This window comes from Geodermatophilus sp. SYSU D01119, assembly GCF_054049975.1.
The window spans coordinates 111450-167327 of sequence record NZ_JBJGYL010000003.1; the positions used below are offsets into that span (position 1 = coordinate 111450).

Here is a 55878-nt window from a genome sequence, read left to right on the forward strand (position 1 = left end):
CAGCATCGTGCGGGCCGGCGAACTGTACGGGCCCGGCGTGCGCTCGCTCGTCGCCGGCAACGTCTTCCGGCCGGCCCTGCGCGGCCTGCCGGTGCAGTGGATCGGTGACCCCGACCTGCCGCTGACCCCCACCCTGATCGACGACTTCGCCGCGACGCTCGCAGCCGCCGGGGCGGGGGACACGTCCGACGCCGCGGTCTGGCACGTGCCGCACCCGGCCCCGACGACGGGGCGTGCGCTGGCCGCCGAGGCCTGCCGTCAGGCGGGCACCCGCCCGCGGCTGACGGCTCACGGCAGCGCCCGGATCCGCGCTCTGGGCCGGGTGCTGCCCCTGGCGCGCGAGGGCGCCGAGATGGTCTACCAGTTCGAGCAGCCGTTCGTGGTGGACGGCAGCCGGGCCGCCCGGGCGTTCGGGCTGACGCCGACCCCCTACGCCGAGGGTGTGCGCCGCACCCTCGCCTGGCTGCGCGGCGGTCCCTAGCCGGTCCGCCCGTGCCGCGGCGCGGGTGGCAGCATGCGGCCGTGGCCCCGACCGAGCCCCCGGCCGAGCCGGGCGACACCGCCTTCGTCCTCGGCGGCGGGGGAGTGCTGGGCGCGGCCGAGGTGGGCATGCTGCAGGCGCTGTTCGACGCCGGCGTCCGGCCCGACCTCGTCGTGGGCACCTCGGTCGGCGCGGTCAACGGCGCCTTCGTCGCGGCCGACCCCACGCCCGACGCGGTGGGCCGGCTGCGCGCCGTCTGGGAGGAGCTGGCGTCGAAGCGGGTGTTCGCCGGATCGGTGGCCGCCCGCGTCGGCACGCTGGTGCGCACCCGCACCCACCTGCACCCGCGGGAGCCGCTGCGCGAGCTGCTCGAGTCCTCCCTGCCGGCCGACTTCGCCGCGCTGCGGGTGCCGTTCCAGTGCGTCGCGGCCAGCATCGAGCGGGCCGCCGAGCGGTGGTTCAGCGAGGGCCCGCTGGTCGACGCCGTCCTGGCCTCCTGCGCCGTCCCCGGCCTGCTGCCGCCGGTGGAGATCGACGGCGAGCACCACCTCGACGGCGGGCTGGTGCACAGCATCCCGGTGGGCCGGGCCGTCGCCCTGGGCGCGCGGACGGTCTACGTGCTGCACGTCGGCCGGGTGGACCGCCCGCTGCGCCCGCCCACCCGGCCCTGGGAGGTGGCCACGGTGGCCTTCGAGATCGCCCGGCGGCACCGCTACAGCGCCGACCTCGCCGCCCTGCCGCCCGGGGTGACGGTGCACGTGCTGCCCGCCGGCGACGACGCCCCGCCCGGTGCGGCCAACCTGCGCTACCGCGACTTCTCGGCCGTGCCCGCCCGCATCGAACGCGCCCGCGCCGCCGCCGCCGGGCACCTGGCGCGCGCCGCCGGCGGGGAGGCCTGACGTGCTGCCACCCCGCCCCGTGCGCCGCGTCGCCGGCCCGCTGTTGCTCGCCCTGCTGGTCCTCGGCGTCGTGCTGCTGCCGGTGCTCGCCGTCGTCGCGCTGGTGGCCTCGTTCTTCCTGCCGGGCCGGCTGCGGGCGCTGCGGCTGCTCGCCTTCGGCCTGGTGTACCTCGCGATGGAGGTGGCCGGGCTGGCCGCCGCCGCGGTGCTCTGGGCAGCGAGCGGCCTCGCCCGCGGGGTGCGCGGCCGGCGGTGGCGGGCGGCGCACTACACCGTCCTGCGGGTCCTCCTCGACGCCGTCATGCGCGCCGCGCAGCGGCTGTTCGCCCTGCGGCTGGTCACCGACGGCGAGTCCTGGTCACCGCTGGACGACGGCGTGCCCGGCTCGACCAACGCGATGGTCGTGCTCTCCCGCCACGCCGGGCCGGGCGACTCGTTCCTGCTGGTCAACACGCTCATGAACCGCGACCACCTGCGCCAGCCGCGGATCGTCCTCAAGGACACCCTCCAGCTCGACCCGCTGATCGACACCTTCCTCAACCGGCTGCCCAACTCCTTCGTCTCCGCCGGGCCGGGGGCCGGCGAGCGCGCGGAGCGGGCGATCGCCGACCTCGCCCGCGACCTGGGCGAGGAGGACGCGCTGCTGATCTTCCCGGAGGGCGCGAACGCCACCCCGCGACGGCGGCTCCGGGCCATCCAGCGGCTGCGCGACCGCGGCCTGGTGGCGGCGGCCCGCCGCGCGGAGGCCATGCGGCACGTACTGCCGCCGCGCCCGGGGGGCGTCGTCGCGGCGCTGCAGGCGGCACCGCACGCCGACGTCGTCCTGGTCGCGCACACCGGCCTGGAGCACCTCGACAGCGTCCGCGACGTCTGGCGCGAGCTGCCCATGGACAAGACGCTGCACCTGCGCTGGTGGTTCGTCCCGGCCGCCGAGGTGCCGCGCGGGGAGGCCGAGCTCACCGACTGGCTCTACCGCTGGTGGGAGACGATCGACGCCTGGATCACCACCACCTCGGCGGCCGAGGACACCGGCCGCTGACCGGCCGGCGGGGGAGTCCCGCCGGCCGCGCGGGCGTCAGGTGCGCACCGCCGTGCCCGGCTCGGCGGGCACGGCCGCACCGCCGGGCGGCACGTCGGCCTCGTCGGGGCGCTCGTCGGGCCGCTGGGCCAGCCGGGAGGGCCACCACATCCACCGGCCGACGTCGAGCGTGAGCGCCGTGACCAGTACCGAGCGCACGATGATCGTGTCGAGCAGCACGCCCAGCGCGACGGCGATGCCCAGCTGGGTGAGGAACGTCAGCGGCAGGGTGCCGAGCACCGCGAACGTGGCCGCCAGCACCAGCCCGGCCGAGGTGATCACCCCGCCGGTGGCCGCCAGGCCGACGAGCGCGGCCCGCCGGGTGCCGTGGTCGACGGCCTCCTCCCGGACCCGGGTCATCAGGAAGATGTTGTAGTCGATGCCGAGCGCGACGAGGAACACGAAGACGAACAGCGGGAACGAGCTGTCGGTGTCGGTGACGCCCAGCACCGCGTCGAAGAGCAGCGCGCTCAGGCCGAGGGCCGCGCCGAAGGACAGGACCACGGTCGCGATGAGCAGCAGCGGCGCCACCACCGCCCGCAGCAGCACCCCGAGCACGGCGAGCACCACGAGCATGATCAGCGGGATGACCACGCGGTTGTCCCGCTGGGAGGCGTTCTGCACGTCGAGGTTGAGCGCCGTGTTGCCCCCGACGATCGCCTGCCCGTCGCCGGCGTCGTCCAGCGCGCCGCGCAGCCGCTCGATGGTGTCGGCGGCCGCCGGGCTGTCGAACGGGTCGGACAGCGACGCCTCGACGAGCGCGTCGTCCCCGACGACCTGCGGCTCGCGCACCTCGGCGATGCCGTCGTCGGCGGCGACGGTGTCGGCGACCTCCGGGGCGGAGTCGGCGGTCGTGACGACGAGGACGGAGTTGCCCGCGACGGCGGGGAAGTGGCGGGCTGCCGCCTCGTCGCCCTGCACCGACTCCGGCTCGCCGCGGAAGCTCTCGGCCTGGGTGAGGCCGCTGGGGTCGAGGCGGAACACGGCGGTGCAGGCGAGGAGGAGCAGCAGGCTCGTGACCACCCACGTCACGCGCGGTCGCGGCCGGATCGCCGCGCCCACCCGCGCCCAGAACCCGGTCGCGCTCGGCTCGGCGCTGCCGAAGGCCGGGCGCACCGGCCAGAACACCCAGCGCCCGCAGATCACCAGCAGCGCCGGCAGCAGCGTCATGAGCACCACGAGGGTGACCGCGACGCCGATCGCCGCGACCGGGCCCAGCCCCGCGGTGGAGTTCATCTCGGCCGCGACCAGGCACAGCATGCCGAGGACGACGGTCCCGCCGCTCGCGAGCACCGCCGGCCCGGCCCGGTGCACGGCCTCGGTCATCGCCTCGTGCCGGTCGGTGTGCAGCCGCAGCTCCTCCCGGTACCGGGCGACCAGCAGCAGCGCGTAGTCGGTGCCGGCGCCGACGACCAGCACGGTGAGGATGCTCGCGCTCTGCGCGTTCACGGTCAGGTCGGCGTACCGGGCGAGCAGGTAGACGACGGCCTGGGAGCAGAACAGCGCGATGACCGCGGAGAAGATCGGCAGGACCCACAGCACCGGGCTGCGGTAGGTGAGCAGCAGGATGAGGACGACGACGCCGAGGGCCGCGAACAGCAGCGTCCCGTCGATGCCGGCGAAGGCCTCCGACGAGTCGGCCGCGCTGCCGGCCGGGCCGGTCACGTAGGCGTCCAGGCCGTCCGGTCCGTCGGAGACCTCGGCGCGGATGCCGTCGACGACCGGCGCGATCGCCTCCCAGCCGTCGGGCCCGACGTTCAGCGGCACGACCAGCTGCAGCGCCTGCCCGTCCTCGGACGGGATCGGGCCGAGCACCTCGCCGTCGAGCTCGTCGAGCCGGCCGAGGGCCTCGACGTCGGCCTGCACGGCGGCCCTGTCCTCGGCGGTGAGCCCCCCGGTGCGCTCGTACACGACGACGGCGGGGATGAGGTCGGGGTCCGAGCCGAGCTCGGTCTGCCGTTCCAGCGCCCGGGTCGACTCCGCCTCGGCCGGCAGCCAGGCGGCGACGTCGTTCTCCTGCTGGTCGGTCAGCCGCCCGGCCAGCGGGGCCGCGACGGCGGCGAGGACGAGCCAGACGACGAGCACCACCCACTTCAGGCGCGGGTGGCTGACACGGGACGCGAACGACCTGCCCATGGGTGGGCCCCTCCGGTGGAGCCGGGTCCCCCGCACCCCGGACGGCGACGATGCGAGCCGGACGCTAGCGACGGGCGTCTCCGCCCGTCACCGGGTTTCCCGGCGTCGGAGCGCCCCGCCCGGCGCGTGTCACGGGGCGTGACGGCACCGCGGCCGGAGGGTGGCCGGAGGGGCGCCGGCCGATCCGGGACCGGGCCCCCGCCGGGGTGGTGCGCGTCTTAACCGTCTCGAAACGCCGCGCGTCCGGCCGCGAAACGACCCGCTCCTAGCTTCCGTCGCGAGCGGGCGCCGGCTGAGGCGCCCCGCCGAGAGACGGAGAGCCGCATGCCCTTCCCCCGCCGCGCCGCGCGCGCCGGAGCCCTGTCGATCGCCGCCGTCCTGGCGCTCACCGCCTGCGGGTCGGGGGACGAGCCCACCGCGGCCGCCGGTGAGGGAGGCGGGGACCTCGGCGAGCTCACCCTGCAGCTGTCCTGGATCAAGAACGCCGAGTTCGCCGGCGAGTTCTTCGCCGACACCAACGGCCACTACACCGACGTCGGCTTCACCTCGGTGACGATGGACCCCGGTCCGGGCGCCATCGAGACCCTGGTGGCCACCGAGGACGCCGACTTCGGCCTGAGCAACGCCGTCTCCACCGCGCAGGTCATCGCGGAGGAGGACGCACCGCTGAAGATCGTCGGCACGAAGTTCCAGAAGAACCCGTTCACCATCCTGTCCCTGGCCGACGGCGGGAACATCGCGACGCCGCAGGACCTGGTGGGCAAGCGGATCGGCGTGCAGGCCGGCGGCAACGAGACGCTGTTCGACGCCCTGCTCGAGGTCAACGGCATCGACCCGGCCGACGTCGAGAAGGTGCCGGTCGAGTACGACCCGGCCCCGCTCATCGACGGCGAGGTCGACGGGTTCCTCGCCTACCTCACCAACGAGTCGATCACCGTGCAGTCGCAGGGCATCGAGGTCACCAACCTGCCCTTCGCCGACAACGGGCTGCCCTTCGTCGCCGAGTCGGTCATCACCACCGACCGCATGATCGCCGAGGAGCCGGAGCGGGTGATGGCCTTCCTGGAGGCCGAGATCCGCGGCTGGCAGGACGCGCTGGCCGACCCGGCCGAGGGCGCCCGCCTCGCGGTGGAGGAGTACGGCGCGGACCTGCAGCTGGACATGGCCAAGGAGCTCGAGCAGTCGGAGGTCCAGGCCGGACTGATCGTCACGCCCGACGTCGAGGCCAACGGCCTGTTCACGATCACCGACGAGCTGATCGAGCAGAACATGGCCACGCTCGCGGCCGCCGGCATCGACATCGAGGCCGAGGACCTCTTCGACCTGTCGCTGCTCGAGCAGCTGCTCGAGGAGAAGCCCGAGCTCGCCGAGCTGCCCGCCTGACCGACCCGTCCGGGAGACCCGACATGACCGACGTCGTCACGACGTCGACGGGCGCCGGTGCCGGTGGGGCCGTGGGCTCCACCGGCACCGGCGTGCGGATCGACCACCTGTCCAAGACCTTCCGGGTCGGGCGCCGCACGGTGCAGGCCCTGGAGGACGCCACGCTGTGGACCGACCGGGGCAGCTTCCTGTCCCTGCTCGGGCCGTCGGGCTGCGGCAAGTCCACGATCCTGCGGATCCTCGCCGGCCTGGAGGAGCCGACGTCGGGATCGGCGCTGGTCGACGGGCGCACGCCGCTGCAGCTGCGCCGCGACCACGACCTCGGCATCGCCTTCCAGGACTCCGCGCTGCTGCCCTGGCGGTCGGTGCTGTCCAACATCCGGCTGCCGTTCGAGGTGTCCGGGCAGCGGCCCGACGACGCGCTCGTGGCCGAGCTCATCCGGCTGGTCGGCCTGGAGGGGTTCGAGAAGGCGAAGCCCGCCCAGCTGTCCGGCGGCATGCGGCAGCGGGTGTCGATCGCCCGGGCGCTGGTGGTGCGGCCGTCGGTGCTGCTGCTCGACGAGCCGTTCGGGGCCCTGGACGACATGACCCGCCAGCGGTTGAACGTCGAGCTGCTGCGCATCTGGACGGAGAAGCCGGCGACCACGCTCATGGTCACCCACGGCATCTCGGAGGCGATCTTCCTGTCCGACCGGGTGGCGGTGATGAGCGCGCGGCCCGGCCGCGTGCAGGAGGTCATCGACGTCGACCTGCCGCGGCCGCGGACGCCGGACATGATGCGCACGCCGGAGTTCCACGCCCTGCACGACCGGGCCTCGGAGCTGCTGTTCGGCGGCGCCGCGGCGGCGGGGGACTGAGCGTGTCCCTCGCCCGCGGGCCGGCGCGCTCCCTGGTCACCGGCGCGCTCGGCGTCGTCGCGCTCCTCGTCCTGTGGGAGCTGGCGGCGGTCACCGTGCTGTCGGGCGCCCGCGTGCCCACCCCGGGCGGGGTGGCGGGTGCGGCGGTCGACGGCGGCTGGCGCTTCTGGTCGCTGCACTTCGGCATGACGCTGCAGGAGGCCGCGGTCGGCTTCGGCTACGGCACGCTCGCCGGCCTCGTCGTCGCCTCGCTGGTGCTGCTGCTGCCGGTCGCGGAGCCGGTGTTCATGCAGGTCGCCGTCATGAGCTACTGCGTGCCGCTGGTGGCGGTCGCGCCGGTGCTGTTCATCGTCATCGGCAACCCCGACGAGGGGCAGCGCTCGGGCACGGCCACCGCGCTCGCGGCCCTCTCGGTCTTCTTCACGACCGTGGTGGGGGCGGTGCTCGGCCTGCGCTCGGCCGACCGCGCCAGCCTCGACGTGGTGCGCGTCTTCGGCGGCGGCCGGGTGCGCCAGCTGGTCAAGGTGCAGGCGGTCGCCGCGCTGCCGTCGCTGCTGGCCGCGCTGCGGATCGGGGCGCCGGCGGCCTTCCTCGGGGCGATCCTCGGCGAGTACGTCGGGGGCGTGCAGCGGGGCGTCGCGCTGGTGCTCAAGATCGCGCAGCAGAACGTCGACGTCGAGCAGGCGTGGGCGGTGGGCATCGGCTGCGCGCTGGTGGCCGGCGCCTTCTACGCCGCCTTCGGGCTGGTCGGCCGGCTGGTCACCCCGTGGTCGCGCGGGGCGGCGGCGTGACCGCGGTGCTGCCCGGCGCCGGCCAGGCCCCCGCGCCCGGGCGGGCCGGCTCGCTGCTGCGGGCGGTGCTGCGCCAGGTGGGCACCGCGGTGCTGGTGCTCGCCGTCGTCGTCCTGCTGTGGACGGTGCTGCTGCGGGTCTTCGACGTCTCGCCCTACGTCGGCAAGACGCCCGCGGAGGTGTGGACGACGCTGTTCGGCGAGGACGACTCCGCCGAGCTGCGCGCCGAGATCGGCACCCTGCTGGGGCAGACCCTGCTCGACGCCGGCGTCGGCTTCGTCGCGGGGCTGCTGTCCGCCGTCGTGCTGGCCGCGGTCGTGGTGCGCTACCGGCTGCTGGAGGGCGCGGTCATGCCGGTGGCGCTGGTGCTGCAGACCGTCCCGCTCATCGCGCTCGCGCCGATCCTCATCCTCGCCGTCGGCCGCGGCTACGTCCTCGTCGCCACGATGAGCGCGATCGTGGTGCTGTTCCCGGCGCTGGTGAACATCGTGCTCGGCCTGCGCTCGGTCACCCCGCAGATGCGCGACCTGGTGCTGGTCTACGGCGGGTCGCCGTCCACGGTGCTGCGCAAGGTCGGCTTCCCCTCGGCGCTACCGGCGCTGTTCGCCTCGGTGCGGATCGCCGTGCCCGGCGCGCTCACCGGCGCCCTGCTCGCCGAGTGGCTGGCCACCGGCAAGGGCATCGGCTACGCCGTCGTCTCGGCGGCCGGCCGCTCGCAGAACGCCCGGGTGTGGGCGCTGGTCGTGGTCGTCACGATCACCGCCCTGGTGCTCTACCTGCTCGCGCAGCTGGTCGAGGCCGCCGTGCTCAGCCGCTTCGGCCGCGCGGAGGGCACCCGGTGACCCTGACCGTGCACTCCACGCCGACGCCGGCCGACCCGGCGATCGACGCGATGGTCGCCGCCCTGCCCAAGGTCAGCCTGCACTGCCACCTCATCGGCAGCGTGGCGCCGCGGACCGTGCTCGACCTCGCGCGCAAGCACGGCGTGCGGCTCGGCCGGTCCGCCGAGGAGCTCTACGACTCCGCCAGCTACGAGGACCTCGGCGAGTTCCTCCGCGTCCTCGACGTCGTCGGCTCGCTCGTGCGGGACCCCGAGGACTTCGCCCGGGTGACCTACGAGTCGCTCACCGACGGCGGCGCCGCCCACGGCGTCCTCTACCGGGAGGTGCACCTCAGCCCGCCCGGCCACCCCGGCGTGCCCTACCCGACGATCCTCGAGGGCGTCCTCGCCGGCGCCCGCGACGCAGAGACCGACACCGGCATCCGGGCCACGTTCCTGGTCGGCATCTGCCGGGAGCGGTCCGGCGCGGCCGCCGTGGAGCTGGTCGAGCAGGTGGTCGCGCACCGCGTGGACGAGGTGCTCGGCATCGGCCTGGACTACGCCGAGGTGAACGGCCCGCCCGGGCGGTTCGTCGAGGCCTACCGGCTCGCCGCGCGCGCCGGCCTGCAGCGGACGGCGCACTCGGAGTCCGGGCCGCCGGACCACGTCCGGGTGCTGCTCGACGAGCTCGGCTGCAGCCGGGTCGACCACGGCTACCACGTCGTCGACGACCCGGAGCTCACCGCCCGCTGCGCCGGGGAGCGGGTGCCGTTCACCTGCACCCCGGTGAGCTCCGACATCGGCCGCTACTCCGGCAGCGGCGACGGCAGTCACCGGCGGATCGCCGAGATGGCCGACGCCGGGCTGCTCGTCACGATCGACAGCGACGACCCGCCGATGTTCGGCACCGACCCGACCCACGACTACCGGGTCCTCGCGCACGCCCTCGGCTGGCGCCGCGACCGCCTGGCCGGCTTCACCCGCAACGCCGTCGAGGCCTGCTGGCTCGACGACACCGACAAGGCCGCTCTCCTCGCCCGCGTCGAGGCGCAGGTGGCGGCGACCCCCGACGCGCCCCCGGCACCCCAGGAGGACCCCGCATGACCAACCGCTTCACCGTCCCGACCGTCGACGTCTCGCCCTACGTGCGGGGCGGCAGCGCCGAGGAGCGCGCCGCCGCGGCCGCCGCGTTCGACGAGGCCGCCCGCACCGTGGGCTTCGTGCAGGTGGTCGGCCACGGCGTGCCGGAGGCGGTCACCGACGCGTTCGCCGCCGCCCTCGACGAGTTCTTCGCCCTGCCGCTGGAGGTGAAGAAGCGCTACCGGACCCCGCCGGAGGTCAACCGCGGCTACGCCCCGCCCAAGACCGAGTCGCTGAGCCTGAGCCTGGGCCTGGCGCCGGCCAACCGGATGCACGACTTCTTCGAGGCGTTCAACGTGGGCGCCGCCGTCTCCGACTTCCCCGGCCTGGACCTGCCCGAGGCCGACTACCCGGAGAACGTGTGGCCCGCCGAGGCGCCGTCCTTCCGCGCGGCGGTGGAGGCCTACTCCGCCGAGGCCGCCCGGGTGGCGCGCACCCTCACCACGCTGTTCGCCGACGCGCTCGGCCTGCCGGCCGGCTACTTCGCCGGCTACACCGGCCACAGCCTCGACGTGCTGCGGATGAACAACTACGCCCTGGAGCCCGGCGCGCTCGAGCTCGACGGCGACCTGACCGGCATGGGCGAGCACACCGACTACGGGATCGTCACCGTGCTGTGGGCCGACCAGGTGGCGGGCCTGCAGGTGCTCGGGCGCGACGGCGGCTGGCACGACGTCATGCCCGCCGACGGCGCGCTGCTCATCAACCTCGGCGACCTCATGGCGCGCTGGACCAACGACCGGTGGATGTCCACCCTGCACCGGGTCAAGCCGCCGATCGTCGACGGCACGATCGCCCGCCGGCGCAGCGCCGCCTTCTTCCACGACGGCGACGTCGACGCGCTCATCGAGACCCTGCCCACCTGCGTCGGGGACGGCTCGCCCTACCCGCCGATCACCGTGGGCGAGCACATCCGGGCCAAGCTGGCCGGCTCCCGGGCCGGTGTGGCCAACCCCGAGGCCGCGCGCGAGGCGGCGCGGGTGCTCGCGGCGCAGGGCGGCGCCTGACCGGCCGGGAGGCTCTACGGTCCGGCGGCATGCCGCGGCCGGTCGCTCTCCTGGTGGTCACCTCCACCCAGCTCGCCGCCCAGGCGGCCGGGCACGCCGTCGCGCTGCGGCGGCGGCGCGCCTTCGACGTCCCGTTCCTCGCCGGCAGCCCCGAGCACCTGGTGCGCGACTGGCTCTGGTTCGGCACGGCCTACAGCGCGCCGCCGTACCTGCTCGGCCGCAGGCCTGGGCGCTCGGGCGGCTGCTGCGCGGACCGGACGACCGCGCGCGGTGGGTGCTGTGCCGGATCGGGGCCGGCCTGACGCTGGGCTACCTGAGCGAGCGGTCGGTGCGGACGCGGGTCCGCCCGGGCGGCCTGGACCCGGTCGAGACGCCCGTCGTCGTGGCCGGCTGGGGGTGCGCGGCGGCGATGGCGCTGCTCGCCGGGTGGGAGCGCCGGGCGGTCAGCGCAGGGGTGAGCGGCGGACCAGCTCGCGGGCGATGACGGTCCGCTGGATCTCGTTGGTGCCCTCGCCGACGATCATCAGCGGGGCGTCGCGGAAGTAGCGCTCGACGTCGAACTCGGTGGAGTAGCCGTAGCCGCCGTGCACCCGGACGGCGTCGAGCGCCACCTGCATCGCGGTCTCGGAGGCGAAGAGCTTGGCCATGCCGGCCTCCATGTCGGCGCGCTCCCCGGCCTCGTACCGGCGGGCCGCGTGCAGCACCAGCTGCCGGGCGGCGGTGAGCCGGGTGACCATGTCGGCCAGCAGGTTCCCCACCGACTGGTGCTCCCAGATCGGGCGGCCGAAGCTCTCCCGCTCCTGCGCGTAGCGCACCGAGTCCTCCAGCGCGGCCCGGCCCACGCCGAGCGCCCGGGCGGCCACCTGGATCCGGCCGATCTCCAGGCCGCGCATCATCTGCGCGAACCCCCGGCCCGGTTCCCCGCCGAGGACGGCGTCGCGCGGCACCCGCATGTCGTCGAAGGACAGCTCGCAGCTCTCCACGCCCTTGTAGCCGAGCTTGGGCAGGTCGCGGGAGACGGTGAACCCCGGCCCCTTCTCCACCAGCAGCACGCTGATGCCGCGGTGCGCCGGCCGCGCGCCGGGGTCGGTGCGGCACAGCAGTGCGACCAGCCCGGACCGGCGGGCGTTGGTGATCCACGTCTTGGACCCGGTGACCACCCAGGAGTCGCCGTCGGCCCGCGCGGTGGTGCGCATCGCCTGCAGGTCCGAACCGCCGCCGGGCTCGGTGAGCGCCATCGTGGCCCGCAGCTCACCGGTGGCCATCCGCGGCAGGTACCGGGCCTGCTGCTCGGGTGTGCCGTGGGCCAGCAGCAGCCGGGCGACGACGGTGTGGCCGCCCATCGCGCCGGCCAGGCTCATCCAGCCGCGGGCGAGCTCCTCGGTGACCGCGACGAAGCACGGCACCGACACGTTCGACCCGCCGTGCTCCTCCGGGACGAGCAGCCCGAAGACGCCCAGCTCCTTCATCCGCTCGACGAGCGCCTCGGGGTAGGTGTCGGCGTGTTCCAGCTCGCGGACCACCGGGCGCACCTCGCGGTCGACGAACCGGCGGACGACCTCGACGACCGCCGTCTCCTCGGCGTCGAGGTCGTGCAGGCTGGCGGGGTCGGGCACGGCGTCCTCCTGGTCGGCGGGCGGGCTCGGGCACATCCTGTCGGGTCGCCCGGCGCGTCGCGGAACCCTCGCCGCCGCCGGGCCCGTTGACCGTGTGCCGGGGTGCACCGGCGCGGGCGCGGGGGCCCCGCCGCCGCGCGCCCCTGCACTCCCGGGCGGCCGTCCGGGGGACCCGACGGAGAACGGAGCACCATGCCGGTCGACCTGTCCACCGCCGAGCCCGCCGACGTCCGCACCGCGCACGAGTCCCTGGTCCGCGAGGTCGCGCTGGTGCACGCCCGGGCGCGGGCCGCCGAGTACCTGGTGCGCGAGGACCCGGCGGCGGCCGCGCGGGCGCTGCGCGGGCTGACCGTCTCCAGCGGCGCGGTGTGGGACGCGCTGCGCACCAGCGCCCCCGTGCCGCGGACCGGTGCCGTCGTCCTTCCCGACCTGCTCGGCGGCTTCCGCGCCGCCGGGGGCTCGGTCCGCTTCGCCGCGACCGGCCCGGAGCAGCGGCTCTCGCCGGACGGCGCGGCTGCGGTGCGGGCGCTGGTGGAGGAGGTGCTGGCGGCCGGCGTCGACGTCGCCGGGTCGCTGTCGGTGGCGCTCACCTGGTCGGCGACGCACCTGGACCTGCTGGTCGTGCTCGGCCCGTCCGCCGACGCCGCGGCGGTGCCGGTGACCGCCGTCGACCTGCTGCGCTCGGCCGGGGCGGTGCTCGCCGCCGGCGGGACGGTGCGGGTGGAGACACCCGAGGCCGGCGGGACCGTCGTCGCCGCGTCCCTGCCGGTGGTGCCCGCGCCCGCCCGGGCGGCGATCACCGGCTGAGGGGACCCGGCGACCGCCGCCGCGGGGTCAGTGGGTGGAGGGCTCCTGCGCGACCTCGCGGCGGTCCTGCGACCACAGCGTGTGGAAGGTGCCCTCCCGGTCGATGCGCCGGTAGGTGTGCGCGCCGAAGAAGTCCCGCTGCCCCTGGATGAGCGCGGCCGGCAGCCGGTCGGAGGCGAGCGAGTCGAAGTAAGCCAGCGCGGAGGAGAACCCCGGCGCGGGGACGCCCGAGGCGGCGGCGAGCCCGACGATCCGCCGCCAGGCGGCCTCGCCCCGTGCCACGGCGTCGGCGAAGTACGGGTCGACCAGCAGCGTCGGCAGCTGCGGGTCGCGCGCGTAGGCCTCCACGATCCGGTTGAGGAACTGCGCGCGGATGATGCAGCCGCCGCGCCAGATGCGGGCGATAGCGCCGAGGTCGATGTCCCAGTCGTAGGCGTGCGCGCCGGCGACGATCAGGTCGAAGCCCTGCGCGTAGGCGACCACCTTCGACGCGTACAGCGCCGCGCGGACGTCGTCCTCGAAGCCCTCGGGCGCCGGCGCCGGGGCCGGCCGCTCCCCGACGCTGCGCTGCACGGCGGCCCGCTGCACCGGCTTGGACGACACCGCCCGGGCGAAGACGGCCTCGCCGATGCCGGAGACGGGGATGCCGAGGCCGACGGCGTTCTGCACGGTCCACACGCCGGTGCCCTTCGAGCCGGCCTCGTCGCGGATGACGTCGACCAGCGGCCGGCCGGTGTCGGCGTCCCGCTGCTTGAGAACCTCGGCGGTGATCTCGATCAGGTAGGACTCGAGGTCGCCGCGGTTCCACTCCTCGAAGACCCCGACGAGGGCGTCGGGGTCGTGCCCGCCGACCCGCCGCAGGAGGTCGTAGGACTCGGCGATGAGCTGCATGTCGGCGTACTCGATGCCGTTGTGCACCATCTTCACGAAGTGCCCGGCGCCGTCGGTGCCGACGTGGGTCACGCACGGCTCGCCCTCGGCGACCGCGGCGATCGACTCGAGGATCGGGCCCAGCGTCTGCCACGCCTCGTCGGAGCCGCCGGGCATGATCGACGGCCCGTGCAGGGCGCCCTCCTCGCCGCCGGAGATGCCGGTGCCCACGAAGTGCAGCCTCCGCTCCCGCAGGGCGTGCTCGCGGCGGATGGTGTCGTGGAAGTCGGCGTTGCCGCCGTCGACGATGATGTCGCCCGGCTCGAACCGCTCCGCCAGCTGCTCGATCACGGCGTCGGTGCCGCGGCCGGCCTGCACCATGACGATCGCGGTGCGCGGCCGGGCCAGCGAGGCCACGAAGGCGTCCATGTCGTGCGCGGCGACGAAGCCGAGGTGCTCGTGCTCGCTCAGCAGCTGGTCGGTGCGGGCGGTGGTGCGGTTGTAGACCGCCACCGTGTTGCCCTCCCGCGAGGCGAGGTTGCGGGCCAGGTTCGAGCCCATCACCGCGAGGCCGACCACCCCGATGTTCGCCACTGCCTGCCCGGTCATCGCGTTCTCCTCGTGTGCGTCGGCTGCTCGGCGTCCGCGGTGATCCTCGGCCCGTGCCCGCGGCGGTGTCCACGCCCTGCCGGTCCCCGGCTGGGGGACCGGCCGGGCGGTCAGGCCAGGGTGGCGACGTCGATGACGAAGCGGTACCGGACGTCGGAGGCGAGGACCCGCTCGTAGGCCTCGTTGACCCGGTCGGCGGGGATGACCTCCACCTCCGCGCCGATGCCGTGCTCGGCGCAGAAGTCGAGCACCTCCTGGGTGGCGGCGATGCCACCGATCATGGAGCCCGCGAAGGTGCGCCGGCCGCCGATCAGCGACATCGCGTTGACGCTCAGCGGGTCGGCGGGGGCGCCGACGTTGACCAGCGCGCCGTCGACGGCGAGGAGCGAGAGGTACGCGTCGACGTCGACGGCGGCGCTGACGGTGTTCACGACCAGGTCGAAGCGGCCGGCCAGCCGGGTGAAGGTGTCCGGGTCGCTGGTGGCGAAGTAGGCGTCGGCGCCCAGGCGCAGGCCGTCCTCCTGCTTCTCCAGCGACTGCGACAGCACGGTCACCTCGGCGCCCAGGGCGTGCGCGAGCTTGACGGCCATGTGGCCGAGCCCGCCGAGGCCGACGACGGCGACCCGCTTGCCCGGCCCGGCGTCCCAGCGGCGCAGCGGCGACCACGTGGTGATGCCGGCGCACAGCAGCGGCGCGGCGGCCGCCGGGTCGAGACCGCCGGGCACGCGCAGCACGTGGCCGGCGTCCACGACGACGTGGGTGGAGTAACCGCCCTGGGTCGTGGTGCCGTCGCGGTCGGTGCCGGCGTAGGTGGGGACCATCCCCTGCAGGCAGTACTGCTCGTCGCCGGCGCGGCAGTTCGCGCACTCGCCGCAGCTGTCCACCATGCAGCCGACGCCGACGCGGTCGCCGACCCGGTGGCCGGTGACGTCGGCCCCCACCTCGGTGACGACGCCGACGATCTCGTGGCCGGGGACGACGGGGAAGGGCTGCGGGCCCCAGTCGCCGTTGACGGTGTGGATGTCGGAGTGGCAGATGCCGGCGTACTCGATGGCGATGAGGACGTCGTTCGGGCCGACGTCGCGGCGCTCGACGGTCGTGGGGGCCAGGGGCTGCCCGGCGGCGGGGGCGGCGTAGGCGTTGACGCGCATGGGGGGAGCTCCTCGGTCGGGACGGGTGTGCCCACCACGGAACGCCGCCTCGCACGGGCGTGGGAGGTCGGATCTGTGGGGGGTAGAGGCTCGACCTCCCTCCGCGGGCCGGGCGGCCTACCGTCGGCGGGCGTGGACAACCGCTCCGACATCCGCGAGTTCCTCGCCACCCGGCGCGCCCGGATCACCCCCGAGCAGGCCGGTCTGCTCCCGGGCGGCGGGCGGCGGCGGGTGCCCGGGCTGCGCCGCGAGGAGGTCGCGGTCCTCGCCGGGGTGAGCACCGACTGGTACACCCGGCTGGAGAAGGGCCACATCGCCGGCGTCTCCGAGGACGTCCTGGAGGCCGTCGCCCGCGCGCTGCAGCTCGACGAGGCCGAGCGCACCCACCTGTTCAACCTCGCCCGCGCCGCCGCGCGGCCGGCCCGCACGCCGCAGCGCCGCTCCCGGCCGCGCATCGCGTCCCGGGTGCAGTGGATGCTCGACTCGATGACGGGCTCGGCCGCCTTCGTCGCCGACGGCCGGCTGGACGTCCTGGCGACCAACGCCCTCGGCTGGGCGCTGCACGCCCCGCTGTTCGACAGTCCGCGGGGGCCGGCCAACTTCGCCCGGTTCCAGTTCCTCGACCCGCGGGCGCGCGACTTCTACACCGACTGGGCCGGCGCGGCGAACACCACCGTCGCGCTGCTGCGCACCGAGGCCGGGCGCCGTCCGCACGACGCGCAGTTGCGCGAACTGGTCGGGGAGCTGTCCACCGTCAGCGAGGAGTTCCGGGTCCGCTGGGCCGCCCACGACGTCCGCACGCACCACAACGGCGTCAAGCAGTTCCGCCACCCGGTCGTCGGCACGCTCGACCTGGGCTACCACACGTTCGACCTGCCGGCCGAGGACGCCGCGGACCTGCGCATGACGATCTACACCGCCGAGCCCGGCACGCCGTCGGCGGACGCGCTCGCGCTGCTGGCCAGCTGGGCGGCGACCCAGGCCGTCCCCGCGCCGCAGCCCGCGCCCGGCGCGACCGACCGCCCCTGACCGCCGCCGGCGGCCGTCAGGAGCCCGCCGCGCCCCGGCGGCGCGCGGCGACCGCGAGGGCGGTCGCGGGCACCAGGGTCAGGGCGACGACGACGGTGCCGACGACGCCCGGTCCGACCGCGCCGAGGCCGCTGTCGAGGGTGGCGCCCGCGATGCCGGTGCCCGCCGCGGTGCCGAGGTTGTAGGCGGCCACCGACAGGGCCACGGCCAGCGTCGGCGCCGCGCCGCCGAGCCGGACGGCCAGGGCGGACAGCACCGGGTTGGCGCTCAGCCCCAGGAGCCCGAGCAGGCAGACCAGTACCACCGTGGGCACCGGGTGCGCCGACACGAGGCAGATCGCGAGCAGCACGGCCGTCGTGGCCGCGGGCACGGCGACGGTCACGGCGTGCGGGGCGGCGTCCCCGAGACGGCCGCCGACCACCGTCCCGACGAGGGAGCCGACGCCGAAGCCGACGAGCACCAGCGGCACGAGGCCGACGGCCAGGCCGGCCCGGTCGGTGAGCAGCGGGGAGACGTAGGAGTAGGCCGACAGCACGCCGCCGGTGGTGGTGGCGCAGGCGGCCAGCACCAGCCACAGCCGGCTCGAGCGCAGCGCGGCCAGCTCCGACCGCAGCGAGCCGGCCCGCTCGCCGGGCGGGTCGCCCGGCACCTGGCGGGCGACGAGCGGCAGGGCGGCCAGCGCGAGCGCGGCGAGGGTCCAGAACGGCCCGCGCCAGCCCGAGAGCTGCCCGGCGAAGGCGCCGAGCGGCACCCCGACGACGTTGGCCAGCATGCCGCCGGCGCCGACCAGCCCGAGCGCGCGGGACCGGGCGCCGGGGCCGGCGGCGCGCGTGGCGACGACCGAGGCCACCGACCAGAACGCCCCGGTGGCCCAAGCGGTGACGAACCGCGCGGCCAGCAGCAGCGGGAGGCTCGTGCCGAGCGCGACGACGACGTGCCCCGCGGCGAACACCGCCAGCGCGAGGAGCAGCGTCGTCCGGCGCGGCATCCGCCGGGTGAGCAGGGCCATCGCCGGTGCGCCGACGATCATCCCGGCCGCGAACACGGTGATGAGCAGCCCGGCCTCGGCCACGCCCACCGACAGGTCGTCGGCGATCTCCGGCAGCAGGCCGGCCACCACGAACTCGGTGGTGAGCATGAGGAAGGTGCCGGCCGCCAGGACGTACACGACGAGCGGGAGCCGTCCGCCGTCCGGGGCGGGGCGGGGCGCTGCTCCGGGCTCGGTGCCGGCTCGGCCGGGGGCGGGGGAGGCGGCTGCGCGCACGGGGAGGGCTCCTCAGGACGTTGCAGGTCGTACCGACCACGGAACGCCGTCCGGCGGGCAGGTGGGAGGGCGGGCTCCTGGGGGGTACCGGCGCGACCCCTCTCGCGTCCCGGCCGTGCGGCCCGCCCGCGCTGGTGCAGGCGGGGGCGGGCCAGCCGGTCGCCGAACCGCAGCCGGGTGTCCTCGTCGGTGTGGCGCGGGCGGGGAATGCCGAGGCGGGGCAGGCGTTAGCATGAACACGCACCCGTCCCGGGACCGCGGCGACCGTCCGTACGACGGATCCGCCCCAGCGGGACCGCCCCCGTCGTCGCTCCCGCGACCGGCTCCGGCGGCCCACGACGCTCCCGGTGCTGCCCGGCCGTCCGGTCCGGGCGAGGCCGGTCCGCGGGCGGTGCGGCTCGACGCCGCGGCTCCCGTGCCGCGGCATCACGGAGGAGTGGTCAGTGGCCCGACCCGGCCGGCGCCAGACGGGCGCTCGCCGCCCCGCCCCGCGCGACGCACGGCGCGTCCGCGAGGGCGGCGACGTCATCGCCGTCCTCGCGCGCGCCGTCCGCGGCCTGGAGGCCGCCGTCGGGCGCGGGCGGATGACGCCTGCCCTGCGCACGGAGTTCCAGGCCGTGGCCCTGCTGGTGCGCGAGCAGCACGCCCGGGTGCGCGCCGACGAGGGGCTCACCCCCGCCGCCCGCGCCGAGCAGCTCAAGCGCCTCGACGGCATCGGCACCATCCTGGCCAAGACGGCCGTCCGGGCCCCCGCCCTGCTCACCCTCCTCGCCGAGGACGCCGTCGTGTCCGACGCCGCCCGGTCCGCGGCGCGCGAGATCCTGCGCGACGCCCGCGTCGAGACCCCCGAGCCGGTCGCCGAGCCCCAGCCGGAGCCCGTCGCCGCCCCGGCCGCACCCGAGCGCCGGGTGGTGCCGCAGTCGGTGGTCTCCCGGCAGCTGGCCAACCCCTTCCTCGCCCCCGACTACTCGGCCGCCCCGCAGCGGCCGGCGCGGCCCTCCCGGCTGTCCGGCTGGGAGCTCATCGGCCCGCTGCTCACCTCCTTCGAGCGCGCCGGCAGCGGCGACGCCGCCTGCATGCCGCTGCCCCCGCCGGCACCGGTGCGCGTCCCGGCCGGCCGCGAGCTCATGCCGCACCAGGCACAGGTGGTCGCCGCGGCCGCCGAGGGACACCGCACCTTCCTGCTCGCCGACGAGCCGGGCCTGGGCAAGACCGCGCAGGCGCTGCTGGCCGCCGAGGCGGCGAACGCCTACCCACTGCTCGTCGTCGTGCCGAACGTCGTCAAGACCAACTGGGCGCGCGAGGCCGGCATCTGGGTGCCGCACCGCCCGGCCACCGTGGTGCAGGGCGACGGCGAGACCGTCGACGGGTTCGCCGACGTCGTCGTCGTCAACTACGACGTCCTCGACCGGCACGTCGGCTGGCTGGGCGACTTCGGGTTCCGCGGGATGGTCGTCGACGAGGCGCACTTCATCAAGAACAAGACCTCGCAGCGCTCGCAGCACGTGCTGCGGCTGTCGCAGCGCATCCGCGAGCGCACCGCCCGGGCGCTGCTCATGGCGCTGACCGGCACCCCGCTGATCAACGACATCGACGACTTCCGGGCCATCTGGCAGTTCCTCGGCTGGATCGACGACACCCAGCCCCTCGGTGACCTCGTCGAGGCGCTCGAGGCCACCGGGCTCACCCCCGCCGACCGCGGCTTCTACCCGGCGGCGCGGCGCTGCGTCATCGACCTCGGCATCGTCCGCCGGCGCAAGGTCGACGTCGCCGCCGACATCCCCGCCCGCCGCATCGCCGACCTGCCCGTCGAGCTCGACGGCGCGGCCGGCCGCTCGATCCGGGCCGCCGAGGCCGACCTCGCCCGCCGGATGGTGGCCCGCTACGAGACGGCGCTGGCCGCCCGCTCCGACGTCGAGGAGCCCGACGGCATCGACCCGGCCCTGGTGCGTCGCGTGGCGCGCGCCGAGCTCAAGGACGCGACCGCGGGCGAGTCCGGCGAGAACGTCTTCAGCATGATGCGCCGCATCGGCCGGGCGAAGGCGGGGCTGGCCGCCGACTACGCCGCGCAGCTGGCCCGCAGCGCCGGCAAGGTCGTCTTCTTCGCCAAGCACGTCGACGTCATGGACGCCGCCGAGGAGACCTTCGAGCGGCAGGGCGTCCGGTTCACCTCCATCCGCGGCGACCAGACGCCGAAGGCGCGCCAGCAGGCGGTCGACGCCTTCGTGCAGGACCCCGACGTCGCGGTCGTGGTCTGCTCGCTGACCGCGGCCGGCGTGGGCCTGAACCTGCAGGTCGCGTCCAACGTGGTGCTGGCCGAGCTGTCGTGGACCGACGCCGAGCAGACGCAGGCGATCGACCGCAGCCACCGCATCGGGCAGACCGAGCCGGTCACCGCCTGGCGGATCATCGCCGCGCAGACGCTCGACTCCCGCATCGCCGAGCTCATCGACAGCAAGGCGGGCCTCGCCGCCCGGGCGCTCGACGGGTCCGACCAGGAGGTCTCCTCGTCGCCCGACGTGCAGCTCGAGGCCCTCGTCGCGCTGCTCACCGACGCGCTGGCCGCCCGCGCCGCCGCCTGACACCCGGACGCCACGCCTCCCACCCTGCCTGCCGCGGGGGTCGTGGCCGGCGTCACTATGGTCGGCCGGGGCGGCCCGGAGCGGGCCCAGGAGCCGGGGAGAGCAGATCGTGCAGTTCAGCGAGCAGGGGACGGCGGCCCTCGCGGAGGTCCGCCGGTTCATGGACGACCACGTGTACCCGAACGAGCAGCTCTACGCCGAGCAGCTCGAGGAGGTCGGCCCGGCCGGCTACCCGCCGGTCATGGACAAGCTGAAGGCGGCCGCGCGCGAGCGGGGGCTGTGGAACCTGTTCCTGCCGCACCTCGAGCCCGACCACCCGGGCACGAAGCTGTCGAACCTCGACTACGCGCCGATCTCCGAGGAGCTCGGCAAGGTGCCCTTCGCCTCCGAGGCGCTCAACTGCAACGCCCCCGACACCGGCAACATGGAGGTGCTCAACCTCTACGGCTCGCCGGAGGTCAAGCAGCGCTGGCTGCTGCCGCTGCTGGAGGGCGAGATCCGCTCGGCGTTCTGCATGACCGAGCCGGACTCCGCGTCCTCCGACGCCACGAACATCAGCCTGCGCATCGAGCGCGACGGCGACGAGTACGTGCTCAACGGCCGCAAGTGGTTCAGCTCCGGCGCGCTGGGCGAGCGCTGCCGGGTCTTCGTCGTCATGGGCAAGACCGACCCGACGGCGCCGCGGCACACGCAGCAGTCGATGGTCGTCGTCCCGAAGGACACCCCCGGCGTCTCCTTCGGCCGCAGCCCGATGGTGTTCGGCTACCACGACCGCGGCGGGCACCCCGAGGTCGTGTTCGAGGACGTCCGCGTGCCGGCGCACAACCTGCTCGGGCAGGAGGGCAGCGGCTTCGCCATCTCCCAGGCGCGCCTGGGCCCGGGCCGCATCCACCACTGCATGCGCTCGATCGGCGCCGCCGAGCGCGCGCTGTCGCTCATGGTGGAGCGGGCGCTGCAGCGGGAGACCTTCGGGACGTCGGTGGCCCACAAGGGCGTCGTCCAGGACTGGATCGCCGAGTCGCGCATCGAGATCGACATGGCGCGCCGGTACGTGCTGCACACCGCGCACCTCATGGACACGGTCGGCAACAAGGCCGCCGCCACCGAGATCTCCGGCATCAAGGTGGCCGTGCCCACCATCGTGCTCAAGGTGATCGACCGGGCGATCCAGGTGCACGGCGCCGCGGGCGTCACCCAGTACACGCCGCTGGCCGAGATGTACGCCCACCAGCGGACGCTGCGCATCGCCGACGGCCCCGACGAGGTGCACAAGATGACGATCGCCCGGCGGGAGATCCTCAAGCACGACCCGGACTTCCGGATGTCGGGCAGCGGCACCGCCAAGCCGTGGACGGTCACCGACCAGCGCGACGACGTCCAGGTGTTCACCCGCCCGTAGCGGCACGCGCCGTCCGGCGGGCCCGCCCTACGGGACCAGGGCCCGCCGGACGACCAGGCGCAGCGCCGCCCGGCGGCGCTCGTGCTCGGCCTCGACCGCCGACGTGCTGTTCGCGACGAAGACGCCCGGGCAGGGCGCCGCGACGTCGGTGTTCCCGGCCACCGCCCCGGAGGTCGCCGGGATCGGCGGGCGCTACTTCGAGGACTGCCGGGAGGCCGAGGTGGTCGACCGGCTGCGGGGACTGCACGGCGTCCTGCCGCACGCGCTCGACCCGGTCGCCGCGCGGCGGCCGTGGGACGTGAGCCAGGAGCTCGTCGACGCCGCCCGGGCGGCCGCCTGAGCTCAGGTCACGGCTCAGGTCATGTCGACCGCGATCTTCAGCTGACCGGGGCGCGGGCTGATCGCGGCGGTGAAGGCGGCCTCGACGTCGGCGACCGGGTGCACGTGCGTGACGTACCCCTCGCGCAGCTCGGGGTGCCCGGCCAGGTAGGCGCCGGCCTCGGTGAGCACCCGGCGCCGCTCCAGCGCCACGCCCGAGCGCAGCGTCAGGTTCTTGCGCAGGAAGGTCATCATGTCGAACGGGTAGACCGGGTCGTCCGGGACGCCGAAGTAGAAGACCTGCCCGCCGTGCGCGACGGCGTCCAACGCCGGCTGCAGCGTGGACACCTGGTGGCCGACGGCCTCCACGACGACCGACGGCCGGTCGGCGTCCGACAGCCGCGCCGCCCACCGCTCGGCCCGCGCCGTGACGGTCTCGTCCACGCCGAAGACGCCCGCGACGTCGCCGCGGTCGACCGGGTCCACACCGGTCACCCGCGCGGCGCCGCGGGCCTTCAGCACCGAGCTGAACAGCAGCCCGATGGGGCCCTGCCCGATCACGGCCACCGAGCGCCCGCTCACGTCGCCGAGCTGCTCGACGGCGTAGAGCACACACGCCAGGGGCTGCAGCAGCACCGCGGTGGCCGGCGGCAGCGAGGTGTCGTAGGGCGCCAGGCCCTCGCCGTCGGTGACCACCAGCTCGGCCATCGCGTCGAACATCGACGCCCAGCCGACGACGAGGTCGCCGGGGGAGTGGTCCGGGTGCCGGCTGGCCACCACCTCACCGGCCACCTCGTGCATCGGGAAGCCCGGCGCGCGGGTGGCGCCCCAGCCGTCCTCGGCCGCCGGGTGCGGCCACACGCCGCCGCGGAAGTTGGGCAGGTCGCTGCCGCAGATGGCGCCCGCCCGCGGGGCGAGCAGCACGTGCCCGGGCGGCAGCGCGGCCGGGTCGGGCGCGGCCACCTCCACCTGCTCGAAGCGGAACGGGCCGCGCAGCGTCTGCGCCCACATGGGTCCTCCTCCGTCCTGGCCGGCGGGAGCGGGCCGCCGTCCGCCGGTCTGCAGGATGTCCGGGCCCGGCCCCGGTGGCCACCCCGCCGTCCCGGATCGCGCCCGCCCCCGCCGACCGGTAGGACGGGGGACGGGACGGCCCCCTCCCGCCCACCCCTCCGAGACCCGCGAGGCCCCGATGAGCGCCCCCCAGCTGGACGTCGACCCGTGGCTGGTCCGCGAGCCGCGCGTGGACCCCGCGACGCTCGACGTCAGCGAGTCGCTGTTCGCGCTGACCAACGGCTACGTCGGCATCCGGGGCACCCTCGACGAGGCGGAGCCGCACGGCAGCCGCGGCACCTACCTGTCCGGGGTCTTCGAGACCCACCCGCTGTCCTATCCCGAGGGCGGCTACGGGCACCCGGAGGAGGGCCAGGCGCTCATCCCGGTCGCCGACGGCACGCCGCTGCGGCTGCTCGTCGACGGGGTCCCCCTCGACGTCCGGGAGGCCCGGCCGCAGGTCCACGAGCGCACGCTGGACCTGCGCGCGGGCACCCTCGACCGCCGGGTGCGCTGGACCGTGGCCTCGGGCACGACGCTGGAGCTCACCTCCCGCCGGCTGGTGTCCCTCGCCGAGCGGGCCGTCTGCGCCGTGCGCTACGAGGTGCGCGCGGTCGACGGCCCGGCGCACGTCGTCGTGCGGTCCGAGCTCGTCGACGGCGAGGTGACGCCCACCGGCGTCGACAACGACGACCCGCGGGTGGGCGAGGTCCTGCGCAACGCCTACGAGCCGCTGATGCGCGACACCACCGGCCGCGGCGGCGCGCTCGCCTCGCGGACGCGGCGCTCCGGCATCACCGTCGCCGCCGCGGTGGGCCACGTGGTCGAGGGCGGCCGCACCGACGGCGGGACCGACCAGCGGCAGGCGGTCACCACGGTCACCGCCGACCTGGCCGCGGGGGAGTGCCTGACCATCGTCAAGGCGGTCGCTCACTCCTGGTCGCTGGACGCCGCGGCCGACTCCCTGGTCGGGCAGGCCGAGGCCGCCGTCGACTCGGCCCTCGACCTCGGCTGGGACGGGCTGCTCGCCGCCCAGCGGGCCGCGCTCGACGAGGTGTGGGCGAGCGCCGACGTCGAGGTCGACGGCGACCCCGAGCTGCAGCAGGCGCTGCGCTACGCCGTCTTCCAGCTCACCTGCTCGGCGGCGTGCATCTCCGGGGCGTCGGTCGGCGCCAAGGGCCTGACCGGCATCGGCTACAGCGGCCACACCTTCTGGGACGTCGAGGGCTTCGTCCTGCCGGCGCTGACCCTGCTGCGCCCGGCGTCGGCCGAGCGCCTGCTGCGCTGGCGCGCGAGCACCCTGGACCTCGCCCGGGAGCGGGCGCGGGTGCTGGGCCTCGCGGGGGCGTCGTTCCCCTGGCGCACCATCGACGGGCGCGAGACGTCGGCCTACTGGCCGGCGAGCACCGCCGCGATGCACGTCAACGCCGACGTCTCCCGCGCCTTCTGGCTGTTCCGCAACGTCACCGGCCGCGACCACGACGACCTCGGCGGGCTGGCGGTGCTCGTGGAGACCGCGCGGCTGTGGATGTCGCTCGGCCACGAGGACGCCGCCGGCGGCTGGCACCTGTTCGGCCTGACCGGCCCCGACGAGTACACCGGCGTCGTCGACGACAACGTCTTCACCAACCTCATGGCCAAGCGCAACCTGCTCCGGGCCGCCGAGGAGTGCGCCCGCCTGGAGACCCGGGCCGCCGAGCTCGGCGTCGACCACGCCGAGACCGCCGCCTGGCGCGCGGCCGCCGCGGCGGTGCACGTCCCGTGGGACGAGGGGCTGCACGTGCACCCGAGCAACGCCAACTTCACCGCCTACCGGGAGTGGCCGTTCGAGGACGTGCCCGCGGACACCCCGGTGCAGGAGTACGCGCACTACGCGACCTTCTACCGGCGGCAGGTGGTCAAGCAGGCCGACCTGGTACAGGCCCTGTGGTGGTGCCGCGAGGACTTCACCGCTGAGCAGGTGGCCCGCGACGTCGACTACTACGAGGCGCGCACCGTGCGGGACTCCTCGCTGTCGGCCGCCGTCCAGGCGGTCGGCTGCGCCGCGGCGCAGCACCCCGACCTGGCGCTGCGCTACCTCCGCGAGTCGGCGCTGGTCGACCTGCGCGACGTGCAGGGCGACACGGCCAAGGGCCTGCACCTGGCCTCGGTCGCCGGCACCTGGCTGGCGTTCACCGCCGGGCTCGGCGGCCTGCGGGAGGACGGCGCGGAGCTCGAGCTGGCGCCGCTGCTGCCGTCGTCGCTGTCGCGCACCGCGTGGTCGGTCACCTGGCGCGGCCGGCTGCTGCGGGTGGAGACGACGCGCGAGGGCACCACGGTCACGCTCGTGCGCGGGGAGGGGCCGGTGACCGTCGTCGTCGACGGCAGCCCGCTGCAGGTGACGGCGGAGGCGCCGGCCACCGCACCGCTGCGCGCGCCCGAGCCGCTGCTCCCCGAGCCGAGGCAGCCGGCCCACCGGGAGCCCCGGGCCTGAGCGGCTCAGCCGGGGCCGGGGGCGTCCGCGCCGGCGGCCGTCATCCGGTCGAGCACCTCGAACCAGGCGGCCCGCACGGCCGCGGGGTGCCGCCCGACCATGGCGTCGAGCCGGCCCGGGGCTGGTGCCCGGCCGCCGACGACGCCGTCGAAGGCCAGCCCGAAGACGAGGTCGGCGATCTCCTCGCCGGTCAGGCCCGCGTCGGCCAGGGGCTGCAGGAGCCAGCGCTGCCGGGCCGGGGGGACGCTCACGGAGGGACTTCGCGGCGACCGCCCGCCGCGGATGCCCGGCGTGGCGAGCACCACGGTCCCGGCCGCCCCGTCCGGGTGGGACGCCGGGGTCCCGCGCTGTCCCCGACGGCGGCACGCGCCGATGGGGGAGGGGGACCGCGACGACGCCGCCCCCGGCCTCCTTCGGCTGGACCGACGAGCTGGCCCGCCTGCGGGACCGCCCCGAGACCCTCCGGCTGGTCTTCCAGCCGATCGTCGACGTGGCCCGCGGCGTCGTCGCCGGCTACGAGGCGCTGGCGCGGTTCACCGCCGCCGACGGCTCGCCGAGCGCCGCGACCCCCGACCGCTGGTTCGCGGCGGCCGACGCCGGCGGCATCGGCGCCCGCGCGGAGGCCATGGTGGTCGAGCGGTGCCTGCGCCTGCGGCACGAGCTGCCGCCGAACTGCTTCCTGACCGTCAACGTCAGCCCCCACCTGCTGACCGACCCCGCGCTCGCCGACCTGCTGCTCGGCGCCGGGGACCTGACGCCGCTGGTGCTCGAGTTCACCGAGCACCAGGACGTGGCCGACCTGACGCCCCTGCTCGACCTGCGGGACCGGCTGCGGGACCGGGGTGCGCTGGTCGCCCTCGACGACGCCGGCTCCGGCTACTCGCGCCTCCAGCAGCTGACCGCCGTCCGGCCGCAGATGATCGAACTCGACCGCGCGCTGGTGGCCGGCGCCGACACCGACGACGTCAAGCTCGCCCTCGCCCAGCTGCTGGGCGAGTTCGGCGGCCGCATCGACGCCTGGCTGCTGGCCGAGGGCGTGGAGACGTGGGGCGAGATGGAGGCCTTCGCCCGGCTCGGCGTCCCGCTGGCCCAGGGCTACCTGCTCGGCCGCCCCGCGGAGCCGTGGGCCGTCCTCGACCCGGAGGTGGGTGCGCGGCTCCGCCGGTCGGCCCTGCGCGGGCGCCTCGTCGAGCACGTCGCCAGCCTGGTCGAGCCGGCCGAGCGGGTCGCCGAGGGCGAGCAGCCGGGCGGGCCCGGCACCGCGGTGCGCGTCGACCGGTTCGGCCACCCCACCGGCCTGCTGCTCGCACACCGCCGCGACGGCGACCCCGCGGGCCACCGCGAGGCGCCGGTCAGCCTGCGGGTGCCGGCGTCGACCGCGGTCGCCGATGTGGCGCAGCGCGTCGTCACCCGGCCCGAGGCCTGCCGGTTCGACCCGGTCGTCGTCGTCGACGACGTCGGCGCGGTCACCGGCCTGGTGCGCGTCGAGTCCCTGCTGTCCCGGCTCGCCGAGACGCAGCCGCGCGGTTGACGCGCCCCGGACCCCCGGCGCGGAGCGTCCGCGGCGGGCAGCGCACGACCCGAGCACCACCCGATCCGGAGGTCCACCCGTGAAGTCCTCCGCCTGCGGCGACGTCGTCTCCGCCTGCGGCGACGTCGTCTCCGCCTGCGGCGACGTCGTCCCCGGCTGCGGCCGCTCGTCCACCGCCGCCGACGAGGGCGGCATCCCCGCCCAGGTCGCCGGCCACGCCGCCGCCGACCACGGGCTGACCGAGGTGCCGCCCGCGCTCGTGGAGCAGGTGCGCGCGCGCATCACCACGGCCTGAGGGCCGGCTCCCGTCCCCGGGGGCGTCTCGCAGCGCGGCGATCGAGCGGGCGAGCCACTCCGCGAGCAGTGCCCGCTCGGGGCCGGCCGCCCGGCTCCGCCGGTGCGGGCGGTGCCGGAGGAGGTCCTCGCCGCTCAGCGCGCAGCGGCGGGCCGCAGCTCGGGTGCCGCGTCGGCGAGGAAGTCCGCCAGCGAGCGCGCCGGGCGGCCGGTCACCCGCTCGACGGTGTCGGTGACGGCGGCGAAGACGCCGGCCCGCACCCGGTCGAAGGTCAGCTCGGTGAGCTCCCGCTCGAAGCCCTCGAGTCCGGCGAGCGCCTCCTCGACCGGGACGTCGCGGTGGGTGACCGGGTGCCCGGTGGCGCGGGTGAGCAGCTCCGCGGTCCGCGGGAGCGGAACCGCCTCCGGGCCGGTGATCTCGTGCACCGCGCCGTGGTGGCCGGGTTCGAGCAGGGCCGCCGCGGCGACGGCGGCGATGTCGCGGGCGTCGACCCAGGCCACCCGCGCCCCCGCGCTCGGGAAGGGCAGGTCGCCGTCGGCGACGGCGTCGCGGTAGAAGCGCCGGTCGGTGAGGACCTGCATGAACCAGCTCGGCCGCAGCACCGTCCAGCTGTGCCCGCCGTCGCGCACGGCGCGCTCGCCGCGCGGAGCCCAGCCGTCCGGTCCCACCTGGTCGGCGGCCTGCTCGGAGAGCAGCACGACGTGGGTGCCGCCCGGCAGCGTGGCCATCAGGTCGGTCAGCAGCGCCGGAGCGTCGGCGCGGTCGGGCCGGACGACGTAGACCGCCTCGACGCCGGCGGTCGCCGCGGGCCAGCCGGCCGGGTCGTCCCAGGAGAAGGCGGTGGGCCGCACGCCGTCGAGCGTCACCGTCGAGGGGTCGCTGCTCCCCCCGAGCACCTCGACACCCCGGGCGGCGAGCAGTGCCGCCAGCGGGACGCCGGTCTTGCCGCGGACGCCGGTCACCAGCACACGTGTCACGTCGTCTCCCCATTCGCTTGAGCGCATCAAGTACCCGCGCCGCCATCGAAGCACGGTCGCTTGATCCGCTCAAGTAGTCTGGCGGGGTGCCCGACGCCTCCGTCCCGCTCGACCGGCAGCTGTGGGACCTCGTGTACGCCCACGACGCCGCGTGGGAGCGGGCGGCACGCACGGCCGGGCTCAGCGCGGCGCAGGCGTGTCTGCTCGACGCGCTGACCGACGGCGGCCGGACGATGGGCGAGCTGGCCGAGCTGCTGCTGTGCGACGCCTCCAACGTCACCCAGCTGGTCACCCGGCTGGAGGCCGGCGGGCTGGTGGCGCGCCGGGCCGACGCCGACGACCGGCGGGTCAAGCGGGTGTCGATCACCCCGGCCGGACGCCGGGTGCGCCGCGCCGTCCGGCGGGCCTTCGACTTCGCCGACGAGCGGCTCGGCCGGCTCACCGAGGCCGAGCGGCTCCGCTTGTCGGGCCTGCTGGGGAAGCTGCTCGCGCCGCCGCCCTGACGGTGGCGCGGCCCTCCGCTCAGGTCGTCGCGCGGAACAGCTCGCGGCCGCGGACGGGGCAGGCCCACTCGTCCTCGGGGCCCGGCACCAGCACGCAGCCGCCGAGGACCACCTCACCGCGCTCGGCGGCCGCGAGGTCGTCCGGCGACGGCAGGCCGGACACGAGCGGGACGCCCCGCGGGGACTCCGGGCGGGCGGGGCAGCGGGGGCGCGGCGGCTCGTGGTCGCGAGGGTGGGGGCGCCTGCCGACAGGACCGCTGCGCGCCGGCGGTGCGGGCGGCCGGTGTCACCCGGACGACGGACGGTCCGCCGCGGGCCGCTGGACGACGAGCGCCGCGCCGTCGGCGGCGAGCGCCTCCTCGACGTCGCGCAGGACCAGCAGGCCGGCGGAGTCGGCCGAGCGCACGCCCCGCAGGTCCACGAGGACCCGGCGGTGGCCGTCGCGGACCAGCGTCTCCACCGTGCCACGCAGCAGGTCGGCGCCCTGCGCGGTCAGGTCCCCGGTCACGCGGACCGCGCCCAGGCGGACGTTGACGACCTCGGTCGTGGTGGATCGGCTCATGCCCCCACCCTGACAGCGCCGCGCCGCCGCTCGGGCCCAGGAGCCGAGAACGTCACGGGGTCGTCATCCGGCGGCAGCGCGACGGCCGCGGGCGGCTGTCACGGCGGTGGAGCGACGAGCAGCGGGGCGTAGTCGGCCGCGGTGAGCGGCCGGTCGGTCAGCTCGCCGGTGGGCAGCGGCGCCTCCACGGGCTCGCCGTCCCGGGTGAGCAGGACGGCGTCGACGCCGGCCAGCGTGGTGGCGGTCAGCACGATCTGCGCGACGGCCAGCCGGCCCTCCTCGCCGTCGGGGACCTCGCCCGGGCCGGTCAGGTCGACCGTGGCCGTGCCGTCGGCGACCTCCGTGACGGCGAGCCCGGTGCCCGGCGGCAGCACGGTGGTGAGGGCCGCGGCCCGCTCGCCGGCGTCCGGTCCGGCGGCGAGCCGGCCGAGCAGGTCCCCGAGGCGCGCGGGCAGGTCGGCGCCGGAGACCGGGCGCTCGCGCGGCGTCAGGACGTCGCCGGGCCCGAGGAGGTGGATGCGCGCGCCGCCGTCCCCGTCGGGCGCGGCCTCCGCCGCCGCCGGGGGCGTGCCCGACCCGGACAGCAGGCCGTAGGGGACCTCGGCGTCGGGGATCGCCTCGGCGGCACCGCCGGGCAGGCCGCAGCCGGTGAGCAGGGCGAGGGCGAGCGCGAGGCCCGGCAGCCCGCGGGCGGCGCGCCTCACGCCGGCCCCGCGGGCAGGGACAGGCCCAGGCGGGCGCCGCCGGCGGGGCTCGCGGTGGCCCACGCGCCACCGCCGTGCCGGGCGGCGACGTCGGCCACGATCGCCAGGCCCAGCCCGGCGCCGGGCAGCGAGCCCCGGGCCGCGCGGGGGCCGCGGGCGAAGCGCTCGAAGACCCGCTCGCGCTCCTCCGGCGGGATGCCGGGCCCGGCGTCGTCGACGGTGAGGACGACGCTGGCGCCGCGCCGGGCCACCCTCACCGCGCACGCCCCGCCCGCGTGCCGGTCGGCGTTGTCGAGCAGGTTGCGCACGGCCCGCTCCAGCCACGCCTTGTCCCCGCGCACGACGGTCTCCTCCTCCGGGTCGCTGTCCAGCAGGTCCGCCGGGCGCCCGGTCGCGGCGAGCACCTCGCGCACCAGCCCGCCGAGGGTGACCGGCTCGTCGGCGGGGGTGCCCGGGTCGTTGTCGAGGCGGGCGAGCTGCAGCAGGTCGTCGAGCGTGGTCCGGAACCGGGCCAGCTGCTGCTCGACCAGGGCCAGGGCCTGCCGCGAGCGGTCGTCGAGGGCGTCCCGGCGGGCGCCCATCACCTCGACGGCGGTGGTCAGGCTGGTCAGCGGGCTGCGCAGCTCGTGGCTGACGTCGCCGACGAACCGCGCGTCCCGCTCGATGCGCGCGGCCAGGGCGTCGACCATCGTGTTGAAGCCGCCGACGATGGCCACGAGGTCGGGGTCGTCGGTGGGCCGGAGGCGGGTGGTCAGCTCCCCGGCGGCGATGCGGGTGGCCGCGCCGGCCACCTGGTCCAGCGGCTGCACCACGCGCCGGCTGGCCCACAGGCCCACGCCGGCCCCGGCAGCGGCCACCGCCAGCGACGCGGCGCCGAGGACCCAGCCGAGGGTGCGCAGCACCGACTCCAGCTCGTCGAGCGGGGCGATCTCGTAGACGTCCAGGCCCGCCCCGCCGACGGGGACGCCGACCACCAGCCGCGGGCCGGCGGCCGACTCGACCCGCTCCCGGCCGGCCGAGCCGGACTCGACGATCGCCCGCAGCCCGGCGGGCACGTCGCGCGCGCCCACCTCCAGGCTCGTCGAGTACCAGGACCCGCCCCGGCGCACGACGACGTCGCCGCCCTCGGTGGACAGCTCCGCGAGGACGTCGTCGACGCCGGCCCCGGCGGTGGCCAGCCGGCTGCGCAGGAGGTCGGCGTCGACGAAGGCCGCGGCGGTGGCCGCCGTCTCCCGCTGCTCGAGCAGGTACCCGCGGGCGAGCAGGAACGTCGTCCCGGCGAGGAGGGCCGACACCAGCAGCGCGCCCAGGCCGAAGGCCGCGGCGACGCGGGCGCGCAGCCCGGTGGGCCGCAGCCCCGCCCTCACTGCGGGTCCAGCCGGTACCCGAGGCCGCGGACGGTCACGACGACGCGCGGCGCGCCCGGGTCCAGCTCGACCTTGGTGCGCAGCCGGCGGATGTGGACGTCGACGATCCGCTCGTCGCCGAAGAAGCCGTGCTGCCACACCCGCTCGAGCAGCTCCGCGCGGCTGAGCACCCGGCCGGGCACGGAGGCGAGCTCGCACAGCAGCCGGAACTCGGTGACGGTGAGCGGGAGGGTGCGCTCGCCGCGCGCGACGGTGCCGGCGGCCGGCCGCAGGACCAGCGGCTCGTCCGGGTGCGCGTCCAGCACCACCTCCCGGGGCCGGCCGGCGTCGGCCGGGCTGCCCCCGGCCCGGCGTCGCAGGGCCCGCAGCCGCGCGGTGATCTCCTTGACCGCGAACGGCTTGGTCACGTAGTCGTCCGCGCCGGCCTCCAGCGCCGCGACGATGTCGTGCGTGTCGGCCCGGGCGCTGACCACGATGATCGGCAGGTCGTGGGCCCGCCGGACGTGGCGGACGACGGTGTAGCCGTCGGTGCGGCCGAGCATGAGGTCCAGCACCATGACGTCGGGCGGGTCGCGGTCGACCAGGGCGCAGGCCCGGTCGCCGTCGACGGCCTCGTCGACGGTGTAGCCCTCGTCCTCCAGGGCCCACCGCAGGGCGGTGCGGATGTGGTCGTCGTCCTCGACGAGGAGCAGGCGCGGCGACACGCTCGTCCATGCTGCCACCCCGCCGCAGGCCGGCCGGCGGAGCGCCCGGATCGTCACGGGACCGCAAAGCTCCCGCACGGCGGACCGCAACGCGGCGTCGGCAGGCTGGCGGGTGCGGACGGTCCGCGCGGACGGGGGGAGCGCCGATGACCAGCGGGGCGCCCACGGGGGAGGACGACGAGGTCGTCGTCGTGCTGGACCCGGTGGTGCTGGCCGACGGGCTGGCCGACGCCCGCTGGCTGCTGCACGAGGCGCTCCTCGGCGGGGCGCGGCGGATCGTCGTCGACCTGGCCCGCGTCGACTCCCTCGCCAGCCCGGCCCTGGCCACCTTCCTCTGGGCGCACCGCATCTGCCGTGCCCGCGGCGGGGCCGTGGTGCTGCGCGGGGCCGACGGGCGGACCTCGGACATGCTGCGCCGGACCGGCCTGTGGCGGGTGCTCCAGGTGCAGGGCGGGCGGGGGCGGCGGGGCGCGGCGCGCGGCCGGGGAGCGCCGCCGGCGTCCTGACCCGGACACGACGGTGGCCGGGTCCCGGGGGACCCGGCCACCGTCAGCGGGACGGGGTCAGCGCACCGAACGGGAGCGGGAGCCGGCGATCCCCTCGGCGACGCCGATGAGCAGCACCGCGGCGATCACGGCGACGACGAAGCCGAGCACGTTGAGCTCGAAGACGTCCCCCGTGCCGAGCAGGTTGGCGACGGTGCCGCCGATGACGGAGCCGGCGAGGCCGAGCAGCAGCGTGGCGAGGATGCCCAGCCGCTGGCGGCCGGGCGTGACGAGGCGGGCGAGGGCGCCGATGACGAGGCCGGCGACGAGGAAACCGATCATGGCCGGGGCGGGTACCTGGCCGCCCGGGCCGGGAAACCGGCCGTCACGGGACCGTCATGTCCCGCCCCCGGACACGCGACGGGCGCCGACCCCCGAGGGGACCGGCGCCCGTCGCGCGGGAGCAGGGACCTACTTGAAGACGTCCTTGACCTTCTCGCCGGCCTGCTTGAGGTTGCCCTTCGCCTGCTGGCCCTCGCCCTCGGCCTGCAGGTCGCGGTCGCCCGTGGCCCGGCCGACGGTCTCCTTGCCGCGGCCGGCCAGCTCGTCCACCTTGTTGCTGATCTTGTCGTCGTTGCTCATGCGCCGGGGGTACCCGGCGCCCGCCGCGGCACCCGTGCCGTCACGGGACCGTCATCTGCCGCTCAGCGGCCGGCGCGGTCGCGGTAGCGGGCGGCCCGCTTCGCGGCGGCCTCCCGGCGGCGCCGGCGGTCGCGCTCCTCGCGCTCCTCCCACCGGGCCTCGCGGATCGCGCCCGCGGTGCCGACGGGGTAGCCGGCCTTGACCACGCGGTTCTCGGTGGCCTCGACCATGTAGGCGAGCGAGTAGACCAGGCCGAGGGCGACGCCGCCGCCGGCGACGGCGATCCGCAGTCCCCACGGGGCGGGGAGCACCAGCATCACCAGGGCGATCGGCACCGCCATCTGCACGAGGCTGCGCACGACGTGCCGCGCCCACCAGGTGCCGGTGGTGGTGTCGACCAGCACCCAGCCGCGGTGCCGCGCGGGCAGCCCGCCACCGAGGGCGTACCAGAGCCAGCGGTGCGGAGCCGGGCGGACGACCGGCTCGTCGGCGGTGCGGGGGGCGGTCACGACGCGGCCCCCGTCCCGAGCGCCTGCTGGGACGCGGCGATGACGCGGGTGAGCGCGTCGTGCAGCGCGGTCAGCTCCTCCAGCGGCATCCCGAGGCGCTCGACGATGCCCGCGGGGATCCGCTCCGCCTGCGCGCGCAGCTCCCGGCCCCGGTCGGTCAGCGTGAGGGCGAGCGTGCGCTGGTCCCCGGGGTCCCGCTCGCGGCGCAGCAGGCCGGCGGCCTCGAGCCGCTTGAGCAGCGGCGAGAGCGTCCCCGGGTCGAGCTGGAGCAGCCCGGACAGCCGGGTGACCGACAGCGAGCCGTGCTGCCACAGCGCCAGCATCACGAGGTACTGGGGATGGGTGAGGCCCATCGGCTCGAGCACGGGACGGTAGACGGCGACGACGTTGCGCGCGGCCACCGACAGGGCGAAGCACACCTGCCGGTCGAGGGCCAGCACGTCCTCGGACAGCGCGGGGGACCCGGGTGGTGTCACACCTCCACGGTAGACCCTTGGCGGCCCAACGGTTGGGACACCAAGGAGTCGTCGGTCACGCCCGGACGCGGGCCGGGTTCGCCATCTCGAGGAGCACGTCGGCGTGGCAGGGCTCGTCGACCGGGCACCAGCAGGCCAGGTCGCGGCCGCGCAGCAGCCGGCGGGCCTGCTCGCGGTGCGCCTCGCCGGCCCAGCGGCGGTACCACGCGACGGCGGTGGCGCGGTCGGGGCAGCGGACGACGAGGGCGCCGTCGTCGTACCGGCCGGGCTCACGGTGCGTGGGCACGGGCCAGGCCGCCGGGTCGGACCCGTCGCCGTCGGGGAACAGGTAGGTCTCGCCGACGCGGAACGGGTTGCCCCAGCGGGAGGGGCGCGCGACGACGACGGTGCCGGCCGGCTTGCGCCAGCCGCGCGCCCGGGACAGCTGCACGCGACGCGGTGCGGTCATGCGTCCATGCTGGTCAGAGGGTGTGACAGGTCCGTGCCGGCGCTCACCCGTCCGGGTGACGGTGCCCTCAGCCGACCACCCAGGTGTCCTTGCCGCCACCGCCCTGGGAGGCGTTGACCACCAGCTCGCCCTCGGTGAGCGACACCCGCGTGAAGCCGCCCGGCAGCACCACCGTCCCGCCGTCGGTGCAGAAGGCGTAGGGCCGGTAGTCCACGTGCCGCGGCACGAGCGCGCCGTCGACGACGGTCGGGTGGGTGGACAGGGCCACCGGCTCCTGGGCGATCCACTCGCCGGGCGCGGCCAGCACCTCGGCGCGCACCCGCTCGAGCTGCTCCCGGGTGGCTCGCGGGCCGATGAGCACGCCCCAGCCGCCCGAGCCCGACCGCGGCTTGAGCACCAGCTCGGGCAGCCGGCCCAGCGCCTCCCGGCACTGCGCCGGGTCGCCGAGGTCGTAGGCCGGCTGCGAGCGCAGCAGCGGCTCCTCGCCGGTGAAGAAGCGGACGAGGTCCTCGACGTAGGGGAAGGTGCGCTTGTCGTCGGCGACGCCGGTGCCGAAGGCGTTGACGACGGCCACCGTGCCCGCGCGCAGCGGGCCCAGCAGCAGCTCGCCGAGCTCGTTGGGCCGGCCGTCGTCGTCGGTGAGCCGCTCCTCGCTGGTGCGCCGCCACAGCAGGTCGACCCGGCGCCCGTCGGGCAGGAGCAGGTCCTCCCCGCGGGCGCTCAGCTGCGAGGGCAGCACCACCGGCGCGCCGACCATCTCGCCGAAGCGGTCGATCTCCCACGGCACCGAGCTGCGGGGCCCGTCGCCCAGCACGGCCAGGACCGGGTCGGGCAGGTCGGTGGCGTCGGCGAGCATCCGCCGCATCGCGGTCACCGCGACCTCGCGCACCGGGGCGGGGCCCGGCTCCACGCCCAGCCGGGGGGCCACCAGGTCCCGCGCGGCCAGGGCGAAGGCCAGCAGCGACGGCGTGCGCACGTTGTCCTCGAGGACGACGAACCGCCCGTCGGCGCCGCGGACGAGGTCGGGGCCGGCCATGCCGATCCAGCGCCGCGGCGTCGCCAGGCCGGGCGCCAGGTACCGGTTGGTGTCGACGACCTCGGCGGGCAGCACGCCGGCGCGCACCGCCTCGCGGGGGCCGTGCGCGTCGGCGACGAAGGCCTCCAGCGCCCGCAGCCGCTGGTCGAGCCCCGCGGCCAGCTCCGCCCACTCCGACCGCTCGAGCACCCGCGGCACCGGGTCGACGGCGAACAGGTGCGCCTCGCCCTCCGGGCCGTGCTCCATGCCGAGGCCGGCGACCGCGCGGGCGACGTCGGCGGCGAGCGCGCCCGGGCCGTACGCCCGGACGGCGGCCAGCGCCGCCGCCGCGTGCGGCCGGTCGGAGCCGTCGGGCAGCAGCGCCTCGTCCAGGCTCGTCCCGCCGCTCACGCGGCGTCCGCCCGGCGCGCCGCGGACGCCCGCTCGGCGACGGCGAGGGCCGCGCGGGCCACCCACCGGCCCTGCTCCGGGTCGGTGACGTCGAAGCCGAAGGGCGCGTTGGCCTCCAGGGCCACGAGCCGGCCCCCGGGCTCGATGAGCACGTCGACGCCCATGAGGCCCCCGCCGAGGGCGGCGACCATCCGCTGGGTCAGCTGCGCCATCTCCGGCGACGCCTCGTACACCCGCGGGTAGACGGTGCCGTGGGTGACCAGCGCGCCCTCCTCCCGCGACTTCTCGTAGACCAGGGAGGTGCTGGTGGGCGTGGCGAACACGCGCGCGCAGGCGGGCTCCGCGATCCACTCCTGCAGCAGCGACGTGCCGCGCCGGTGCCCGCCGGCCGCCTCGTCGGCGCGCCAGCCCTCCTCGATCCGGCGGGCGGCGTCGAGGTCGCCGACCAGCTCGATGTAGCGGGCGCCGTCGCCGAGCGAGGGCTTGAGCACCATCGGCCGCCCCGGCATCGGCCACTCGCGGAGGCGGGCGAGGTCCCACGCGGCCGGCTGGGGCACCCCGGCGGCGGCCCAGACGGCGTGCGTGACGAGCTTGTCGGCCGACGCGACGATCGAGGTGACCGGGTTGAGCAGCGGCACTCCGGAGGCCTCCAGCAGGGTGGCCAGGGCGAAGGTCGGCGCGTAGCCCACGACCTCCTCCACGAGCACGTGCGCGATCGCCAGGTCGTAGTGCCCCGGGGGCGGGCCGGTGACCGGCCAGTCGTCGGGCACCCGGGCCAGCCGCTCGACCTCCGCGCCCTCCTCCCGCAGCGCCCGCACCCAGGCCGCGGCGTAGCCGGCGTCCTCGTACCAGTCCTCGTCGGTGATCACCAGCAGCACGCGCACGCGGCCCTGATGCCCCCGGGCCGGGCCGCTCGAACCCCGTGCGTCCGATGCAGCACAGACGCAACACCGCGGACACCCGCCCGGGCGCCCCGCGGTCCTACGGTGCGGGCGCATGACGCAGGTGATGCCGGGCCGGTCCCGGGAGGCGCGCACCGCCGCCGCGCGCCGCCGGCGCTACACCGCGGAGCTGGCCGGTGTCCTGCCGCCCAGCGGGCCGTTCGAGGCGTGGCGGGCCGCCGGGGGCGAGCCGGCGCCCGACTTCGCCCGGCTGCCGGCGCGCACCGGCCTGTGGTCCCCGGCCGAGGGCCTCCCGAGCGGCCGCGCCGGTGCCGCGGGGTGGCCGGCCCGCCGGGCCGTGCTGCGTGCGCGCTGGCGGCGGTGGCTGACCGGCGACCTGCCGCCCGCGCCACACCGCACGCCCGCCCGCGTCGCCCCGGCGCGGACCGACGGCGGCGTCGAGGTCCGCGAGCTCGTCGTCGGCGACGGTTGGTCGGTGCGGGCGCGGCTGCTGCTCCCGGTGCCCGCGCCCGGCGTGCGCCGGGACGTCCCGGTCTACCTGCTGCAGTCCAGCCACGGCCCCTGGGCGGAGGCGGCGCTGGCCCGCGGCTGGGGCGCGTGCCTGGTCTCGGCCGCCGACGGCGGCGACGACACCGAGGACGTCGAGCGGGCGCACCCCTCCGTCGTCGCCGGCCGGCTGGCCTGGCGGGCCTGGGCGCTGTCGCGGGTGCTCGACGTCCTGCAGGACCAGCCCGGGGTGGACGCGCGGCGGGTGCTCGTCGGCGGGCACAGCCGCAACGGCAAGACGGCGCTGCTGGCCGCCGCCTTCGACGACCGGTTCGCCGGCGTCGTCTCCAGCTCCAGCGGCGTGCTCGGCGCGATCCCCGCCCGGCTGTGCACCGACCGGCACTTCGGCGAGGGCGTGGAGCTGCTCACCCGGCACTACCCCGGCTGGTACCACCCGCGGCTGCGCTGGTTCGCCGGGCGCGAGCACCGGCTGCCCACCGACGCCCACGAGCTGCTCGCGCTGGCCGCGCCCCGGCCGGTGCTGGTCTCGGTCGCCGTCGAGGACCCGGTCGAGCGGGTGCCGGCCGCCCGCGCCGCCGTCGACGCCGCCCGCGACGCCTGGGCCCTGCTCGGCCGGCCCGGCGCGCTGGAGCTGGCGCTGCGCCCGGGCGGGCACCGCGCCGACGAGTCCGCCGTCGCCGCCCAGCTGGACTGGGCGCAGGCGGTGCTCGGCGGCCCGCCCCGCCGCGCCGCGCGACCGCGGGTGGCGCCGTCGCCGGTGCCGTGGCCGACCGACCGGGTGCGCCCGGGACCGTGGCCGGTGCGCGGGGAGGAACTGCGCGCCGCCGTCCGCGCCGCCCTCGGGCCGGCCGGGGACGCGACGGTCACCCCGGACACCGGGGCCACGGGGGAGGAGCACCTGCGGACCCCCGACGGCGTCGCGGTCACCCTGCTGACCCCGCCCGGCGGGGGCGGCGGCCGGGGGCTGGTCCTCTGGCTCGGCCCGCCGTGCGCGGCGACCGGCTGGCGGGCCGGCTACGAGCAGGCCGAGCCGCTGCCGGCCCAGCTCGCCGAGGCCGGCTGGGTGGTGGCCTGCCACGACCCGGTGGGCAGCGGCGCCCGGCACGCCGAGCAGCCCGGCCCGGGGTCCTCGCCGCTCGCCCGGATGACCGCCGACGCCGCGGCGGTCGCCGCCGTCGCCGCGGCGGCGACCGGGCACGACCGGCCGTGGGTCGCCGCCTACGGCACCGGCGCCCTGGTGGCGCTGCACCTGTCCGCCCTGGGCGACGTCCCGACCGCCGGGGCGGTCCTGGTCGCGCCCAGCTGCGGCGAGCCGCTGCTGCGCGCGCGGCCCGGGTACACGCTGGCCGACCTCCTGGCGACGACGGCCGGCGCCCCCGCGGTGGTGCTCGACCCGGCCTGGGACCCCGAGGCCCCGCCCGGCGCGGTGGCCGCCGCCTGCCGCGCGGCCGGCGTGCCGCGGGTGCCGCTGGCCGACTGGCACCGGCTCTCCGCGGACACCCGCACCGCGGTGGTCGGCTGGCTCGACCGGCACGGCCCGCAGCGCGCCCGGGTGTGACGGGTGCAGGATCGCGGCACCCGAGTCCCCAGGAGGCACCCGTGATCGACGACGTCGTCGCCCGCTGGCACCGCTACGTGGACGAGCGGCCGCCGGGCGCGCTGGACGAGCTCCTCGCCGACGACGTCGTCTTCCTCTCCCCGGTGGTGTTCACGCCGCAGGAGGGGAAGGCGGTCACGACCCGGTACCTGGAGGCGGCGGCGGTCGCGCTGGCCGGCGAGGGCGCCTTCCGCTACACGAAGGAGGTCGTGGCGGGCGACACCGCGGTGCTGGAGTTCGAGACCACCCTCGGCGGCCGGTACGTCAACGGCGTCGACATCATCCGCTGCGACGACGCCGGGCGGATCGTGGAGTTCCGGGTGATGGTCCGCCCGCTGCAGGCGATCCAGGCCGTGCACGAGGCGATGGGCCGGCAGCTGGCCGCCGGCTCCTGACCGGCCGCCGCGCGGTTGCCCGGTGGCACCGGGTGTCACTAGCGTCCGCCGGGTGGCGCCCCCGTCCCCGCCCGACGTCCCCGGCCCCGGTCCCGACGACGACCCGGTGGTGACCGGCTCGCGGGTCCGCCACGACGCCGGCGCCTCGGTGCGGGAGGTGCGCCGCCGGGTGGCCGCCCACCTCGTCGGCCGCGCGCACGAGCTGGACCTGCTGCTGGCCGCCGTCGCCGCCGGGCGCGACGTCGTCCTGGAGGGCCCGCCGGGGACCTCGAAGTCGACGCTGCTGCGGGCGATCACCGCCGAGTGGGGCGTGCCCCTGGTCTTCGTCGAGGGCAACGCCGACCTCACGCCCACCCGGCTGGTCGGCCACCACGACCCGGCGCGGGTGCTGCGCGAGGACTACCGGCCGGACAACTTCGTGCCCGGGCCGCTGGTGCAGGCGATGCGCGCGGGCGGGTTCCTCTACCTCGAGGAGTTCAACCGGGCGCCGGAGGACACGCTCAACACGCTGCTCACCGCGATGGCCGAGCGGCGGCTGGCGGTGCCGCACGTCGGCGTCGTCGAGGCGCTCCCGACCTTCCGCGTGGTCGCCTCGATGAACCCCTACGACGCGATCGGCACCACCCGGCTCTCGTCGTCGATCTCCGACCGGCTCGTGCGGCTGGCCGTCGGCTACCAGGACGCCGAGGCCGAACGGGGCATCGTGGCCCGCCGCACCGGGCTGGCCTCGCCGCGGCTGGTGGCCGACGCCGTCGCGCTCACCCGCGCCACCCGCGGCCGCGAGGACGTGCGGCAGGGCAGCAGCGTGCGCGGCGCGATCGACCTGGCGCTGGTGGCCGCCCAGCTCGCCGACATGCGCGAGGTCGCCCTGCCCGACGAGCCGTCGGTGGCCCCGCCGCGCGGCCTGCCGGAGGACTACACGGGCACCGTGCTCGACGCGCTGCTGCTCGCGCTGTCGGGCCGGATCGCCGTCGACGAGACGGTCGAGTCCACGCCCGAGGCGGTGCTGCGCGAGATCTGGGAGGACCACTTCCTGCTCGCGCCCGCCGCCGCCGACCCCGGTTGAAGGACCGTCGAGGCAGACACGCCCCTCACCCGCCGCCGGGAGCGCGGCGGCGGGCCGCGCGGCACGCGGCCGCTGCGCAGGAGGCCCAAGCAGCTCACCGAGGCGCCCGCGCTCTACCGCCCCGCGCCGGGCGGCGACGGGCTGGCGCTGAGCTCCGGCGACCGGCGGCGCGCCCGCACCGGCGGCCCGGCCGGCGGCTCGGCGCCCGGCACCACCGACGAGCCCGCCGAGCTGGTCCCGCTGGCCGACCTGGCCGCCGACGGCGCCGCGGACCGGCAGACCCGGCAGCGGGCCCGGGCCATCGCCCGGCGGCTCGCCGTGCCCCGCCCGCCCGCCGACCGGCGCCCCCGCCGCGGGGTGGGCGAGCTGCGCACGCTGCCCTGGAGCGGCGGCTCCGACGAGCTGGACCTGGAGCGCACGCTCGACGCCGTCGCCGGCAACCCGTTCCCGGGGGAGCGCGACGTGCTGGTGCGCGAGCGGGTGCGCCGCCGCCGGTCGGTGGTGCTCGTCGTCGACGTGTCCGGGTCGATGAAGGGCGAACGGGTGCGGACGGCGGCCGCGGCGGTGGGCGCGCTGGCCGGGGAGCTGGCCCGCGACCGGGTCGGCGTCGTCGCGTTCTGGTCCGACGCCGCGGTGCTGGTCCGGCCCGGCGAGACCGTCGCCCCGCTCGCCGTCCTCGACCTGCTGCTGCGCGTGCCGACCCAGGGGCTGACCAACGTGTCCTTCGCGCTGGGGACCGCCGCCCGCCAGCTGGCCGGGGTGCCCGCCCGGGACGCGCGGGTGCTGCTGCTGTCCGACTGCGTGCACAACGCCGGGCCGGACCCGCGGCTCACCGCGGCGCGCCTGCCCCGGCTGGACGTGCTGCTCGACGTCTCCGGGGAGAAGGACGTCGACCTGGGCCGCGACCTCGCCCGGCTCGGCCGCGGCCGGGTGCGGCTCGTGCGCGACCACTCCGACGTCGCCGCGGCTTTGGGCGCGCTGTTCGCCGAGTGACCGCTCAGGGCGCCGGCAGCACGCGGCCGGTGACCTCGCCGAGGGGGACGCGGACGCCGCCGGGGCCCGGCGCGGTGGCCGACACGGTCACCACGTCGCCGTCCTCCAGGAAGGTCCGGGTGCTGCCGTCGGGGAGGACCAGCGGCCGCGTCCCGCCCCAGGACAGCTCCAGCAGCGAGCCGCGCTCGTCGGGCGCCGGGCCGGAGACGGTGCCGGAGGCGAACAGGTCGCCGGTGCGCAGGGAGGCGCCGTTGACCGTCAGGTGCGCCAGCTGCTGCGCCGGGGTCCAGTAGGTCGAGGCGAACGGCGGGCGGGAGACGACGTGCCCGTTGAGCCGCACCTCCAGCGCGAGGTCGAGGCCCCACGGCTCCGCGCCGGCGTCGTCGAGGTAGGGCAGCAGCGGCGCCGTCCGCGCCGGCGGGGGCACCCTCGCCGCCTCCAGCGCGGCCAGCGGTACGACCCACGGCGACACCGAGGTGAGGAAGGACTTGCCGAGGAACGGGCCCAGCGGCACGTACTCCCAGGCCTGCAGGTCGCGCGCGGACCAGTCGTTGACCAGGCAGACGCCGAACACGTGGTCGGCGAGGGCGCCCATCGGCACCGGCCGGCCCGGCTCCGAGGAGGCGCCGACGACGAACCCCACCTCGGCCTCGAGGTCGAGCCGCCGGGTGGGCCCGCACGTGGGCGCCTCCTCGCCGGGGTCGAGGCGCTGGCCGGACGGGCGGACGACCGGGGTGCCCGAGACCGCGACCGTGCCGGCGCGGCCGTGGTAACCGATCGGCAGGTGCTCCCAGTTCGGCGTCAGCGGCGCCGAGCCGGGGCGCAGGATCCGGCCCACGTTCTCGGCGTGGTGCCGGGAGCTGTAGAAGTCGACGTAGTCGGCCACCTCCACCGGCAGGTGCAGCGTCACCTCCGGCATCGGCAGCAGGTGCGGCGCGAGGTCCCCGGCGGCGACCCGGGCGGTCAGCTCCTCGCGCAGCTCCGCCCACGCGCCCGGCCCGCGGGCGAGGAAGGCGTTGAGCGAGCCGGTGGCGTGCACGTCGTCGCCGGTGGCGGCGGCGAGGTCGAGCACGTGCCCGCCGACCGCGACGCCGGTGCGGCGCCGGCCCGAGGCGTCGGAGAAGACGCCGTACGGGAGGACGGGCGGGGTCACGCGCCCGGCCCGCGGCCGGACCACGTCCAGGCGTAGCGCCCGTCGTCGGCGGCGAGCCCGGCCTCGCCCAGGTCGAGCGGGCGGAAGGTGTCGACCATGACGGCGAGCTCGTCGAAGGCCTCGACGCCGAGGGAGCGCTCGACGGCCCCCGGCTGCGGGCCGTGGGAGTGCCCGCCGGGGTGCACCGAGACCGAGCCGCGGCCGATGCCCGAGCCCTTGCGGGCCTCGTAGTCGCCGTCGACGTAGAACATGATCTCGTCGCTGTCGACGTTGGAGTGGTAGTAGGGCACCGGCACCGCCAACGGGTGGTAGTCGACCTTCCGGGGCACGAAGTTGCAGATGACGAAGTTGCCGCCCTCGAAGACCTGGTGCACCGGCGGGGGCTGGTGCACGCGGCCGGTGATCGGCTCGAAGTCGGCCACGTCGAACGCGTAGGGGTAGAGGCAGCCGTCCCAGCCGACGACGTCGAAGGGGTGCTCGGGCAGGACGTGCACGGTGCCGGCCAGCCCGCCGGGGCCGGCACCGCGGTGCTTGACGTACACCTCGACGTCGGTGCCCTCGGCCAGCAGCGGCTCGGCGGGTGCGCGCAGGTCGCGCTCGCAGTAGGGCGCGTGCTCGAGGAACTGCCCGTACCGGGACAGGTACCGCCTGGGCGGGGCGATGTGGCTGTTCGCCTCGATGGCGTAGGTGCGCAGCGGCTCGTCGCCGGTGGGCAGCCAGCGGTGCGTGGTCGTGCGCGGCAGGACCACGTAGTCGCCCCGGCCGACCTCCAGCGCGCCGAAGGTGGTCTCCACGGTGGCGGAGCCGCGCTCGACGTAGACGCACTCGTCGCCGGTGGCGTTGCGGTAGAGGGGGCTGGGGCGCGAGGAGACCGCGTAGGAGATGCGGACGTCGGCGTTGCCGAGCACCAGCCGCCGGCCGGTGACGGCGTCGGTCGCCTCGTGCGCGCTGTCGGGGAACAGGTCGTGCAGCCTCAGGTGCCGGGGGACCAGTGGCGCGTTGGGTGTGAGCGTCTGGTCGGGCAGCTCCCACGGGCGGGCGTCGACGATCGCCGAGGGGATGCCGCGGTGGTAGAGCAGCGCGGAGTCGGAGCTGAACCCCTCCTCGCCCACCAGTTCCTCGGAGTACAGGCCGCCGTCGGGACGGCGGAACTGCGTGTGCCGCTTGGGCGGGACCTCGCCCACCTGTCGGTAGAACGCCATGACGGGACTCCTTCGGCTCGGTCGGGACGGGGACGGCCGGCGCGTCAGCCGGGCGGGGGCCGCATGGCCGAGCGGCCGGCGTGGGCGGCCGCGCCCGAGCGCAGCAGCGGCAGGGTGCGGCGGTGCACGAGCGTGGAGAGCACGACGACGCTGGTCGAGCGGACCACCGCGGCCGACCGGTTGAGCTCGACCAGGGTGTGCTGCAGCGCCTCGTGCGAGGCCGCGGCCACGAGGCACAGGACGTCGCCGCTGCCGGTGGTCGCGTGCGCCTCGAGCACGCCGGGGATCGCCTCGAGGTCGGCCCGGACGGCGTCGATCGCCCCCTGCGCGATCTCCAGGGTGACGAAGGCCTGCACCTCGAAGCCCGCGGCGGCCGGGTCGACGTCGACCCGGTAGCCGCCGATGACCCCGGCCTCCTCCAGCCGCCGCAGCCGCGCGCTCACCGTCGCCCGTGCCACGCCGGCGAGCCGGGACAGCTCCAGGGCGCCGGCGCGCGCGTCCCGGTCGAGAGCGGTGAGCAGGGCGAGGTCGAGGGCGTCCAGCGGCGTCCGGGGCTCCACGGGCGGCTCTCCCTCACGAGGTGTGCAGGCGGACCAGCCGGATGCCGTGACCGCTCGGCAGATCGTGCCGTCTGCACAGCTCCCGCGCTACTGGTTGCGCAGCCAGGCGGGGAAGTCGTGGGATCCCTGCACAGGAGAGCCCGACGAGCAGGAGGAGCCCGCCATGTCGCTGGACCGGACGCTCACCGACGAGGAGCGCCTCGCCCGGCTCGACCTCGACCAGCTCCGGCAGCTGGTGGGCCTGGTCGAGTACGACGACTCGGCCGACCCGTTCCCGGTGTCGGGGTGGGACGCGCTGGTCTGGGTGGTCGGCAACGCCCTGCAGACGGCGCACTTCCTCCAGTCGGCGCTCGGCATGGAGCTCGTGGCCTACACGGGCCCCGAGACCGGCAACCGCGACCACCGCGGCTACGTGCTGCGCTCCGGCGCCGCCCGCTTCGTCGTCACCGGGGCGTACTCGCCGTCGAGCGAGCTGGCCGACCACCACCGCCGGCACGGCGACGGTGTCCGCGACATCGCGCTCACCGTGCCCGACGTCGACCGGTGCGTCGCGCACGCCCGCGCGCAGGGCGCGACCGTGCTGGAGGAGCCGCACGACGTCGCCGACGAGCACGGCACCGTCCGGCTCGCTGCGATCGCCACCTACGGCGACACCCGCCACACGCTGGTCGACCGCAGCCGCTACACCGGTCCGTACCTGCCCGGGTACGTGGCGCGGACGTCGACGTACGTCCGGAGGCCCGGCACCCCGCGGCGGCTGTTCCAGGCCGTCGACCACGTCGTCGGCAACGTGGAGCTCGGCGCCATGGACACCTGGGTCGGCTTCTACAACCGGGTCATGGGCTTCACCAACATGGCCGAGTTCATCGGCGACGACATCGCCACCGACTACTCGGCGCTGATGAGCAAGGTCGTCGCCAACGGCAACCACCGCGTGAAGTTCCCGCTCAACGAGCCGGCGGTGGGCAGGAAGCGCTCGCAGATCGACGAGTACCTCGACTACCACTGCGGCCCGGGCGTGCAGCACGTCGCGCTGGCGACCAACGACATCGTCGGCACGGTCGACGCGATGGTCGCCGAGGGCGTCGAGTTCCTGCCCACCCCCGACTCGTACTACGAGGACCCGGAGCTGCGCGCCCGCATCGGCGAGGTGCGCGTGCCGGTGGCGGAGCTGCAGCGCCGCGGCATCCTGGTCGACCGCGACGAGGACGGCTACCTGCTGCAGATCTTCACCCGCCCGACCGGCGACCGGCCGACCGTCTTCTTCGAGCTCATCGAGCGGCACGGCTCCCTCGGCTTCGGCAAGGGCAACTTCAAGGCGCTGTTCGAGGCGATCGAGCGCGAGCAGGAGCGCCGCGGCAACTCCTGAGCGGCTGCCCGGCCGGCGCGGACCGGCTGCGTCGACCCTCTCGCGTCGACCGGCCGCGGACCGGCGTGTAGGCCTCGTCGCGAGCCCAGCGCGCGTCCCGGTCCCGGGCGGTCCGCCCGGGACCGGGGGCCGGCCGACGAAGGAAGCGCCCCGTGACGGGGTCCGGGTACCTGTTCCGCCCACCGCGCAGCACGCCCGAGTCGCGGGCCGGCCACCCGCCCCGGCACCGGGTGGAACGCCGCCCCGGGATGGTGGTCGAGCGGGACGTCGCCGTCCCCTTCGGCGACGAGGGCCACGTGCTCTACGTCGACGTCCACCGGCCCGACACCGACGTGCCGGCGGCGCCGCTGGTCAGCTGGTCGCCCTACGGCAAGCACAACCCGGCGCCGATCGGCCAGATCTACCCGGCCGCCGGCGTGCGGCCGGAGTGGACCTCGGACCTCACGACGTTCGAGGCGCCCGACCCGGAGTACTGGCTGCCCCACGGCTACGCGCTCGTGCTGGCCGACTGCCCGGGCACCTGGTACTCCGAGGGCCGGGCCACCTACCACTCGCCGGAGGAGGCCCGCGCCTTCGCCGACCTCGTCGAGTGGGCCGGGACCCGGCCGTGGAGCGCGGGCAGGGTGGGGCTGTCCGGCGTCTCCTACCTAGCCAGCCTCCAGTGGCGGGTCGCCGCGCTCGACCCGCCGCACCTGGCGGCCATCAACCCGTGGGAGGGGTGGAACGACACCTACCGCGAGGTCGCCCGGCACGGCGGGATCCCGGAGACGTCGTTCTGGCCCTACATCTGGGAGCGGTGGGGGGCCAGCACCACCGAGATCGAGGACCTCGAGGCCGAGACCGCCGCCCACCCGTTCTTCGACGAGTTCTGGGCCTCCAAGGTCCCGCCGCTGGAGGACGTCCGGGTGCCCGCCTACGTCGTGGCGAGCTGGGCCGACCAGGGGCTGCACTCGCGCGGCACGCTCGAGGGCTTCCGCCGGATCTCCTCCGAGCAGAAGTGGCTCGACGTCCACGGGCGCAAGAAGTGGGCCTACTACTACGAGCCGGAGATGGTCGAGCGCCAGCGGGCGTTCTTCGACCACTTCCTCCTCGGCAGGCCCGGCACCGGGATCGAATCCTGGCCGCGGGTGCGCGCCGAGGTGCGCGACGCCTACCACCGGGGCACCTGGCGGGACGCCCGCGAGTGGCCGCTGGAGGACGTCGAGTACCGCCGGCTGTTCCTGCGGGCGGGCGACGCCTCGCTGGGCTGGGAGGCGCCCGGCGACGAGGAGGAGGTCGGGTACGACGGGCTGGGCAGCGGGCTCGCGCCCCACCGGGCGACCTTCGGGATCACCTTCCCGGAGGCGGTCGAGCTGGTCGGCCACGTGAAGGCGGCCCTGTGGGTCTCGGCCGACGAGGCCGACGACATGGACGTCTTCGTCGCGCTGTTCAAGCTCGACGCGCGGGGCCGGCAGGTCGGCTTCGCCTACTACGGGCAGTTCGAGGACGGGCCGGTCGCCAACGGCTGGCTGCGGGCCTCGCACCGCGAGCTGGACCCCGAGCGGTCCACCGACCACATGCCGGCGCTGGCACACCGGCGGGCGCTGCCGCTCACGCCGGGGGAGCCGGCCCGGCTCGACATCGAGGTGTGGCCCTCGGGCACCCGCTTCGAGGCGGGGGAGCGGCTGCTGCTCGTCGTCCAGGGCAGCGACGTGATGCGCTACCCGGAGCACCTCACCTTCGCCCGGCACCGGCAGACGGTGAACCGCGGCCGGCAGGTGGTGCACACCGGCGGGCGCTTCGACTCGCACCTGCTGGTCCCGGTGCTGCCGCCTCGTCCTGCCGGACGCGCCCGGGCTTGACCCTGACACCGTGACAAGGTGTCGGCTGGGCCCCGGAGGTGGTCCCGATGCCCACGACCGACCAGGACGCAGACCCGTCCGCCCGCCTGGCGGAGACCCTCGGCGCCCCGGACCCGTCGGTCCGGCTGCGCGCGGCGCTGACCGCCGGCTCGTCGCCCGGCCCCGGCCTGCTGGAAGCGCTCGTGCGGCGCTGCGCGGCCGAGCCCGACCCCTTCGTGCGGGACATGCTCACCTGGGCGCTGACCCGGCTGCCGGCGGAGGAGACGCTGCCCCGCCTGCGCCGCGAGCTCGGCTCGCGGGAGCCGCGGGCCCGCGCGCAGGCGCTGCACACCCTGTCCAAGGTCGGCGACGCCCGCGCCTGGCCCTGGGTGTCCGGCGACCTGCTGCGCGACCCCGATGACGACGTGGCGCGCACCGCCTGGCGCACCGCGGTCGCCCTCGCTCCCGACGGCGGACGGGCCGGGCTGGCCGCCGCGCTGGCGTCCCAGCTCGGCCGGGGCGGCCGGGACGTGCGGCTGAGCCTGAGCCGGGCGCTGGTCGCGCTCGGCGACGCCGCGGCGCCCGCGCTCGCCGCCGCCGCGGCCGGGCCCGACCCGGAGGCGGCCGCGCACGCCCGCGCCACCGAGGCGCTCGCGCGCGACCCGCAGGCCGGGTTCGACCCGGCCCTCGCGGACGCCCGGCGGATGGCGGCGCTGGGTCCCGAGCGGGCGGCCGCCGCGGCCGCCGGGCAGGGCGCGGCGTGCTGATCGGCTCGCCGTGCTGATCGGGGAGGTGGCCCGCCGGTCCGGGGTGAGCGCCCGGATGCTGCGGCACTACGACGCCCTCGGCCTCGTGTCGCCGAGCGGGCGCACCGTCGGCGGGTACCGCGAGTACTCCGCCGACGACGTCCGCCGGATCTTCGCCGTCGAGGGGCTGCGCTCGCTCGGGCTCTCGCTCGAGCAGGTCGGCCGGGCGCTCGCCGACCCGGGGTTCGCGCCCGCCGCCCTGGTGGCCGACCTGGTCCGGGCGGCCGAGGAGCGCATCGCGCGGGAACGCGAGCTGCTCGCGCGGCTGCGCGCCGTCGACGGATCCGCGCCGGCCGACTGGCCGGACGTGCTGCGCGTCGTCGGGCTCCTGCAGGAGCTGGCCGCACCCAGCGCCGCCCGCCGGCAGCGGGCGGTCCTGGCCGACGACGTGCCGGTGCCCGCCGGGGTGCTGGCCGGCGCGGTGCTCGCCGAGGACGACCCGCACGTCGCGGGGGCGCTGCGGTGGGCGCTGGCCCGGGCCGGCGGCGACGGCCTGGCGACGCTGGCCGGCGGCCTGCGCTCCGGCGACCCCGCGGTCCGCCGGCGCGCGGTCCGGGCGGTCACCGCGCAGGCGGGGTCGCCGGACGCCGACGACCTGCTCCGCGCGGCGCTCGCCGATCCGGACGCCGCGGTGCGCGGGGAGGCGGCATTGGCCCTCGGGCGGCGGGGCGAGGCCGCCGTCGTGCCCGCGCTGGTCGGGATGGTGGTCGCGGGCACCGCCGACGTCGACGCCGCGGAGGTGCTGGGGGCGCTGTCCCGGGACCCCGCGGACGCCGGTGCGGTGGTCGCCGCCCTGGTCGCCGCGCTCGACGCGCCGGCCGCCGGCGCGGCGGTGCGCATCCGGCTGGCGCAGGCGCTGGTCGAGGTGGCCGGGCCGGCCGCCCGGGAGGCGCTGCGGCGCCTGGCCGCGGACCCCGAGCCGGACGTCGCCCTCGTCGCCTCGGCCCTGGCCGGGATGCCGGAGCGGCCCGCCGGGGACCGCGGCGACGAGGGCGGCTGAGTCACGCGACGGCCGTGGCCTGCAGCTCCACCAGCAGCTCCGGCATCGCCAGCCGGTCCACTCCCAGCAGCGTCGTGGCCGGCGCGACCCCGGCGGCGCCGAGCCGCCCCGCCAGGACCCCGTAGTGCTCGAGGAGCCGGTCGACGTCGGTCGTGTAGACCTCGAGCCGCACGACGTCGGTCAGCCCCATGCCGGCCCCGCCGAGGACGGCCTCGAGGTTGTCCAGGGCGAGCGACAGCTGCGCCGCCACGTCGTCCGGGTGCTGCGGCTTCCCCTCGCCGTCGGTCGCCGCCTGTCCGCTGCACCACAGGGTCCGGGCGTGCCCGGCGACCACCACGCCCTGCGCGAACCCCAGCGCCGCCGACCACGTCCACGGGTCGACCGCCGACCTCTGCACCGCCATCGCTGCTCCCTCCGTCCGGTCGGGCGGACCCTCGTCCGCCCCGTGCCGGGGAGCCTGGCGGCGCATCACGACACCTCCTGTCGTGATTCCCGGCAGGATGTCGCGCGTGCGCGCCGACCGGCTGGTCTCCCTGGTGCTGCTGCTGCGCCAGCGCGGCCGGCTGACGGCGGCGGAGCTCGCCCGCGAGCTGGAGGTCTCTCCGCGCACCGTGCTGCGCGACGTCGAGGCGCTGTCGACGGCGGGCGTGCCGGTCTACGCCGAGCGCGGGCGGCACGGCGGGTTCGCGCTGCTGCCCGGCTTCCGCACCGAGCTGCCGGGGCTCACCCACGACGAGGCGCTCGGCCTGCTGGTCGGCGGGCGGGGACTCGGTCTCGGGCCGGCGCGGGCGTCGGCGCTGCGCAAGGTGGTCGACGCGCTGCCCGAGGGACACCGCGCCACCGCCGGCGACGCGGCGCGGCGGCTGCTGGTCGACCCGGAGGTGGACCTGGTCGCGCAGCGGCCGGACGCCGACGAGGTGCCCGGCCCCGCGGTCGCCGCGGTGCGCCGCGCGGTCCTGGCCGGCCGCCGGGTGCGGCTGCACTACGCGCCGCCGGCGGGCGACCCCGCCTGGCGCACGGTCGACCCGATCGGCCTGGTGACCGTGCGCGGCCGCGGCTACCTGCTGGCCACCCGCGGCGGCGAGGACCGCACCTACCGCCTGGCGCGGGTGCTCGGCGCCCAGGAGCTGCCCGAGCCCGCGCAGCGGCCCGCCGACGTCGACCTCGACCGGCTCTGGCGGGAGCGGGTCGCCCGCTTCCGCGCCGGCGGCGAGCAGGTCGCCGTCCGGGTGCGGGTGGACCCCGCGCGGCAGGAGGACCTGGTGGCCACCGCGCTCGCCGTCCGGGCGGACGGGGACGACGGCGACCCCGCGGACGGCCGGCCGCTGCTGGAGGTCACCTTCCAGGACCGGCGGCACGCGGAGTGGGCGCTGTGGCGGCTGGGGGCGGCCGCGGAGGCCCTGGCCCCGGACTGGCTTCGCGCGGCCCTGCACGACCGCGCCGCCGCGATCGCGGCCCGCTACGCGCCGTCCTGACGCCCGGAGTCCGCCGCCTCCGGTGCCGCGGGACCGGAGCCGGCGACCGCCTCCGCGCACCGGCGGGCCTGGCGCTGCAGGGCGGCGGAGAGCTCGGGCGGCCCCTCGAGGACGGTGAAGTCGGCGTCGACCGAGGTGACCATCCACAGCAGGGGGGCCGGGTCGTCGGCGCCGGCGCCGAGGTGACAGCTGGTCGCGTCGACGGCCTCGAGCACGCCCATGCCGGGCCGGACCCGGTCCGCCACCGCCTCGGCGGGCTCGTGCAGGCGCACCGTCGCCCGGACGGGCCATGTCCGCGCGGACGGATGCCGCGACAGCCAGGCGACGACGTCACCCTCCGGCGGCTCGCGCGGGACGAAGCGCGCGCCGTTGGGCGAGCGCGTCGTCATCCGGTCGGCGAGGAAGCTGCGCCAGTCCCGCCGGTCGGGATCCCAGGCGACGAGGTACCAGCGCCGGCCGTAGGCCCTGGTGCTGTTCACCGACGACGTCCGTGCGTCCTTCCGACCCCTGCGCTGAGCCGCCGGCGTCCGGGGGTGCTCAGGGCAGCCGGGCGAGCAGCGCCCGGGCGAAGGCCTCGGCCGCCGGGTCGACCGGTTGCCGCGCCGCCGCGCGCAGCCAGGCCGCGAGCGGCGCGGCCAGGGCGGGGGACAGGGCCGCGATCCAGGCGCCGGTGCCGGCCCGCGCCTCGGCCACGTGCTCGGTGCCCCCGCCCGGGGAGTGCGCCACCACCTCGGGCCGGCTCGCGAGCAGGCCGGTGGTCCGCCAGTCACCGGGCGTGGTCCGGGCGGCGAGCGCGTCCAGCCGGCCGGCCGCCGTCCGCAGCAGGTCCGCGTCGTCCGCCGGAGGTGCGCCGTCCACGGGACCGATGGTGCCCGACCGGGTCGCGCCCGACGCCCGTCCGGGCGAGGCTGGGGGCGTGAGGGTCCTGGTCACCGGTGCGTCGGGGTTCGTGGGCGGCCGGCTGGCCACCGCGCTGGAGGAGGCGGGCCACGAGGTCCGCGGGATGACCCGCCGCCCCGAGAGCTACGAGGGGGCCGGCACGCCCGTGGCCGGTGACGTGGGGGACGAGGCGTCGCTGCGCGAGGCGCTCGAGGGCTGCGAGGCCGCCTACTACCTCGTGCACTCCCTCGGCGACGAGGACTTCGAGCGCAAGGACGCCGACGCCGCGCGGGCCTTCGCCCGCGCCGCCGCCGCGACCGGCGTCCGGCGGATCGTGTACCTCGGCGGACTGGGGCGCGACGGCGACCGGCTGTCGCGGCACCTGCGCAGCCGTCGCGAGGTGGAGCGGCTGCTGGGGGAGACCGGGGTGCCGGTGACGGTGCTGCGCGCCGGGATCGTCGTCGGCCACGGCGGGGTGTCGTGGGAGATGACCCGCCAGCTCGTGGCGCACCTGCCGGCGATGGTCACCCCGCGCTGGGTGACCACGCGGACCCAGCCGATCGCCGTCGCCGACGTCGTCCGCTATCTCGTCGGCGTCCTCGAGGCGCCCGAGGCCGAGGGGCGGGTGTTCGAGGTGGGCGGCCCCGAGGTGCTCAGCTACCTGCAGATGCTCACCCGGGTCGCCGACATCCAGAGCCGGCACCTGTTCGTCGTCCCCGTGCCGCTGCTCAGTCCGCGGCTGTCCTCGCGCTGGCTGTCGCTGGTCACCGACGTGGACCTCACCACCGGCCGCTCGCTGATCGACTCGATGACCAACGAGGTCGTCGTCACCGACGACGCCATCCGCCGGGTGGTCCCCCTCGAGCCGATGGACTACGACCAGATGGTGCTCACCGCCCTGCTGGAACGGGCGCGCGAACGCCGTCGAGAGGCCGCCGAGCGGCGCGGCGGGTGGCTCGCCCGGGGAGCGCGGCGGTGACCCGGGGGCGGGCCGCCCGCGCGCTGGGGGCCCGGGTCCTCCGGATCGCCGGGCCGATGCTGCGCAGCGTGCCGCGCGACCACTGGGAGTCCGACGCGGCGTTCCGGCGCCGCCGGCGGGTCACCGGCGTCGTCGCGGTGGCGGGGGCGTCGCTGCTCGGGGTGTCGCTGTCGACGCCGCCGGGCTCGCCGCGGTTCTACGCGCTGACCCTCGGCGTCGCCGGCACCTGGGTGGCCGGGGGCCTGGCCTCGGGCCCGCTGCACCTGGGGCGGATGTTCGGGCCCGGCGACCGGCTGCAGCGGCCGCTGCTCACGCCCGTCGTCTCGGGCGTCGGGGCCTTCGGCGCCTTCTACGCGGCGGCGCTGGTGGCCCGGCGGATCCCGGTGCTGGAACGGGCGATCGGCTCGGTGCTGCGCTACGCCGACCAGGGGTCGGCGCCGCTGGTGGCCACCACGACGCTGGCCAACGGGGTGGCCGAGGAGGTGTTCTTCCGCGGCGCGCTGTACGCGGCGGCGGGGACGAAGCGGCCGGTGCTGGTGTCGACGGCGGTCTACGCCCTGGCCACCGTCTCCACGCGGAACCCCGCCCTCGTGCTGGCCAGCCTGCCGATGGGGCTGATGTTCGGCATCCAGCGCAAGATGACCGGCGGCATCCAGGCGCCGGTGCTCACCCACGTGGTGTGGTCGAGCCTGATGCTGCGCTTCCTGCCGCCGCTGTTCGCCGACCGCCTCGAGCAGGAGGAGCACACGGCGCCGGCCGCGTGACCGGCGGGTGCGACCGGCGGCCGTGACAGTGCGCGCTCCGGTGTCCCGGTCCGTTGACCGGTGACCGGCCATGCCTCCATCGTGTGACCCGGACCACATCTCGGGGAGGGGTCATGACGACGCAGGTGGACACCAGCGGCATCGACGAGGTCCTGCGGCGGGCGGTCGACAGCGGCGCGGTACCCAACGTGGTGGCGACGGCCGCGGACAGCGAGGGACCGCTGTACGAGGGGGCCGCCGGCAACCGGACGGCCGGCACGGACCAGCCCCTCGACGGCGGCACGCTCTTCCGGATCGCGTCCATGACGAAGATGGTGGCGACCGTCGCCGCCCTGCAACTGGCCGAGCGCGGGGAGCTCGACCTGCAGGCGCCGGTCGACACGCTCGTCCCCGCCTGGGCCGAACTCGAGGTCCTCGAGGGCTGGGACGGCGACGTCCCGCGCACCCGGCCGCCGGCGACCCGCGCCACCGTCCACCACCTGGTCACCCACACCAGCGGGCTCACGTACTGGTTCTGGAACGCCGAGATGGTCCGCTGGGAATCCGCCACCGGTGCGCCCAACGTGCTGAGCGGCAGTCGGAGCTGCCTGCGCGCGCCGCTGGTCGCCGATCCCGGCACGAGGTTCGAGTACGGCACCAACACCGACTGGCTGGGGCTCGTGGTCGAGGCGGTCAGCGGCCGCACGCTCGACAAGTACGTCGAGGAGAACGTCCTCCAGCCGCTCGGCATGACGCACACGACCTTCAGTCCCACCGCGGAGCAACGGGCGGACCTGGTGCCCGTGCACGTCAAGGACGAGGAGGGGCACTGGGTCGCGACCGACCTGGACTGGGCCGCGGAACCGGAGTGGTGGGCCGGCGGGCACGGGCTCTACTCGACGCCCCGCGACTACCTGCGCTTCCAGCGCATGCTGCTCCGCGGCGGCGAGCTCGACGGGGTGCGCCTCCTCCGGCCGGAGACCGTCGACGAGGCCTTCACCAACCAGATCGGCGACCTCGAGTTCCCCGGCACCATCGCGACGGCCGACCCCTCGGTGAGCTCCTCCTGGAACGGCCCGACAGGGCAGAAGTGGGGCCACGGCCTGCTCCTCACCAGCGAGCAGCAGCCGGGGATGCGCGCCGTCGGCAGCGGCGCCTGGGCCGGGGTCTTCAACACGCACTTCTGGATCGACCGGGCCGGCGGGGTCACCGGCGCCATCTACACCCAGTTCCTCCCGTTCATCCCGGAGGAGGCGATGGCGGTCTACGTCGACTTCGAACGGGCGCTCTACGCCGCGCTCGGGACGGGGCGGGCGCCGGCCGCCTGAGACGCCTCAGCGCGCGGCCATCGGGAAGACCGGCCAGCCGATCTCGGTGCGCCACGCCGCCGGGTCGTCGGTGTCCCGCGGGCCCACCGGGTAGCTCTCCCGCACCGGCCCGGCCACGGCGAGCCCGTTGGCGACCACCCACGCGCCCAGCTCGCCGTAGGTGACGTCGATGTCGTCGTGCGGGCCGGCGTGGGTGGTGACCGCCAGCTCCACGGCCGGCAGCGTCACCGGGTGCACCCGCCCACCGGACACGGGCTCGGCCGTCCGCCGGTACACGAGCACGTGCCCGCGGCCGGTCTCGAACAGCGCGTTGTCGTAGAGCCCGCCCGGTGGCCCGTCCGGCTCGGCGACGACCGCGTCGAGCTCCGCCATGGCGCCGGCGTACCAGGCGAGCACGCCGTCGAGGTCCACGACGCCCGCCACCGCGGCCACCGGCGTCGCCGGCACCGCCCGCAGCCGGACCTGCAGCGGCGGCGGGGCCGGGTGCAGCAGCCGGCGCAGCGACGCCACCGCCTGCCGCGTGGCGGCCAGCTGGTCCTCCAGTCGCCGCAGGTGGTCGGCCACCAGCTCGGCGCGGGCGGCCGGGTCGGGGGAGTGCACGATGCGCGCGACGTCGGGCAGCGGGACGTCGAGCTCGCGCAGCCGGTGGATGACCTGGGCGGTCGGGATCTGGTCGGCGCTGTAGTACCGGTAGCCGCTGGCCGGGTCGACGGTC

Annotated in this window: 59 protein-coding genes (2 of these 59 running past the window's edge); 32 read left to right on the forward strand and 27 right to left on the reverse strand. The window is 76.7% G+C overall.

Annotated elements, in window-relative coordinates:
* The 3 genes in view from ACI79X_RS03225 to ACI79X_RS03235 are tightly spaced (at most 41 nt apart) and all read left to right on the forward strand, a layout consistent with a single transcriptional unit that may run on beyond the window.
* Positions 1-481, forward strand: partial view of an NAD-dependent epimerase/dehydratase family protein gene (locus tag ACI79X_RS03225; RefSeq protein WP_457023969.1) — the 3' portion only. It extends 470 nt beyond the left edge of the window; the window shows 481 of its 951 coding nt (coding positions 471-951); its start codon lies off the left edge, out of view; its stop codon occupies positions 479-481.
* 41 nt (positions 482-522) lie between these two features.
* Positions 523-1380, forward strand: a complete 858-nt coding sequence (locus tag ACI79X_RS03230; protein ID WP_457023970.1) for a patatin-like phospholipase family protein — start codon at positions 523-525, stop codon at positions 1378-1380.
* 1 nt (position 1381) lies between these two features.
* Positions 1382-2419: a lysophospholipid acyltransferase family protein gene (locus ACI79X_RS03235; protein WP_457023971.1), complete on the forward strand. Its 1038-nt coding sequence runs from the start codon at positions 1382-1384 to the stop codon at positions 2417-2419.
* 36 nt (positions 2420-2455) lie between these two features.
* Here the strand turns inward: ACI79X_RS03235 and ACI79X_RS03240 are convergent, their stop codons facing one another.
* A complete protein-coding gene (locus ACI79X_RS03240; protein WP_457023972.1) occupies positions 2456-4594 on the reverse strand; it encodes an MMPL family transporter in 2139 nt (712 codons plus the stop codon).
* Positions 4595-4918: 324 nt separating this feature from the next.
* On the opposite strand from ACI79X_RS03240, the gene ACI79X_RS03245 reads away from it, so the two are divergent.
* From ACI79X_RS03245 to ACI79X_RS03275, 7 genes are read left to right on the forward strand one after another with little or no spacing between them, the layout of a single operon-like run.
* Positions 4919-5977 carry an ABC transporter substrate-binding protein gene (locus tag ACI79X_RS03245; protein WP_457023973.1) on the forward strand — a complete coding sequence of 353 codons (1059 nt, stop codon included), beginning with the start codon at positions 4919-4921 and terminating at the stop codon, positions 5975-5977.
* Positions 5978-6000: 23 nt separating this feature from the next.
* Positions 6001-6834, forward strand: a complete 834-nt coding sequence (locus tag ACI79X_RS03250; protein ID WP_457023974.1) for an ABC transporter ATP-binding protein — start codon at positions 6001-6003, stop codon at positions 6832-6834.
* Positions 6835-6836: 2 nt separating this feature from the next.
* Positions 6837-7625 carry an ABC transporter permease gene (locus tag ACI79X_RS03255; protein WP_457023975.1) on the forward strand — a complete coding sequence of 263 codons (789 nt, stop codon included), beginning with the start codon at positions 6837-6839 and terminating at the stop codon, positions 7623-7625.
* The gene (locus tag ACI79X_RS03260) at positions 7622-8467 is read left to right on the forward strand and encodes an ABC transporter permease (RefSeq protein WP_457023976.1); all 846 of its coding nucleotides are present in this window, start codon (positions 7622-7624) and stop codon (positions 8465-8467) included. The genes ACI79X_RS03255 and ACI79X_RS03260 overlap by 4 nt, the downstream gene beginning before the upstream one ends.
* The gene (gene add / locus ACI79X_RS03265) at positions 8464-9549 is read left to right on the forward strand and encodes an adenosine deaminase (RefSeq protein ID WP_457023977.1); all 1086 of its coding nucleotides are present in this window, start codon (positions 8464-8466) and stop codon (positions 9547-9549) included. Before ACI79X_RS03260 ends, add begins: the two co-directional genes overlap by 4 nt.
* On the forward strand, positions 9546-10592 hold the full coding sequence (locus ACI79X_RS03270; RefSeq protein ID WP_457023978.1) for an isopenicillin N synthase family dioxygenase: 1047 nt from the start codon (positions 9546-9548) through the stop codon (positions 10590-10592). The genes add and ACI79X_RS03270 overlap by 4 nt, the downstream gene beginning before the upstream one ends.
* Positions 10593-10621: 29 nt before the next feature.
* Positions 10622-10894, forward strand: a complete 273-nt coding sequence (locus ACI79X_RS03275; RefSeq protein ID WP_457023979.1) for a hypothetical protein — start codon at positions 10622-10624, stop codon at positions 10892-10894.
* A gap of 141 nt (positions 10895-11035) precedes the next feature.
* Here ACI79X_RS03275 and ACI79X_RS03280 read toward each other — a convergent pair whose 3' ends face one another.
* Positions 11036-12208 (reverse strand): acyl-CoA dehydrogenase family protein, encoded by a 1173-nt coding sequence (locus tag ACI79X_RS03280; RefSeq protein WP_457023980.1) that lies wholly within the window; start codon positions 12206-12208, stop codon positions 11036-11038.
* Between the two features lie 192 nt (positions 12209-12400).
* Here ACI79X_RS03280 and ACI79X_RS03285 point away from each other — a divergent pair, with 192 nt between their 5' ends.
* Entirely contained in the window at positions 12401-13015 is a 615-nt protein-coding gene (locus ACI79X_RS03285; RefSeq protein ID WP_457023981.1) for a hypothetical protein, read from the forward strand.
* A 27-nt stretch (positions 13016-13042) separates the two neighbouring features.
* Here ACI79X_RS03285 and gndA read toward each other — a convergent pair whose 3' ends face one another.
* Both gndA and ACI79X_RS03295 read right to left on the reverse strand, forming a co-directional pair.
* On the reverse strand, positions 13043-14494 hold the full coding sequence (gene gndA, locus ACI79X_RS03290) for an NADP-dependent phosphogluconate dehydrogenase (RefSeq protein ID WP_457023982.1): 1452 nt from the start codon (positions 14492-14494) through the stop codon (positions 13043-13045).
* Between the two features lie 110 nt (positions 14495-14604).
* On the reverse strand, positions 14605-15645 hold the full coding sequence (locus ACI79X_RS03295) for an NAD(P)-dependent alcohol dehydrogenase (RefSeq protein WP_457023983.1): 1041 nt from the start codon (positions 15643-15645) through the stop codon (positions 14605-14607).
* Between the two features lie 132 nt (positions 15646-15777).
* Between ACI79X_RS03295 and ACI79X_RS03300 the strand changes: the two genes are divergently transcribed.
* Positions 15778-16674, forward strand: a complete 897-nt coding sequence (locus tag ACI79X_RS03300) for a helix-turn-helix transcriptional regulator (protein ID WP_457023984.1) — start codon at positions 15778-15780, stop codon at positions 16672-16674.
* Positions 16675-16690: 16 nt separating this feature from the next.
* On the opposite strand, the gene ACI79X_RS03305 is transcribed toward ACI79X_RS03300, so the two are convergent.
* Positions 16691-17938 carry an MFS transporter gene (locus ACI79X_RS03305; protein WP_457023985.1) on the reverse strand — a complete coding sequence of 416 codons (1248 nt, stop codon included), beginning with the start codon at positions 17936-17938 and terminating at the stop codon, positions 16691-16693.
* Positions 17939-18381: 443 nt separating this feature from the next.
* Between ACI79X_RS03305 and ACI79X_RS03310 the strand changes: the two genes are divergently transcribed.
* The 3 genes from ACI79X_RS03310 (at position 18382) to ACI79X_RS03320 (ending at position 22259) form a co-directional block, all read left to right on the forward strand.
* Positions 18382-20520 (forward strand): DEAD/DEAH box helicase, encoded by a 2139-nt coding sequence (locus tag ACI79X_RS03310; RefSeq protein ID WP_457023986.1) that lies wholly within the window; start codon positions 18382-18384, stop codon positions 20518-20520.
* A gap of 109 nt (positions 20521-20629) precedes the next feature.
* Positions 20630-21919 carry an acyl-CoA dehydrogenase family protein gene (locus ACI79X_RS03315; RefSeq protein ID WP_457023987.1) on the forward strand — a complete coding sequence of 430 codons (1290 nt, stop codon included), beginning with the start codon at positions 20630-20632 and terminating at the stop codon, positions 21917-21919.
* A gap of 103 nt (positions 21920-22022) precedes the next feature.
* Positions 22023-22259 (forward strand): hypothetical protein, encoded by a 237-nt coding sequence (locus ACI79X_RS03320; RefSeq protein ID WP_457023988.1) that lies wholly within the window; start codon positions 22023-22025, stop codon positions 22257-22259.
* A 14-nt stretch (positions 22260-22273) separates the two neighbouring features.
* Here ACI79X_RS03320 and ACI79X_RS03325 read toward each other — a convergent pair whose 3' ends face one another.
* Complete coding sequence (locus ACI79X_RS03325; protein WP_457023989.1) at positions 22274-23248, reverse strand: zinc-binding dehydrogenase; 975 nt, start codon at positions 23246-23248, stop codon at positions 22274-22276.
* Positions 23249-23426: 178 nt separating this feature from the next.
* Between ACI79X_RS03325 and ACI79X_RS03330 the strand changes: the two genes are divergently transcribed.
* Positions 23427-25760 (forward strand): glycoside hydrolase family 65 protein, encoded by a 2334-nt coding sequence (locus ACI79X_RS03330; protein WP_457023990.1) that lies wholly within the window; start codon positions 23427-23429, stop codon positions 25758-25760.
* Positions 25761-25765: 5 nt separating this feature from the next.
* Here ACI79X_RS03330 and ACI79X_RS03335 read toward each other — a convergent pair whose 3' ends face one another.
* On the reverse strand, positions 25766-26011 hold the full coding sequence (locus ACI79X_RS03335; RefSeq protein WP_457024083.1) for a hypothetical protein: 246 nt from the start codon (positions 26009-26011) through the stop codon (positions 25766-25768).
* Positions 26012-26226: 215 nt separating this feature from the next.
* On the opposite strand from ACI79X_RS03335, the gene ACI79X_RS03340 reads away from it, so the two are divergent.
* Together ACI79X_RS03340 and ACI79X_RS03345 are read left to right on the forward strand one after the other, a co-directional pair.
* Positions 26227-27291 carry an EAL domain-containing protein gene (locus ACI79X_RS03340; RefSeq protein WP_457024080.1) on the forward strand — a complete coding sequence of 355 codons (1065 nt, stop codon included), beginning with the start codon at positions 26227-26229 and terminating at the stop codon, positions 27289-27291.
* Positions 27292-27370: 79 nt separating this feature from the next.
* Positions 27371-27586, forward strand: coding sequence for a DUF1059 domain-containing protein (locus ACI79X_RS03345; RefSeq protein WP_457023991.1), 216 nt, complete (start codon positions 27371-27373; stop codon positions 27584-27586).
* Between the two features lie 134 nt (positions 27587-27720).
* Here ACI79X_RS03345 and ACI79X_RS03350 read toward each other — a convergent pair whose 3' ends face one another.
* Complete coding sequence (locus ACI79X_RS03350) at positions 27721-28563, reverse strand: nucleoside-diphosphate sugar epimerase (RefSeq protein WP_457023992.1); 843 nt, start codon at positions 28561-28563, stop codon at positions 27721-27723.
* Positions 28564-28649: 86 nt separating this feature from the next.
* Between ACI79X_RS03350 and ACI79X_RS03355 the strand changes: the two genes are divergently transcribed.
* Entirely contained in the window at positions 28650-29066 is a 417-nt protein-coding gene (locus ACI79X_RS03355; RefSeq protein ID WP_457023993.1) for a MarR family winged helix-turn-helix transcriptional regulator, read from the forward strand.
* 19 nt (positions 29067-29085) lie between these two features.
* On the opposite strand, the gene ACI79X_RS03360 is transcribed toward ACI79X_RS03355, so the two are convergent.
* The 5 genes from ACI79X_RS03360 to ACI79X_RS03380 form a co-directional block, all read right to left on the reverse strand.
* A complete protein-coding gene (locus tag ACI79X_RS03360) occupies positions 29086-29229 on the reverse strand; it encodes a hypothetical protein (protein WP_457023994.1) in 144 nt (47 codons plus the stop codon).
* 123 nt (positions 29230-29352) lie between these two features.
* Positions 29353-29628, reverse strand: a complete 276-nt coding sequence (locus ACI79X_RS03365; RefSeq protein ID WP_457023995.1) for an STAS domain-containing protein — start codon at positions 29626-29628, stop codon at positions 29353-29355.
* A 98-nt stretch (positions 29629-29726) separates the two neighbouring features.
* Positions 29727-30332: a GerMN domain-containing protein gene (locus ACI79X_RS03370; RefSeq protein ID WP_457023996.1), complete on the reverse strand. Its 606-nt coding sequence runs from the start codon at positions 30330-30332 to the stop codon at positions 29727-29729.
* A complete protein-coding gene (locus ACI79X_RS03375; protein ID WP_457023997.1) occupies positions 30329-31699 on the reverse strand; it encodes a sensor histidine kinase in 1371 nt (456 codons plus the stop codon). Before ACI79X_RS03375 ends, ACI79X_RS03370 begins: the two co-directional genes overlap by 4 nt.
* Positions 31696-32403: a response regulator transcription factor gene (locus tag ACI79X_RS03380; protein ID WP_457023998.1), complete on the reverse strand. Its 708-nt coding sequence runs from the start codon at positions 32401-32403 to the stop codon at positions 31696-31698. Before ACI79X_RS03380 ends, ACI79X_RS03375 begins: the two co-directional genes overlap by 4 nt.
* Positions 32404-32549: 146 nt before the next feature.
* Between ACI79X_RS03380 and ACI79X_RS03385 the strand changes: the two genes are divergently transcribed.
* Positions 32550-32909: an STAS domain-containing protein gene (locus ACI79X_RS03385; RefSeq protein WP_457023999.1), complete on the forward strand. Its 360-nt coding sequence runs from the start codon at positions 32550-32552 to the stop codon at positions 32907-32909.
* 57 nt (positions 32910-32966) lie between these two features.
* Here ACI79X_RS03385 and ACI79X_RS03390 read toward each other — a convergent pair whose 3' ends face one another.
* From ACI79X_RS03390 to ACI79X_RS03420, 7 genes are all read right to left on the reverse strand, one after another.
* The gene (locus tag ACI79X_RS03390) at positions 32967-33230 is read right to left on the reverse strand and encodes a GlsB/YeaQ/YmgE family stress response membrane protein (protein ID WP_457024000.1); all 264 of its coding nucleotides are present in this window, start codon (positions 33228-33230) and stop codon (positions 32967-32969) included.
* A gap of 129 nt (positions 33231-33359) precedes the next feature.
* Entirely contained in the window at positions 33360-33530 is a 171-nt protein-coding gene (locus ACI79X_RS03395; RefSeq protein WP_457024001.1) for a CsbD family protein, read from the reverse strand.
* A gap of 62 nt (positions 33531-33592) precedes the next feature.
* A complete protein-coding gene (locus ACI79X_RS03400; RefSeq protein ID WP_457024002.1) occupies positions 33593-34039 on the reverse strand; it encodes a DUF5313 family protein in 447 nt (148 codons plus the stop codon).
* Entirely contained in the window at positions 34036-34515 is a 480-nt protein-coding gene (locus ACI79X_RS03405) for a MarR family winged helix-turn-helix transcriptional regulator (RefSeq protein WP_457024003.1), read from the reverse strand. The genes ACI79X_RS03400 and ACI79X_RS03405 overlap by 4 nt, the downstream gene beginning before the upstream one ends.
* Positions 34516-34570: 55 nt before the next feature.
* Positions 34571-34963, reverse strand: coding sequence for a DUF4326 domain-containing protein (locus ACI79X_RS03410; protein ID WP_457024004.1), 393 nt, complete (start codon positions 34961-34963; stop codon positions 34571-34573).
* A 67-nt stretch (positions 34964-35030) separates the two neighbouring features.
* The gene (locus tag ACI79X_RS03415) at positions 35031-36389 is read right to left on the reverse strand and encodes a circularly permuted type 2 ATP-grasp protein (protein WP_457024005.1); all 1359 of its coding nucleotides are present in this window, start codon (positions 36387-36389) and stop codon (positions 35031-35033) included.
* Positions 36386-37273, reverse strand: coding sequence for an ATP-grasp domain-containing protein (locus ACI79X_RS03420; RefSeq protein WP_457024006.1), 888 nt, complete (start codon positions 37271-37273; stop codon positions 36386-36388). Before ACI79X_RS03420 ends, ACI79X_RS03415 begins: the two co-directional genes overlap by 4 nt.
* Positions 37274-37385: 112 nt before the next feature.
* Here ACI79X_RS03420 and ACI79X_RS03425 point away from each other — a divergent pair, with 112 nt between their 5' ends.
* From ACI79X_RS03425 to ACI79X_RS03440, 4 genes are all read left to right on the forward strand, one after another.
* The gene (locus ACI79X_RS03425) at positions 37386-39356 is read left to right on the forward strand and encodes a glucuronyl esterase domain-containing protein (RefSeq protein ID WP_457024007.1); all 1971 of its coding nucleotides are present in this window, start codon (positions 37386-37388) and stop codon (positions 39354-39356) included.
* A 41-nt stretch (positions 39357-39397) separates the two neighbouring features.
* Positions 39398-39790 carry a nuclear transport factor 2 family protein gene (locus ACI79X_RS03430; protein ID WP_457024008.1) on the forward strand — a complete coding sequence of 131 codons (393 nt, stop codon included), beginning with the start codon at positions 39398-39400 and terminating at the stop codon, positions 39788-39790.
* A gap of 52 nt (positions 39791-39842) precedes the next feature.
* On the forward strand, positions 39843-40856 hold the full coding sequence (locus tag ACI79X_RS03435; RefSeq protein ID WP_457024009.1) for an AAA family ATPase: 1014 nt from the start codon (positions 39843-39845) through the stop codon (positions 40854-40856).
* A gap of 318 nt (positions 40857-41174) precedes the next feature.
* A complete protein-coding gene (locus ACI79X_RS03440; protein WP_457024010.1) occupies positions 41175-41849 on the forward strand; it encodes a vWA domain-containing protein in 675 nt (224 codons plus the stop codon).
* 4 nt (positions 41850-41853) lie between these two features.
* Here ACI79X_RS03440 and fahA read toward each other — a convergent pair whose 3' ends face one another.
* From fahA to ACI79X_RS03455, 3 genes are read right to left on the reverse strand one after another with little or no spacing between them, the layout of a single operon-like run.
* Positions 41854-43002, reverse strand: a complete 1149-nt coding sequence (gene fahA, locus ACI79X_RS03445; protein ID WP_457024011.1) for a fumarylacetoacetase — start codon at positions 43000-43002, stop codon at positions 41854-41856.
* Positions 42999-44204 carry a cupin domain-containing protein gene (locus tag ACI79X_RS03450; protein ID WP_457024012.1) on the reverse strand — a complete coding sequence of 402 codons (1206 nt, stop codon included), beginning with the start codon at positions 44202-44204 and terminating at the stop codon, positions 42999-43001. Before ACI79X_RS03450 ends, fahA begins: the two co-directional genes overlap by 4 nt.
* Positions 44205-44248: 44 nt before the next feature.
* Positions 44249-44764, reverse strand: coding sequence for an Lrp/AsnC family transcriptional regulator (locus ACI79X_RS03455; protein ID WP_457024013.1), 516 nt, complete (start codon positions 44762-44764; stop codon positions 44249-44251).
* A 163-nt stretch (positions 44765-44927) separates the two neighbouring features.
* On the opposite strand from ACI79X_RS03455, the gene hppD reads away from it, so the two are divergent.
* The 4 genes from hppD to ACI79X_RS03475 all read left to right on the forward strand — a co-directional run bounded on the left by hppD (position 44928) and on the right by ACI79X_RS03475 (position 49759).
* On the forward strand, positions 44928-46133 hold the full coding sequence (gene hppD, locus ACI79X_RS03460; RefSeq protein WP_457024014.1) for a 4-hydroxyphenylpyruvate dioxygenase: 1206 nt from the start codon (positions 44928-44930) through the stop codon (positions 46131-46133).
* A 152-nt stretch (positions 46134-46285) separates the two neighbouring features.
* Positions 46286-47974: a CocE/NonD family hydrolase gene (locus tag ACI79X_RS03465; protein ID WP_457024015.1), complete on the forward strand. Its 1689-nt coding sequence runs from the start codon at positions 46286-46288 to the stop codon at positions 47972-47974.
* Between the two features lie 47 nt (positions 47975-48021).
* Entirely contained in the window at positions 48022-48720 is a 699-nt protein-coding gene (locus tag ACI79X_RS03470) for a HEAT repeat domain-containing protein (protein WP_457024016.1), read from the forward strand.
* 10 nt (positions 48721-48730) lie between these two features.
* Positions 48731-49759, forward strand: coding sequence for a MerR family DNA-binding transcriptional regulator (locus ACI79X_RS03475; protein WP_457024017.1), 1029 nt, complete (start codon positions 48731-48733; stop codon positions 49757-49759).
* Position 49760: 1 nt separating this feature from the next.
* On the opposite strand, the gene ACI79X_RS03480 is transcribed toward ACI79X_RS03475, so the two are convergent.
* On the reverse strand, positions 49761-50162 hold the full coding sequence (locus ACI79X_RS03480; protein WP_457024018.1) for a RidA family protein: 402 nt from the start codon (positions 50160-50162) through the stop codon (positions 49761-49763).
* Between the two features lie 106 nt (positions 50163-50268).
* Between ACI79X_RS03480 and ACI79X_RS03485 the strand changes: the two genes are divergently transcribed.
* Complete coding sequence (locus ACI79X_RS03485) at positions 50269-51234, forward strand: helix-turn-helix transcriptional regulator (protein ID WP_457024019.1); 966 nt, start codon at positions 50269-50271, stop codon at positions 51232-51234.
* Here the strand turns inward: ACI79X_RS03485 and ACI79X_RS03490 are convergent.
* Both ACI79X_RS03490 and ACI79X_RS03495 read right to left on the reverse strand, forming a co-directional pair.
* A complete protein-coding gene (locus tag ACI79X_RS03490) occupies positions 51219-51713 on the reverse strand; it encodes a WYL domain-containing protein (protein WP_457024020.1) in 495 nt (164 codons plus the stop codon). The genes ACI79X_RS03485 and ACI79X_RS03490 overlap by 16 nt on opposite strands.
* Positions 51714-51771: 58 nt before the next feature.
* Positions 51772-52092 carry a hypothetical protein gene (locus ACI79X_RS03495; protein WP_457024021.1) on the reverse strand — a complete coding sequence of 107 codons (321 nt, stop codon included), beginning with the start codon at positions 52090-52092 and terminating at the stop codon, positions 51772-51774.
* Between the two features lie 58 nt (positions 52093-52150).
* Between ACI79X_RS03495 and ACI79X_RS03500 the strand changes: the two genes are divergently transcribed.
* The 3 genes from ACI79X_RS03500 (at position 52151) to ACI79X_RS03510 (ending at position 55163) form a co-directional block, all read left to right on the forward strand.
* Positions 52151-53092 (forward strand): NAD(P)H-binding protein, encoded by a 942-nt coding sequence (locus ACI79X_RS03500; protein ID WP_457024022.1) that lies wholly within the window; start codon positions 52151-52153, stop codon positions 53090-53092.
* On the forward strand, positions 53089-53856 hold the full coding sequence (locus ACI79X_RS03505) for a CPBP family intramembrane glutamic endopeptidase (RefSeq protein WP_457024023.1): 768 nt from the start codon (positions 53089-53091) through the stop codon (positions 53854-53856). Before ACI79X_RS03500 ends, ACI79X_RS03505 begins: the two co-directional genes overlap by 4 nt.
* A gap of 113 nt (positions 53857-53969) precedes the next feature.
* Positions 53970-55163: a serine hydrolase domain-containing protein gene (locus tag ACI79X_RS03510; protein ID WP_457024024.1), complete on the forward strand. Its 1194-nt coding sequence runs from the start codon at positions 53970-53972 to the stop codon at positions 55161-55163.
* 6 nt (positions 55164-55169) lie between these two features.
* Here the strand turns inward: ACI79X_RS03510 and ACI79X_RS03515 are convergent, their stop codons facing one another.
* A protein-coding gene (locus ACI79X_RS03515) for a MerR family transcriptional regulator (protein WP_457024025.1) crosses the window boundary here: on the reverse strand, positions 55170-55878 show its 3' portion. Its footprint extends 104 nt past the window's final position; only the last 709 of its 813 coding nucleotides appear in the window; its start codon lies off the right edge, out of view; the stop codon is at positions 55170-55172.

Excerpts from the sequence above, each read along its gene's own strand:
- ACI79X_RS03240 (WP_457023972.1), bottom strand. The coding sequence starts at position 4,594 with ATGGGCAGGTCGTTCGCGTCCCGTGTCAGCCACCCGCGCCTGAAGTGG.
- ACI79X_RS03245 (WP_457023973.1), top strand. The coding sequence starts at position 4,919 with ATGCCCTTCCCCCGCCGCGCCGCGCGCGCCGGAGCCCTGTCGATCGCC.
- ACI79X_RS03250 (WP_457023974.1), top strand. The coding sequence starts at position 6,001 with ATGACCGACGTCGTCACGACGTCGACGGGCGCCGGTGCCGGTGGGGCC.
- ACI79X_RS03270 (WP_457023978.1), top strand. The coding sequence starts at position 9,546 with ATGACCAACCGCTTCACCGTCCCGACCGTCGACGTCTCGCCCTACGTG.
- ACI79X_RS03275 (WP_457023979.1), top strand. The coding sequence starts at position 10,622 with ATGCCGCGGCCGGTCGCTCTCCTGGTGGTCACCTCCACCCAGCTCGCC.
- ACI79X_RS03285 (WP_457023981.1), top strand. The coding sequence starts at position 12,401 with ATGCCGGTCGACCTGTCCACCGCCGAGCCCGCCGACGTCCGCACCGCG.
- gndA (WP_457023982.1), bottom strand. The coding sequence starts at position 14,494 with ATGACCGGGCAGGCAGTGGCGAACATCGGGGTGGTCGGCCTCGCGGTG.
- ACI79X_RS03295 (WP_457023983.1), bottom strand. The coding sequence starts at position 15,645 with ATGCGCGTCAACGCCTACGCCGCCCCCGCCGCCGGGCAGCCCCTGGCC.
- ACI79X_RS03325 (WP_457023989.1), bottom strand. The coding sequence starts at position 23,248 with ATGTGGGCGCAGACGCTGCGCGGCCCGTTCCGCTTCGAGCAGGTGGAG.
- ACI79X_RS03330 (WP_457023990.1), top strand. The coding sequence starts at position 23,427 with ATGAGCGCCCCCCAGCTGGACGTCGACCCGTGGCTGGTCCGCGAGCCG.
- ACI79X_RS03365 (WP_457023995.1), bottom strand. The coding sequence starts at position 29,628 with ATGAGCCGATCCACCACGACCGAGGTCGTCAACGTCCGCCTGGGCGCG.
- ACI79X_RS03385 (WP_457023999.1), top strand. The coding sequence starts at position 32,550 with ATGACCAGCGGGGCGCCCACGGGGGAGGACGACGAGGTCGTCGTCGTG.
- ACI79X_RS03390 (WP_457024000.1), bottom strand. The coding sequence starts at position 33,230 with ATGATCGGTTTCCTCGTCGCCGGCCTCGTCATCGGCGCCCTCGCCCGC.
- ACI79X_RS03395 (WP_457024001.1), bottom strand. The coding sequence starts at position 33,530 with ATGAGCAACGACGACAAGATCAGCAACAAGGTGGACGAGCTGGCCGGC.
- ACI79X_RS03410 (WP_457024004.1), bottom strand. The coding sequence starts at position 34,963 with ATGACCGCACCGCGTCGCGTGCAGCTGTCCCGGGCGCGCGGCTGGCGC.
- ACI79X_RS03425 (WP_457024007.1), top strand. The coding sequence starts at position 37,386 with ATGACGCAGGTGATGCCGGGCCGGTCCCGGGAGGCGCGCACCGCCGCC.
- ACI79X_RS03450 (WP_457024012.1), bottom strand. The coding sequence starts at position 44,204 with ATGGCGTTCTACCGACAGGTGGGCGAGGTCCCGCCCAAGCGGCACACG.
- hppD (WP_457024014.1), top strand. The coding sequence starts at position 44,928 with ATGTCGCTGGACCGGACGCTCACCGACGAGGAGCGCCTCGCCCGGCTC.
- ACI79X_RS03470 (WP_457024016.1), top strand. The coding sequence starts at position 48,022 with ATGCCCACGACCGACCAGGACGCAGACCCGTCCGCCCGCCTGGCGGAG.
- ACI79X_RS03480 (WP_457024018.1), bottom strand. The coding sequence starts at position 50,162 with ATGGCGGTGCAGAGGTCGGCGGTCGACCCGTGGACGTGGTCGGCGGCG.
- ACI79X_RS03510 (WP_457024024.1), top strand. The coding sequence starts at position 53,970 with ATGACGACGCAGGTGGACACCAGCGGCATCGACGAGGTCCTGCGGCGG.